Source organism: Staphylococcus sp. EG-SA-18, assembly GCF_017151825.1.
GTDB lineage: Bacteria > Bacillota > Bacilli > Staphylococcales > Staphylococcaceae > Staphylococcus > Staphylococcus aureus.
The window spans coordinates 1,946-59,616 of the sequence record NZ_JACYVY010000003.1 but is presented as its reverse complement, the minus strand read 5'-3'; the positions used below and the strand labels follow the sequence as shown (position 1 = coordinate 59,616).

The following is a 57,671-nucleotide window of genomic DNA, read 5'->3' as shown; positions in this document are numbered from 1 at the left end:
TGGATTTGGCCTGCCTTACCAATGCCAGCCGCTTTTGCAATAGCAGCAATTTTATGTCCTACAGATGCAGTAGCAGTATCTGCTATTACACGCGGAAAATTATTACCTAAAGGTTCTATGACGATTTTAGAAGGTGAATCTTTACTCAATGATGCAGCAGGTATCATTTCATTTAAAATTGCTGTTACTGCATTAGTAACTGGTACCTTTTCATTATTCCAAGCTGTTGAACAATTTATCATTTCAACAATACTAGGTGTACTTATTGGTGCAATTATTGGATTCGTTGTCGTTAGAATACGTATAGACTTAACCGCTAATAAAGGTTTAAAAGATAACAATACCTTAACTTTTATTCAATTATTAACTCCTTTTGTCGTATACTTTTTAGCAGAAGAAGTTCATGCTTCAGGTATCATTGCAGTTGTAATCGCAGGTCTAATCCATGGTTTAGAACGCGACCGTTTAATTAGAGCACAAACGGAACTACAAATGAATTACCATCAAATTTGGAACACATTTAGTTATGCCTTAAATGGTTTTGTATTTGTTGTATTAGGTTTTATGATTCCTACTGTAGTCATAGATATTTTCCAAACAGAGCCTGACAACTTTTCATTTTTAATAGTGATCACTATATTAATCGCTATTGCAATTTATGCATGTCGATTTGTTTGGGTTTATTTCTGGTACAAAGATTTTTATTTCCCGAAAAATATACAATCTTATCTAGACGAGGAACATGATTCACATGAAACACCACCTTCTCGTGTGCGTTACGCATTTATTATGACCATGTGTGGTATTCACGGTACAATTTCACTTTCAATGGCACTTACATTACCATTTATCATTACAAAAGGACAAGCATTCGAATACCGTAATGATTTATTGTTTATTGCATCTTTCATGGTATTAATTAGTTTAATCTTAGCGCAAATTGTTTTACCTTTAATTACACCATCTGCCGAAGATACTACTTTTAAAGGTATGACTTATCAATCTGCCAAAATTTTCATTGTTCAAAAAGTGATCCAGCATTTTAAAAACGAAAGTAAAAAAGACAAAAACGATACAAATTATCGCCCAGTATTAAACCAATACTATGGAGAATTGTTATTTTTATTAAATTCAGAACCTGATAATCAAAATACAAAAGAACTCAAACGTTTAGAAGATATTGCAAAAGTAATCGAAACATCTACACTTGAGCGTTTAATTGATAAAGGTAAGGCAACATATCAGGATATTAATAATTACCGCAATATTGTCGAATTAACAGAGACACACCGTACTGCATCATTTGTTGAAAAATTTGCAAACTTCTTCAAGATGTTATGGCTTAGACTTAAAGCGATGAAGCACTACAAAGCCTTAAATAAAGAATCTAAGAAGCAAGAATTTGAAAATTCATTCAAAGATGTTCAAAAAATTATGCGTATTGTGAATCACAATATTATTTTACGCTTAAAAGAAGAACAAAATAGTACAAATGTACTTGAGGTTAGCTTAGTCATTAATCATTACTATGATATGAGTCGCTCATTAAAGTGGCGTGCACAACGTCGAAAAGAACGTCAAGAAAACAGCAATCAAATCATACCGCAAGCTATGTTCCATAACCACAAATTGGAAGCATTGTACTTACAACGTCATCTTTTAGATGAATTAATTCGCAAAAATAAAATCAACAATATCGTTGCAGCTCAAATTCGAGAAAATATCAATTACAACGAAATTGTCTTGTCTTTACAGTCCAAACATTAAGCAAGACATAACAATACCCCCGTACATATGAGACAAAGTCATTATCATCTCATATGTACGGGGTTTTTATATTCAACATCAAAAAATCGGATTGATGAAAAGTAAATAACCTTTCATCAATCCGATTTGATTATAGAATCTATTTTTTAAGTTTAAATGGAATTGTACATACGTTAACATTCTTTTGATAAATTAAATACAATTTCATACGCAAACTAGTTTGATTGTGTAATAAATTATGCCAACGTTTCTTAGTAATAAATTCTGGTATCACTACTGTAATCATATAGTTTTGATCGTTTGCTTTACGATTAATCTTATCGATAAAACGTGAAATTGGTCGTATAATACTGCGATATTCCGAATGTAAAATAACTAATCTTACATCTGGGAAATGACGTTTCCATTTCTCTTGGAATGCTTTTTCATCTTCATCTCCAAATGATACATGTACTGCTATGACATCATTATTCGCAAGCATTTGTGCGTAATAAATAGACTTATCAACTGCTGTTGTAATACTTGTTATCGGCACAATTGCTAAATTACGATCTACCACGTCCACATTAAGAACATCAATGTCAGAACGTAATTGTTCTGCGATATCTCGATAATGTTTGTTAATTTTCAAGAAGAAAATCACCACGAACGGCAAGAAAATAAGTATCGGCCATACTTGGCTAAATTTAGTTATGAGTAAAATCATAAAAACAATAAATGTCACGATACCACCTAGTAAGTTCACAGACAACTTACTTAACCAATTCTTAGGACGTTCATGAATCCATTTAATAACCATACCGAATTGTGCTAGTGTAAATGGAATGAATACACCAACCGCATACAATGGAATTAAATCTTCAGTCATACCATCAAATACAATAATTAAAATAATGGCTAATACACCTAAAATAATAATCGAGTTAGAGTAGCCTAAGCGATCACCTCTAACAGTAAACATTCTAGGCATATATTTATCTTTAGACATTGAAGCCGCTAACATCGGAAAAGCTGTAAATCCAGTGTTGGCTGCTAATACCAAAATCATCACGGTCGTTGCCTGTACAAAATAGAAGGCAGCATTATCACCAAATATTTGCATAGCTAATTGTGATAAAACTGTCGTTTCCGTTTGTGGCATAATTCCATAAACATATGCTAAACCAACGATACCAACTAATAAAAACGCTAAAATTGAACCCATAGCAATTAACGTTTTTACAGCATTATTAGCACTTGGTTCTCTAAAATTGGTTACCGCATTTGAAATAGCTTCAACACCTGTTAATGATGAAGCCCCTGATGAAAATGCTTTTAATAGCAAGAATAATGTTACTCCAGGAACCGCAGTTCCTACTGATGCATGCATATGTGGTTGAATATCTCCTGTCGCCACACGGAAAGTACCTATAAATATTAATATCACTAACCCTATAATGAAAAGATATACTGGATAGGATAATACGGTGGCAGATTCAGTTAAACCACGTAAATTTAATATTAAAATAAAAAGTACAAGTAAACATGCAATCAGTACTTTATGCCCATATAAACTTGGGAATGCAGCAACAAATGCATCAGCACCAGATGATATACTAACAGCGACAGTCAGTATGTAATCGACTAATAATGAGCCTCCTGCAAGCAATCCCCATTTTTCTCCTAAATTGGTCTTGGACACCATATACGCGCCGCCACCTTTAGGATATGCATAAATAATTTGCCTATAAGACATAATTAAAGCAGCTAATAAGATCAGAACAGCACCTGCAATCGGTAAAGTATACCAAGTTGCAACTGCACCCACTACTGATAATGTAATCAGTATTTGTTCGGGACCGTAAGCCACTGAAGATAATGCATCCGACGAAAGAATCGCTAACCCTTTAAACTTCGATATCTTTTCGTCTTTTAGTTCTCTGTTTTTTTTAGGTTGCCCTATAATAAGTCTTTTAAATTGATTGAACATAATCTCCTATTCCTTTTTATAGTTTTTGATGGATATCACTATACGCCTATCTTTCCAAAAAGTATAGAGAGTTAATTAATATTTTTTATGTAATTATACACCTATTAACATATAAGGTGTCAAAAATAATGGTAAATATACCTCTTTAATTAATTTATTCAATAGAACTGGTATAATAAAATAAATCTCATTAGGCACTTAAGTAAATTTAACATATAAAAAGGAACGTTTATGACTACTAAAAAACTGTATTTTCTATCCATTTCTATTATCATTTTAGTCGCCATTTCAATTGCTATACATATAACATTAAATAGCAATACGAAGACACGGTTAACCAATGATTCGCAACAACAAATAGATACAATTATCGAGCATGATTTACAAAAGGGACACATTCCTGGAGCATCAATTTTAATAGTAAAAAATGGCAAAGTTTTTTTAAATAAAGGTTATGGTTATCAAGATGTTGATAAAAAAGTCAAAGCTTCTCCCACAACAAAGTATGAAATTGCTTCTAATACGAAAGCTTTCACAGGTCTTGCAATTTTAAAATTAGCTCAAGAAGGTCGATTAAACTTAAATGATGCCGTATCCAAACATGTGCCTCATTTTAAAATGAACTATAATGGTCAAAATGAAACTATTACGATTAAGCAACTTTTGGCTCAAACAAGTGGTATACCTAGTGATATTACAAGCGAAGACGCCGTAACAAATAAAAATAATCGTTTAAATGATGTAACCCGTGCAATTATGGGTGATGAATTACATCATAAGCCCGGAGAAGAATTTGAATACTCAAATATGAACTATGATTTATTAGGTTTAATTATCCAAAATGTCACAAAGCAATCATATACGCAATATATAACAGACCATTGGCTTAAACCACTTCAAATGAAACACACGACATTTAAACAAACAAATTACAAATCAAAACATGATGCTATTGGCTACGAATTACAAGGTTCGACACCTGTCGTCTCTAAACCTGAATTTAACCTTTGGGATACACCATCAGCATATATGATGACATCAACTGAAGATTTGGAACATTGGATAAAATTCCAACTTAATCCACCTGATAAATACAAATCATTAGTTCAACAATCACATAAAAATTTATCATCAACAATTGGTGAACCTAATGCCAATGCATATGCTTCGGGCTGGTTTACCAATAATGATGAACATTTAGTGTTTCATTCAGGAACGCTCGATAACTTTTCATCATTTATTTTACTAAATCCAAAACAAAATTATGGAATTGTTGTGCTTGCAAATCTAAATTCGGAATATGTACCCAAATTAGTTGAGCATCTTAATACACAAATTGTAAATCACAAGCGATATTCGACGGTTGCGTCTATACTCAATCAATATAAAGACCAATTTAATATTGTTACCGTTTTGATGACAACACTTATTTTATTAGCATTTATATTCTCAGCTTATCGTGCTTGGCAAATGCGCCATGGTCAAATTCTTTTGCGTAGATCAAAACGGATTGCTGTATTGAGTTGGCTAACTTTATGTTTATGTATCGCTATAGCGCTCATATTATATGCATTACCATATCTCATTCTCGGTAGCAATAATTGGTCTTTTGTACTGACTTGGCTACCAATAGAAATTAAATTAGCACTAATCACAACATTAATTGCATTATTCAGTACATTAATTGTAATTCTGTTATTCCTTCATACAAAGATAACGAAGACATAATAAAAAAGACTTGTTCGAGCCGTGCGTTTGATAATATATCATCCACGATTCGACCAAGTCTTTATTCTTTGTATATTAAACGGATAAATTATTATTTAATTGGATTCATGCCGTCTTTCCAAGTTTTATAAATCAGAGTACCACCTTGCGCTTTAAACTTCTCATTGCTTACGCCACGTTCAAATGGTTGCGCAGGTTGAATATCAATATTTGGTTCAACACCAAGTTGTTCTTTATACCATTCTGCAAATTCAGAACCTTTAACAGGTGCATCATCTGCTACATTATAGATACCATTTTCAAAATGAATAGCTTGAATAGATGTTTCAACTGCATCATCAAGATGCACAAATGATGTTACGCCATCTGAAAGTGTCACTTGACCATCCATAAATTGATTATAAATCATGCCATCTTTTCCGTACCAAGTACCTGGGCCATATAACCAACCAAAACGTAAAACAACGTATTCATCCATACGAGCCGTTTCTTCTTCTAGACCAACCACACCATCAACCGTTACTTTTCTATCACCAGTTGAGTTAAAATCAAGTGAAGTTTCCTCATTTGCTAATCCTTCGCCAGGTTCATACATAAAGGCAATACTTTGGGCAATTACTTTCTTAACGTCATGCTTTTTCGCCGCATCAATTAAGTTTTTAGAACCTTCAATACGTACTTTCGTATTTGCTGCCATATCAACATTTTTTAAATCCGTAATTTGGTTGATAATGATTTCTGGTTTAAAATCTGCTAACGCTTGATCAATAGTATCAGCTTTTAATATATCACCAATATATGCTTTTACATTAACAGCAGCTAGCTTTTGTTGACCATTCTCAGATGTAGTAAAACCAGCAACCTCATGCCCCTCTTCTTTTAGTCTTTGAACTAATTTAATGCCAATAAGGCCCGTTGCACCAGTTACAAAAATTTTACTCATTATAAACACCTTTTCTCTATTTGTCTTTTTAATATAATTACTTGCTTGATGAGTTTACAAAATTCACGTGAGACTTCCAAATGATTTGCCTCAAAATTTTTCAAAGTGTCGTCGTAAAAACTGTCTAGTAAATACTAATAGTATGTCGTAGACCTATGACAAATCTGAATTATGACGAAAATCAATCAAGAAAAACAGCACCAAGATCATTTCAATTTGAAAGTACCTTACTGCTGTTCTTTATTTATTACATTTCAATCTTAATAATGACCGTAATATCACGTGATTGTCATTTCCTTGTAATCATACCTAAAACACCAATTAATCCTGTGCGTGTCGCTGACTTTCTTTAGTATGAATTAAATCAGTAATAAAGCGATTGACTGGCGCTTCAATATGACGTTGTTTACCCAATGTTGCAACTGCGTCATTAATATAATCAATTTCAGTTTTTCTATTATTAACAATTAAATCTTGATACATGGATGGATAATGCGCACCAACTTTTTCATTTAAATCAACTAAATATTCAAATACTTCATCAACATTTAAATGAACATTATCAATCGTCGCTACATGCACTATTTCTTGCGTTAATTTATAAATCAAACACTTCGCATAACTACTTTCATTCAGCGATGCCATATTACACTCCAACACTGTGCTTAATGCATTTGCCGTACCATTAACACAAATCTTTTTCCAAATCGATTGGTATAAATCTTTACTAATGACACCATTCAATTCCGCTTCGTTAAGTAAATCAGCAACTTTTATAACATTTTCTTTACCTTCATCCACTAGTTCACCTATTTCAACTGGTCCACTACCAAGTAAATGACTGTGTCCAGGGCTTTCAAGACCTGCCGTCCAAGTCGTAACACCTCTGACAATTTGTGATTGAGCAACATACTGCGCAATGACTTCTTCATGCTTCAGACCATTCATCGTACATACGACGATCGTTTCATTATCAATATGTGGCTTCATATCTTCCATCACTTCTTTTAATTGCATAGACTTTGGAAATAGAAAGACAACATCGTAAATGCTTTCGTCCGGTTGATCATTAAAATGATACATCGGAATGTTTAACTCGAATGCCTCTCCATTAATCGTTATATTTAATCCATGTTGCTTAACCGCTTCAACATGAGATGTATATCCGTCAATAAGTGTGACATCATATCCTGCTTGAAATAGTTTGGCACCAAAGCCACTACCTAATGCACCCGATCCAGCAATTGCAATTTTCATCCTATAAACCCCTCTTCATCGTTGTTGTTCATTTTAAAAATACTACTTTCGCATATTAGCGTCAATTTGAAAATCATTCGCTTAATATGCACACAGCTTTTATCGTCTATAAAAGAACACACCTAACATTAAACGTCAATACGTAACATTAAGTGTGTATGATAAACTTACTTTCACAAAATTTCCTTTAAAATCCGTACATAATAACTTGCTTTCATTTCAGTTTTACAAATTCGTTTGATTTTTAGGAACTAATAGTAAAATGACTAAAAATGCAACAATTGCTAGCAAGGTATTAAACATCATACCTGTGAAACCACCTAAGTTCAAATTTAAATTAGCTGCTAACACAGTATAAACCGTACCAGATACTGCTACTCCAAATGCATTTCCTAATGATGACGCCATTTTATACACACCTGAAGCAACACCCGACTTATCATCTGGCGCACTAGCAACTGCTGTATCAGTTGATGGTGTAGCATATAATCCTAAACCAGTACCAAACAATAAATATCCAACTATACTAGATACGATATACCACATTTCTGGTAAAAATGTTAACGACAATAAGATTAACCCAATCACTGTAAAGCCACTTCCTAGTAATAGTGGGCGCTTCGGACCATGTTGAGATAAAATCTTTTCACCTACACGAATCATTGACAACACTGCTATTAAATACGTTAATGAAATATAACCCGTTTGCGAAGAATTAAATCCTAATTGTTGTTGATAATACGTGTTAATGACGATAAGTGCACCACCTGCTACACCATTTAATAAGAAGTTTGAAATAGTTGCACCACTGTATCCTCTATTTTTAAAAATTGAAAAATCAACAAGTGGATGCTTTATTTTATTTTCGTAATATACAAAACCAACTAATGAACAGATAAACACAACAATTAAACCTAGAATTAACGGTGAAACTAAACCAAAATGAGACGTCTGTGTGATGATTACATTTAAACTTAACATCGTCACTACTAAAATGACTAAACCAATAACGTCAAACTTTTTAGCTTCTGCTTTCATACCTTTGATTGGTTCTGCTTTAGTCTCAGGTGCATGTTTGATTAAGTACATTGCTAATAATGTTAATAGAATTGAAACAACAAATATTGAACGCCAACCTATATATGTAGCCATTAAGCCACCAAACAACGTACAAATACCACTACCACCCCAAGAACCAATAGACCAATAGCTTAAGGCACGTTGTCTTCTTGTACCAATATAATATTCGTTAATAATAGCAAGTGTTGATGGCATAATACATGCTGCAGACAAACCTTGAATTATTCTACCTATAATTAAAAATGCTGGCAAAGGTGTAATGATGATGAGTAATGAACCTACAACATTTAATATCAATCCTACATAAGTAATTTTGACGCGACCAAATTTATCAGCAACATCACCAGCACCTACGATAAACAAACCAGCAAATAAGGCAGATAAGCTAACAGCGATATTTATCGTTCCAACGTCACTACTATATGTTGATTGTAATGGGACAACAAGATTAACAAGTGACTGCGCGAATAGCCAAAAGGTAATAACCCCTAAAACGATACCCAAAAGCAATCGGTTGTCACCTCTAAATTGTTTTGATGTGTCCATGAATTAGATAAGCCTCCTATGTTTAAGAAAAACAAATTTTTAATATGATATATTAAGAAACAATATCATAAATTTGCAGAAAATTATAAATAAAACATCTCATTTTTTAGCATTTTTACAATAATTAACGCTTTTTATCCAAAAACTTTCATGATAATAATTGCTATTTTAGTGTAAACGCATACAAACACAACCTATAAAAAGGCTACTCAAAGATTATTTGAGCTCCTTGAGTAGCCTCATTTTTTATAAATCATGAAACGAAATCGCTAAATTATAAACATCTTCTACTATTACATATTAATACTTTGCGGCCGATGATTAGATTGATTTTTACGATGTCGTGTTGTTGGGTCTAATCGTTTTTCTAAAAATCTTAATAGTACATCAATGACGATTGCAATGATAGCAATCGGAATCGCACCTGCTAAAATAAACGTTGTGCCATCCGTCGCATTTGTACCACGAATCACAATGTCACCAAGCGTAGGTGCTCCTATAAATGATCCAACGGCAACAACACCTATCGCAACAACCAAGGCAATACGAATGCCACCGATAATAACCGAAACAGATAACGGTAATTCAATCATTCGTAGCACTTGATTGCGTGTCATTCCCATACCTTTGCCAGCATCCTTAATATTCGCATCAACACTAGCTATACCAGTATAAGTGTTTTTTATAATTGGAAGTAACGCATATAAAAACACTGTTAAAACTACTGTTTCTGAACCTAAGCCCATGACTAACATTAAAATAGCTAACATTGCAATGACTGGAACTGTTTGAATTATATTTGCAATTGTAATTACAAATCCAGAAAGTTTTGTGTATCTTGCAAGCAAGATTCCCAATGGAATACCAATTAAAGCTGCAAACAGCACACCATAGACAGACATTAATAAGTGTTTGAAAAATAAATCCCATAGATAGCCAAAGTTCGTAACATAATAATTGAATAATTGCTGTAATAAATTACCTTCCATTACTTATGACCACCTTTCTGTTTATCAAAATAGTGGTGTTTTTTCAAAAATTCTTCTGCGACGACAGCAGGTTCTTTACCTTTACCATCCGCTTCATAATTCAAGCGCTGCATCTCTGAAGTTGAAATCTTTCCTGTCAACTTATTAATCGTCGTTTTAAGTTCTGGGTGTTGGCGTAATAATTCATTTGTTGCAACAGCACTCGCAGCATAAGGTGGGAAAAATTGTTTATCATCTTTAAGTACTTTCAAATCATACGCGGCAATTCGACCATCTGTAGAATAACCTAATGCAACGTCTAACTTCTCTGAGTTTAATGCGTCGTAGACTAGACCTATTTGCATTGGTCTCACTGTACCAAAGTCGAAACCATACTCTTTTTTAAATCCTTCATAGCCATCGCCTTTACGATTCATCCATGAACTATCCATACCTAAACGTAAATCTTTACTATGCTTTGCTAAATCTGAAACTGTCTCTAAATGATATTTTTTAGCAGTTTCCTTCGTTACCATGAATGCATACGTATTCGCAAAACCATACGAATCAAAAAACGTTTGATCAAATTTCTTTTTAAATCCTTGTTGTGTGGCTATCATTGCTTTCTTAGGATCTTTAATTGGTGCTTCCTTCAAAGCTCCCGTTAAATCTGTGCCATTATATCTAACACCTGATATATTAGCATCCCCATTAATTAAGGCATTATGTTGAATCGTACTTGACCCTAAATTATTTACTAATGTTGGCTTTATCTTACCATGTGTATCATGCTCTATTAACAACCGTAACATATGTGAAATAATTTGCGATTCGCTTGTTGATAATGCTGTAATTTTGACATCATTTTTCGTGCTCTTACTACTTAGTCCGGGCAAACTACATCCAGATAATACGGTAAGCGATAAGACAAACACGACAAGTATATATTTAATTTTCTTCATTATCTTAGCCTCCTAATTATCCAGATACTTTTAAGCCTTTGGGAACTACCCATTTTTCAACTAAAGCTAATAAGGCATCAACACCTAATGCTAGTGCAGTAACGAGTACCGTTGCAGTTACAATCATCAGTGGATCATATAAATTTAAACCATTGAAAATGAAATCACCTAATCCACCCGCACCTACATAACTTGCAAGTGTAGCCCAACTAATTACATACACAGACGACAAACGAATGCCACCAATGATAAGCGGTAATGCTAACGGCAATTCAACATCCTTCATCAATTGAAATTGTGTCATTCCCATACTTTTTCCAGCTTCTTTAATGTTGCTATCAATATTTTGAACACCGAGTACCGTGTTATTTAAAATAGGTAATAATACATAAATAAATAGCGCTACAATTGCAGGCGTTTTACCAACACCAAAAATCGGTATCATAATAGCAAGTACAGCTAGTGTTGGAATAGTTTGTAAGACACCTGCCACAGTTAATATAATATTGGCAGTTCGCTTTGTTTTTGATAATAAAATGCCTATAGGTACTGCAACAATGATGGCAAGTAATAATGCCACTATAGAAATATAAAAATGTTCCAGTGTTTTCGACATCAACTGTCCACCATGTTCATGTAGGAACTCAATCATGATTTATCATCTCCTATGTCACGTACTTTGACATTAGTAGTGTGTTGCTCATGCACTTTTGAGGACGCAGTGTCTTCCCCCACATGTTCTGCTTGCACTGTATCCTCACTATCGCCCCAAATCGTGTCATATACAATATCAACAACATTGGCACGCGTAATCAGTCCTACTAAACGCTGTTGATCATCTACAACAGGAACATTTCTGATATTTCTTTTTAAAATCGTGCGTACAGAATCTTGCAATTTCGAATCAATTTGAACGGTATAAATATGTTGTTGCATCATATCACGCAAAGTTTTGTGTCCTCGTATACCTTGATTAATATCCTCAATGTCTAAGAATCCAAGTAAATGGTTGTCACTATCAACGACAAAAATAGTATCAACACGTTTTTGTCTCATAATATGAACGGCGTCATTCAGTGTTGCTTCTGCCTGTATCGTGATTGGTTTAATCATTACACCTTCTACAGTCTTGTCATTGGGACGGTCTTGAATCAGTCTATTTTGTCCTATAAAATCACGTACAAAATCATTTGCGGGATGTCTTAAAATATTGTCTGGTGTATCAAATTGCACCACCTTACCTTCTGACATAATACAAATTTTGTCTGCTAATTTAATCGCTTCATCCATATCATGTGTTACAAAGATAAACGTCTTGCCTAATTTTCGTTGTAACGTTTTAACTAAATCTTGTAACGTATCTCTCGTAATAGGATCCAATGCACCAAAAGGTTCATCCATTAAAATAATATCTTGTTCGGCCGCAAGTGCTCTTACGACACCGATACGTTGTTGTTGCCCACCTGATAGTTCTGCTGGATAACGCTCTAAAAATGACTCCGGTAAATCCACAAGTTTAATTAATTCCTTTGCACGTTTATCCTTTTCTTCTTTAGTCCATTTCAACAATTTGGGTACCAATACAATATTCTCTTTAATCGTCATATGAGGCATTAACCCAATTTGTTGAATAACATAACCAATGCTTCGACGCAATTCGACAGGATTCATACTCCGAACATCTTTACCATCAATTTCAATTTGTCCTTCTGTCGCTTCAATCATACGGTTTATCATTCTTAAAGCAGTCGTTTTACCACTTCCACTGGTTCCAATAAATGCGATAAATTCCCCAGATTGAATATCTAAAGAGATGTCATCTACTGCCTTTTTATTACCAGAATAAATTTTCGTTAAATGCTTAATACTTAACATAATCATTTCTCCTTCCTCATAAAAAATATGACGAATGATACGCATAAAATAAAAAGACCATCATCGCAATTGTTAAACAAATAGAGTCATAAGTTAAACAAGTACACATCATGGTCTTGATTATGTAGAATTTTATATTTTTCATCTGTAATGTGAATACTTAACAGTAAACGGCGCTATGTATGTTGAATTTCTACCGATTACTTTGTTTGCACATTCGTATATTCGACATTTAAAACTAACATACTCTATATGATGTTATTAAACATTATTATTTTATCTTTGGCAACTAAATAGATAACTCATATTTTTTAAAAGCGAATTTATTATCGCTCAAATGGTTGTTTTATAGCAAAAAAGTGTCGGAAATGTGAAATATTATTGCAAAACTCGAATTTTTGTAATAATGCACACGCATCCATTGTTACAGGCGGACAAACGTCCATCAGCCACTCACAAAGTCATCCTTATATTTTAATATTTTCATCATTCATTGTAGACACCCTTGCCTTTTGCTAACATTTCCTACTCCCAAGCTTGTAACGGAATTCCAACGTCAAAGTGTTGCCCATGACAGGCACACCTAAAAAAACAACCAACAGCATGAGCCATTGGTTGTTTCGTGTCATCTTGTATGTTGTTGTATAACCGGTATGCTTTACTCATTAATTACTTATCATGCATCCCTTTACCTTCTAGTATTTGGTTAATATACTTTTCAACACGCTTTTGTCTTGTTTCACTGCGTTTAGCTTGTCCAATATGATATATATATTGATGTTGTCTGCCTGGCGTTAATTTATAAAATGAAGACTCTAACTGTGGCATTTCTTCGAACTTAGCTTCTAACTCTTTAGGAATAACATATTCCTCTGTTTTCTTCATTTCAACTTTTTTACCAGCTTTTTCAGCTTTAATTGCTTCAGCTAGATAATATTTAATTTCTTCGCTACGTGCTTGAATCTCTGTTAAATTTTCAAATCGTAACTGACGAGCTGCTTGCACCTTTTCAGTCTGTTGAATGAGTGTATGATATTTATCCTCCAAAATGGCACCTTTATGAAATAATAGTGCAACATAATTTTTGAAGCCATGGATAAGTACTACATTTTTATTATTCAACGTGTAACAAGGATGCATCCATTTATACGCTTCCTCTAATTCTGTTTCATTAAAGATTAACGCTCTCAAATATTTATATTCTTCTTGCCATTGACTCTCTTTATTTAAAAATGCTTCAACTTGTTCATTTGATTGTTTCTCACTCATAGTCATCACTTCCATTTTGTTTTTCAATACACATTGTATTATATATCCTAATTTTATAAAAAACTAATTTTACAAATGCTTTTGCGTTCTTACAAAAAATGCATTTGACTATTATTATAATAAGCGTATAATTGTCGCATATTATTTTTTGTATTTTTGGCAATAACGAAGGAGTATTTATGAATAAAGACAAGCAATTGCACAACGACAAAATCAATCTATCCCAATTAGTCTTATTAGGGTTAGGCTCTTTAATAGGATCTGGTTGGCTATTTGGTGCGTGGGAAGCATCATCAATAGCTGGACCAGCAGCAATCATATCATGGGTTCTTGGATTCCTAGTCATTGGAACCATTGCCTATAACTACATTGAAATCGGCACAATGTTTCCTCAATCAGGTGGCATGAGTAACTATGCCCAGTATACACATGGCTCATTATTAGGCTTTATTGCTGCTTGGGCGAATTGGGTGTCTTTGGTGACAATAATACCTATCGAAGCTGTGTCAGCTGTTCAATATATGAGTTCTTGGCCGTGGCATTGGGCGAAACCAATGAGATATTTAATGGAAAATGGCTCTATTAGCACATACGGATTGCTAGCTGTATATCTCATCATTGTTATTTTTTCATTATTAAACTATTGGTCCGTAAAACTTTTAACATCATTTACGAGTTTAATTTCTGTATTTAAATTAGGCGTACCCATGTTAACCATCATCATGTTGATGCTATCAGGATTCGACACTTCAAATTACGGCCATTCGGCAAGCACATTTATGCCTTACGGAAGTGCACCGATTTTTGCTGCAACAACAGCATCAGGGATTATTTTTTCATTCAATTCATTCCAGACAATTATTAATATGGGTTCAGAAATTAAAAATCCTGAAAAAAATATCGCAAGAGGCATCGCTATCTCACTGTCAATCAGTGCAGTGTTGTACATCATTTTACAAAGTACGTTTATCACTTCTATGCCTCAATCAATGTTACAACATAGTGGATGGAATGGCATCAACTTCAATTCACCATTTGCTGATTTAGCTATCTTATTAGGAATTAATTGGCTCGCAATTTTACTATATATTGAAGCTTTTGTATCACCATTCGGTACTGGCGTGTCATTTGTCGCCGTTACAGGTCGAGTTTTACGAGCAATGGAGAAAAATGGACATATCCCTAAATTTCTTGGGAAGATGAATGAAAAATATCATATCCCACGTGTAGCAATCATCTTTAATGCCATCATTAGTATGATTATGGTTACATTATTTAGAGATTGGGGTACGCTAGCAGCAGTTATTTCTACTGCAACTTTAGTAGCCTATTTAACTGGCCCAACGACAGTGATTGCATTAAGAAAAATGGGACCAACAATGACTCGTCCATTTAGAGCAAAAATTTTAAAAGTAATGGCACCATTATCATTTGTATTAGCTTCATTAGCTATATATTGGGCAATGTGGCCAACAACGGCTGAAGTTATTTTAATCATTATACTTGGATTACCAATCTACTTCTTCTATGAATACCGTATGAATTGGCGTAATACAAAGAAACAAATTGGTGGTAGCTTATGGATTATTGTATATTTAATCGTGCTATCAATACTGTCATTTATAGGAAGCAAAGAATTTAAAGGCTTAAATATGATTCACTATCCATTTGACTTTATCGTTATTATTGTTGTGGCGCTTATATTCTATTACATCGGTACAACGAGTTCATTTGAAAGCGTCTATTTCCGTCGCGCAACACGAATCAATACGAAGATGCGTGAGTCACTAAATAATGAATCAAAGTCATCTCATTAAATATTTTAAAATACAGTGCCATATATGATTTCAACACACACATTAACCAACCATTGATTTCAACATCTTGGTTGGTTTTTTATTTTGAAAATCGGTTATAAATAACTAACATAACAAGATGGCGAGAGTGATATTGTAATGAAATGTCACTGTAGAAGAACATCATATAATGCTGAAAATGGTTTGAGTTAAAACAGATATCAAACTCGTCTGATTCAGTCACAAAATTGTCTTGTTATACTTGTCACCTATCATCTATAGACCGTGGTATGATTAAATTGGGGATGATAAAGGAGGTTAATAAATATGAAGATTAATACTACAGGTGGTCAAATTCATGGTATTACACAAGATGGTTTAGATATCTTCTTAGGCATTCCTTATGCAGAACCACCAGTTCATGACAATCGCTTTAAACATTCTACGTTAAAAACACAATGGTCAGAGCCAATTGATGCAACTGAAATACAACCCATCCCACCGCAACCAGACAACAAATTAGAAGATTTTTTCTCCTCACAATCTACAACTTTTACTGAACATGAAGACTGTTTATATCTAAATATTTGGAAACAACATAATGATCAGACGAAGAAACCTGTCATCATTTATTTTTATGGTGGTAGTTTTGAAAATGGTCATGGTACAGCCGAACTCTATCAACCGGCACATTTAGTACAAAATAACGACATTATCGTTATTACATGCAATTATCGTTTAGGCGCATTAGGATATTTAGACTGGTCATATTTTAATAAAGGTTTTCATTCCAATAATGGCCTTTCAGATCAAATCAATGTCATAAAATGGGTGCATCAATTTATTGAATCCTTCGGTGGCGACGCTAATAACATTACTTTAATGGGTCAGTCTGCAGGCAGTATGAGCATTTTGACTTTACTTAAAATACCTGACATTGAGCCATACTTCCATAAAGTCGTTCTACTAAGTGGCGCACTACGATTAGACACCCTTAAGAGTGCACGCAATAAAGCACAATATTTCCAAAAATTGATGCTCGATTATTTAGATACAGATGATGTTACATCATTATCGACAGATGATATTCTTATGCTGATGGCGAAGCTAAAACAATCTCGAGGACCTTCTAAAGGGCTTGATTTAATATATGCGCCTATTAAAACAGATTATATACAAAATAATTATCCAACAACGAAACCAATTTTTGCATGTTATACAAAAGATGAAGGCGATATTTATATTACTAGTGAACAGAAAAAATTATCGCCGCAACGCTTTATCGACATTATGGAATTAAATGATATTCCTTTAAAATACGAAGATGTTCAGACGGCGAAGCAACAATCTTTAGCGATTACACATTGTTATTTCAAACAGCCGATGAAGCAATTTTTACAACAACTCAATATACAAGATTCAAACGCACAACTATGGCTTGCTGAATTTGCATGGCATGATACTTCTAGCGCACACTATCGCAGTGCTTACCATATTCTAGATATGGTGTTTTGGTTCGGAAACTTACAAATATTAGCAGCACATCAATATCCAACAACTGCTCACCTTAAATTTTTAAGTCGACAAATGCAAAATGATTTAGCTAATTTTGCTAAAAGCGGTAAAATGCCTTGGCCGATGTATCATAATGAACGTCGCTATTATCGCACATATCAATAACGTTATCGCATCTAAAAAAGCACACCTGAATTTGATAGCAGGCGTGCTTTTCATATGAGAATTATGATGATTTAAATGTTTTAGCATAATGATTATTTTTCAATGTGAAAACAACGATTAATCCTAATGCGCCAATGATGGCACTCGTATACGTGATAGCTTGAACAGAAACATGTGTCATGACCAAGCCTCCAATAATGCCGCCAACACCAATACCAGCGTTTAAACTAGACATGTTCCAACTCATTACTTGGCTTGTGTCGCCTTCAACATGTTGAATCACACCGCTTTGCACTGCTGGATTAGTACTCCATTGCATGATATTCCAAATAAATAGTCCTGCTAACAATAGACCTGAACCAGGTAAGATTAAATTCATAAGTAACATCATAACGATAAAAATAGAAACAGAAATCATTAACCAACGCTTACTTGTAATTTTATCGGAGAATATACCACCCAATGATGTTCCAATAACGCCAGCGATTCCATTTACTAGAAGTGCTAATGAAACGAATGACATATCATGACCATTAGATAAAATAAGTGGATTTATAAAGACGAATGTCACTGAGTTTGCAATCAATACTAAAAACGTAATAATTAAATATTTTGCTACTTCAGCAGGTCTTAATATTTTCGAAGTAACATGATTTTCATGAGATGGTGTCTCATGATTCACAGGGCCTCGTTGTATTTCCTGATCCTTCGGTAAATAGATCATCATCAAGAAGCCAACAATAATACTCACAATAATTAAGAATAGAAATGTATAGCGCCAACCTACTAAATCGCCGATAACCGTTCCAATTGGTACACCAAAAACATTGGCCCCACTAAACCCTGTATAGACAAGTCCAATCATTTTACCACGATTTTTAGGTGCTGATAACATCGCTGTAATAGCTAATACTTTTACGATAATTAGTGCTGCTGCTGCAGATGAGATAATTCTACCAACTACTAATATTGAAAAATTTGGCGCTACAGCAATAATGCCATTACCAATGATAAATATAAGTAATGTCCATAATAATACAGGCCTTGATGAAAAACGGTTCGTTAATTTAACCAGAATAGGTCCACATATCGCAAATGTTAAAGCGTACATTGTCACTAATTGACCAACGACAGCTTCTGATACATGTAAGTCCTGACTCATCAAGTTCATAATTCCTGCAACCATCATTTCAACCATTCCTACGATAAAAATACTTAAAATGAATGTAAATAGTCGCATGATTGACATTTTAAAACTCCTTTCAAACAAAATTTCCGATATTCATTTCCCTTAGAATAACGATTTATTAAAAAATGTGTGCAACACAATTTTATATATAACCGTTCTATTATATAATATTTTGCTTTAATTTTCTGTGCTTAATTGGAAAATTATTGAAATTGTTTTTCAGTATTTGAAAAATTAACACAAGTATGTCATTTAATAATTATGTATAATTACTTCAGTTTCAACAATGACTCCCAAAAAGCACGCACGCTTTATATGTCAGAACAGATAACTGACTACAAAGTATGCGTGCCTTTATGAATATTTTCGCTGTGTTAATGAATAGCGATACTATATGTGCGCGTCACTTCATTTCCAATTAAAACTAATACCTAAATCTGATGCAGTAAAATCTATCATGATTCACTCTTAACATCAGTATTTCGTGCTACTAATTGATGTCTTGCATTGAAAAATTGACCATAGCTTAAATATGTCGCAATCAAAGCAGACATAATGGTCGCAGTTGTATGAATAAACACGACTAACAATTGAAATTTAATCGCTTGTAAAGGTGGTACGCCACCAATAATTAAGCCTGTCATCATACCAGGAATCGACACAAGCCCATATGTTTTAACCGAATCAATTGTTGGCACTATAGCTAAACGAATACTTTCACGTATTGCACCTTTAGAAGCCAATTTAGGTGTAGCTGCAAGTGATAATTTAGATTCAATATTAGTACCATCTTGTACGAATGCACGATCTAAATTCTGGTAAGCTAAATTAATTGCAATCAAGCCATTATTAGCAAGCATGCCGCCAATAGGTATAACTTCATTGGCTGTAAATTGAATGGCCCCTGTCGCAATAGTACCTGCAAGCGGTAATGCCGTTCCAATGAAGATAGCTAGAAATGATATCCAAAACACATGATGCATCACTGGTGATGCTCGACTAATTGTATTCCATGATGCATTAATAATAATGACCAATACACATAAAATAAGCAGCCATTTATCGTTTATTTTAAAAATATAATGCAGCAAAAATCCCAAAATGATTAATTGCACAATTGCGCGTAGTGTCGCAACAATTAAATCTTTAATAATATGTAAACCTTCTTTATATGAAATGATAATCGGAATGACTAAAAGCAATGCCGTCAATCCAAGTGCCGTATTACTCATGTTGATTCAACTCCTCAACCTTAGAAATTTTGCCATCAACAATCGTTATGCGCTTTTGAAAATGTCTCATACTTTGATCATCACTATGGGTAATCCACATGATAGCAACATCCTGTTCCACTAACTTAAAAATGATATTTTCTATCTTTTCTTTATTATGAACGTCTAATGCACTGGTCGATTCATCTAATAAAAGAATATCCGGTGTATACATCAGTTGGCGCGCTATAGCAATTCTTTGCCGCTCACCACCCGACATATTTTCCACTTCCGAACTTAATTGATAATGTCCCAAACCGACATCTTTAATTAATTGCTTTGCACGTTTTCTATCAAATTTATCATTACGTGCAAGTGATGGGAATATCATGTTATCTTCAATCGTTTCACCAAACAAGTCACTTTGCTGCATCAAATAACTGATTCGTTGACGCAATTCTTCCGGGTCATAATCATTATAGGGTTTACCTTTAAAATAAAGTTCTCCACTAGTTGGACTAATCAAATTACATATTTGCTTTTGAAATGTACTTTTACCACTACCTGATGGACCTATAATGGCAATACTCTCGCCTTTATCTACTTTTAGACTGATATGATCTAGTATGATTCTATCGCTCGCTTTATACACTAAATCTTTAATTTCTAACAACATTTGCACCGCTCCTCATGTAATATATCAGGTATATTATTCCCGTTTTTTTGGTTTTTAGTGCAATTATATTTAAGAAAAAATCATTTTCTTGTAATATCAAAATTTAGGCATAATTGATTTTCAGCATTTAAATTAAAAACAAAAAATCCTATTAACATGGATACTGTCTAATGACTAAGAATTAAAATTAGACAATTGTTTAACAACCTACCATATTAAAAGGATTCTTTATTATTTGTGGATTGGGTTACCACATGATATTTTTATAACTTTCATCATTTAATGAACGGACAATTTCAGTAACAAGACGGATAGAATTTTCATAATCATCTACATTGAGCACTGAAACATTAGAATGCATGTATCGCAGCGTAACACCGATTGTCATCGTGGGAATACCTTCATTTGCGACATGAATACTTCCCGCATCTGTACCTCCACCTGGTGTCGTATCCCATTGTACTTCGATGTTATGTTCCTTAGCTACATCTTTAATATGCTTACGCAAACCTTGGTGAGCAATACTTGTAGCATCCATCATAATGACAACTGGACCACCGCCTAGTTTACTATCGCTCGTTTGACCTGACATACCTGGGGTATCATAAGCAATACCTACATCGACAGCTATCGCCAAGTCTGGTTTAATCGTATTCGCTGCCACTTTCGCACCACGCAAACCAACTTCTTCTTGCACTGTGGCACCACTGTATAAGTTAATGCCAATATTTTCATCTTTTAAACGTTTTAATACCTCAATAGCTAATGCACAGCCATAGCGATTATCAAATGCTTTCGCAGTTAAATATTTATCATTTGCAAGCACTTCAAATTCACTATATGGCGTAACCATATTGCCTACTTCAACGCCAGCTTCTTCAGCTTCTTCCTTGCTACTAACACCAATATCTATAAACATATTTTTGATTTCCATTGGCTTTTTACGTTCTTCAGGCGTTAAGACATGTGGCGGTTTAGAACCGATGATACCTCTAATTTCTTTGCCCGAATCTGTTGTAATCGTTACTTTTTGAGATAGCATGACTTGATTCCACCATCCACCAACTGGCGTAAATGAAATAAAACCATGTTTATCAATCTTTGTTACCATAAAACCAACTTCATCCATATGACCAGAAATCATAATTGAGTATTGACCATTCTCAGCATTTTTCTTTCCAAAAATGCCACCCAAGTTATCTTCAATAATTTGATCACTGACAGGCTCTATATAGTTACGCATTGCTTCTTTAACTTGCATTTCATAACCAGCAATGCCGTTTACATCTGTTAAATGTTTAAGTAATTTGACTGACTGATTCATGTTATTCATCCTCCTGTATTTCAACTTTAAACTATTGTATCACTAACTTTCAGAAAAACGTTCCCTACCGCTTTATCATTTTCAGGCTTAAATATTTTTAAAATTTTGTGAGGAATCCGCTTAAAAAAACTCATATTTCTAAAATTTAATATTCCGAAAAAGTCACAATTTAAAATCCCTTATTATAATACGTTATTCTTTTATTGTTACTAATTTCAATCTGTTTAGTCTTGCGCTATTATAAAATTAAAAAGTGTAGAGATAACAACGCATTAACGTCGCTATTTTCCCTACACTTAAATACTAGTTTCTTTAATTAACTTATCATTAAAGTTATTCAGATATTGAATATTCATTAATCATAATGTGACCATGCCGATAGTATTAATACTTCTTTATTTCGATCATCTACGGTATAGACGACCCTGTGCTGATGGTTAATTCTTCTTGAATATCGCTCTAAATATTTAGGCTCTAATTTTTCAAAAGATTGTGTTATTTTATACGGATCATTTTTTAAAGTCTCAACAATTTCTAAAAATGACTTCTTTAAATAAGAATGTTTTATTTTCTTTAAATCTGATTTCGCTGAATTTTTAATCTTAACCGTGTAATTGCTCATTAAAGATTATCCCAATCAATATCATCTATATTTGTTGTACCACTATTATCTTTTTCTCTTTCTCTTACTTTGTCCATTGTACCAGTAGATTCAAGATATATTGTCTCTTGTATACTTTTCCAATCTTCTAAACCTATAATCACAGCATTATTTTCGGCATTATTGCCACTAATATAAATTGGTTCGTGATTATTATTAACATTTTTTAGTAATTGATAAAAATCTTTTCTCGCTTCTGTAGGGCTAGTGATAATCATATAAACCCTCCTTTGTTTTCTGTTACGCTAATTATAGCGTACGCACTTGAGTACGTCAATATTACCAACGAGTTCATCGTATTCTTAATACCTATATGCTATCGTACACAAGCTTTTGTTCTTTTCTTCCAACATACCGTCTATAATGCTCAAAAAGAAATCAGCAGTGGAACACACTACGTTCCCTACCGCTTTATCATTTTCAGGCTTAAATATTTTTAAAATTTTGTGAGGAATCCGCTTAAAAAAACTCATATCTTCAAAAAAAGTGACAAAATTTAAATTTTTGAATAACATCATTTTTTAGTAAATGTTATAATTTCTTTATAATACAAATATCGAAAGAAGGCGACTGACTTTGAAAAAATTATGTTCATTAATTGTAGTAGCATTAGTTTGTATCATTGCATTATCAGCTTGTGGTAAAGAACAAACCAAAACATATGAAGGTGATGTTAGTGGTAAACATGTACTAACTTCTATCACATATAAAGATGATAAAGTTTTAAAACAGTCTACAATCAACACAATTAAATATGACGATCTAGGTATGGATAAAGACGAAGCCAAAAAGTTATTCGCCAAATCTGAAAGTATTTTCAAAGACCTTAAAGGCGTAAAATACAAAGTAGACTATAAAGATAAAAAAGCAATTGAACACTTAGACATAGATTACACAGAAGTTGACATGAAAAAATTAAATAAACGTCTTGGTGTTTCAACTAAAGAAAATAAAGATATTAGTTTTGAAAAACTTGAAAAGCAATTAAAGCACAGAGGCTTAAAAGAAAAAGATAAAATGGACGACAAATAGTTTATAACATAAAAATGCCCTCAGATAAGACTAAGGTTACAAACCTTAACTCATATTCTGAGGGCTTTAATATTTGAAATTCTTGTGTGACCAGCATCCACTACTAATATAAAATTATTTGCAGTAACACTAAAATCCGCTGCTTTCATTTTCTCGAAATAGATAAATCAACTAATCAATTTTAATTTATAATCATGTATCGTTTGTAACTCACCATCGACTTTTCGATATACAATATGATCAGCAGTAATTTCTGTAGGACTGGATACGCCAACAGCTGCTGCAATATTGAATAAGCCTTCATGCAAACTTGTTACATAGTTTGTGACACGATATTGCTTTTCTCCAACAATCAATGCTTTTTCTTTTTTAGCATCTGTTGTTGCAACACCAACTGGACACGTATTCATGTGACATTGTTGACTCATTATACAACCGACACTAATCATCATCCCACGTGCGATATTTACAAAATCTGCACCTAAACCTAGTGCAATCGCAATTTTATCTGGTGTCACTAACTTACCAGATGCCGCCAATTTCACTTTATCTCGAATACCATATTTTTCTAACATGCCAGACACAATAGGTAGAGCTGTAAATAGCGGTAAGCCAACACCATCTTGTAATTCTTGGAATGTTGCACCAGTACCACCTTCACCACCATCAATCGTAATAAAGCTTGGATACTTATCTAGTTCCACCATCGTACGTACAAGTGTTTCAATTTCTGAAACTTTGCTTACTACAATTTTGAATCCTACTGGTTTTTGACCTAATTGCTGCAACTGATCGACGAAACGAATCAAATCTTCAGCATTATGAATAAATTCGTAACGGTTAGGTGAATTGATTGTTTTATAAGGTTCAACATTTCGGATTTTAGCAATTTCTTCGTTTACCTTTTCAGCTTCCATATGACCACCACGAGTCTTAGCACCTTGTGCCAACTTCAGCTCAAATGCGCGTACGTTAGATAACTGTGCAACCTCTTTAAATAAACCTTCACTAAAATTACCTTCTTTATCACGAACACCAAATAAACCGGGACCAATTTGGAAAATGATATCCCCATTACCTTTTAAATGATATTCTGATAAGCCACCTTCACCTGTATTCATCCAAGTGCCCGCTTTAGCTAGACCTTTAGATAAAGCTGTAATAGCATTTTTTCCTAAAGCGCCATAACTCATACCAGATTGTCCTACGATACGTTTTAAAATAAATGGATGTTTTAAACGTTCACCTAATTTTATTGCATGGTCATCACTTAAGTAATACGGATCAATCTTTGTCGGTACACGATATTCTTCACGACTAAATAAACGCTCATTCGCGATTTTATAAATGAATGTTGATAACAATGTTGTATTATCTACTGAAATCTCATTACGTTGCATCGGAAACATTGTGTTCTGTATGTAAAAGCCGTCTTGATAATCTTTAGTAGTACCGAAGCTGGTCATACGAGAGTTATATTTTCCAGCCAAAACGATATTTTTATAGTCATTACGTGAAAAAGGTTTCCCTTCATTATCCCCAGAAAATAAATACTGACGTAATTCCGGTCCCATTTTTTCTGAAATATATCTAATACGTGCTAGTAAAGGATAATTCCTTAATACACTATGTTGTGATTGTCTTTTATCTTTAATTAACCAAATAAGCCCGATAACAATAACCGTAAGCAGGAAGCCTACAACGATAATGTTAACTATAAATTGCATGACTGTAAGAAACGTCATTACAATCCCTTCCCCCAAAAAATTTCAATTCAATATTTATGATACACCTTACAAAATAAAACACAATGGAAGCGTTTCATTTTATAAAACAATTTTATGATATGTTTTTCATTTTAAATTTTAATGTATAAAACATACAATACAAAGTAATATGTGCTAAAGTATCTATATAATACAACTATTTAAGAGGTATACTATGTCAAATACAAATAAACATTACATAGAAGAAGAATACGCTACTGAACAATCTCGTTTTTTCAAACGTGATATTGGATTTATTTTCCTTTATATATTTTTGGTTAACATCTTGCCAATCATTATCGTCTTTTTAACTTTTGGGTTAGTAGCTGTATTCACTCAACAAGCCCCATGGGGTTTCTCTTTTCCTATTTCAATGAACATTAGCTATTTACTCGCAGTTATTATTTCACTAGCTATTTTTCGTCGGATGCATGAAGATGCGTTTATTCCAATGATACGTTCGCAAATCGTTGCTAGTGCTAAATATAAATGGCATATTCTTATATCATTTACACTAAGTGTCGTACTCTTTTTACTTTTAAATCATTTCAATATTTTCGCACTAAATGTAGATGCCTTTACTGTCTTTGACATTTACCCGCTCATTAAAGGGTATGGTTCCATCAGTTTAATAGCTATATTTTCGTTAACCATTATATTAAATACTTTGATTTGTCAACTTATTTTCCGTCATATTTTAATTCAAGAATTAAGCAGATTAATCCCTTTAAAGATTACAATAGTATTATCCGTTATTCTTGAAACACTGTACTATTATCCATACATTAATACATGGTGGGAATTCATTCCAGCATTGATACTAGCAAGTAGTGCGACTTACTTATATTTAAAATCATACCGTAATTTTATGGTGAGCTATTTTTATCAATTAGCAGTTATACTCGTTTTGCATATTTTCATGTAAAATATTTCAGAGTATTATCCATTATCCATACACATCAAAAAGCACACTTAAAAGTCAGTATCGCAACTCACTTCTAAGCGTGCTTTATTTAGATATACTGTCGTTCTAAAAACGAGCCATATAGAGAGCCTGAGACATAAATCAATGTTCAATGCTCTACAAAGTTATATTGGCAGTAGTTGACTGAACGAAAATGCGCTTGTAACAAGCTTTTTTCAATTCTAGTCAACCTTGCCGGGGTGGGACGACGAAATAAATTTTGCGAAAATATCATTTCTGTCCCACTCCCATGAATCGCCATGCTCAATATACCTTTTAAAATTTAAATATTCATTAACTTAATATGCTTTAAACTTTTTCATTAAAGACTACTCGCTGGGCGTGGTGTTGGTTTTTTCAATAAACTCATAATCATTATTACAATGACTAACATACCACAAATTAGATACATCCATTTAAATCCTACTAAATCGGAAATAGGTCCCATCAATGCGCCACCTAACGATATACCTAAGTCTGCACAGGCAATAAATAAACCTAACAACATATTACGACCTACTTTTGGTAAGACGAAGCTTAAGTATGATGTTAATGTTGGGTACACCATTGCTTGTGTCATTCCTATTAATATTGCACTACCATAGAAAATAATTGCACCTACTTGCGGACCAAATGCCACTACAAATGACGCGATCACTAATAATGATAGTACAGATACCATATATTTAGGATGCCACATACCATCTGACGGAATGTATTTCCTTAAGTAAAATCTTGCCACAACAACTGCGATGGCCTGTATTGTCAAAAAGATTCCCGCATTCGCGAATCCTAAACTCACTGTGTATAACGGTACAAATGTACTAACTGCACCAAATACAATCGATGCAACAATCATGATAATACCACTGTTCAACAACTCTTTATTTTTGAAAAATTGCGCAAAAACAGTTACAGCGTTAAACGGCATTTTTTCAATCTTATCTGACGTATCGGGTTCCTGTTCAGCAAAGGTCACGCGATAGCCAAAGAATGTTGTTGTTAATGCGATAAAGATAATGACAATTGCAAATAGTGAAATATTATTTGCATTCCAAATACCTACGGCAACTAATGGTCCAATTAAGTTTGGAATCGTTGAAAATAGCGAGTACAATGATACACCTTCAGAACGATGTTCCTCTGGTAATGCATCAATAATACCTAACTGTAAAGACATAGAAAAGAATGCCGTACACACACCTTGCATAACACGTGCTACGAAATAACCTTCTAATCCAGTAAAACCATAAATAATTAAAGCTATGGCATTGATGATCAAAATAATTCTTAATACTTTAATGGGACCGACACGAGCAATAATTTGTCCTGCCCATGGTCGAAACACCATTGCTGTTAACATGTATGCCCCCATAACGATACCGATAACCGTATTCGTTGCGCCTAAATCATGCCCTCGTAACGGTATAAATACGTTTAAGATTGCATTGGCACTAAAGAACATCAATGTTAATATATATAATCTCAAAAAGGGCCAAGCCATTGCACCTTTCATTATCTCACTCCTTAGAATGATAGTTGTTTTTCTATTAATTCTCTTGTATAAGCATTGTCACTTTTATGCAATGCGCTTGTCGGAATTTGTTCTTCTATTTTTCCGTTTTTAAAAATAATTAATTGATCACATAAATACGTGGCAGCTTGAATATCATGTGTGATAAAAATATAACTCAACTGACGCGTTTCACGTAAATGAATCAATAAATCTAATATTTGTGTTTGAATTGACATGTCGAGTGAACTAATGGCTTCATCAAACAAAATATATTTAGGGTTAATACATATTGCACGCGCAATCGCAACACGTTGCGCCTCTCCACCTGATAACATATTAGGATATTTATCCATGTATGCCTTAGATAGACCGACTTCTTCCAACAATGTAATTGCTTGAACTTCCATAACATCTTTAGGTTGTCCATCACATTGACACATCACTTCAAATAAGATTTCTCTAACAGTCTGAAATGGATGTAATGATGACGTATAATCTTGAAATACAGCACCAATTTGATGACGTCTCACTTTCTTCTTATGCATCGGTTGATCATTTAAGGTTACACAACCTTTATCCGGTTTCTCAATACCTAATATCATACGACTCAATGTCGATTTACCGCTACCACTTTCTCCGATAATCGCAATCGTCGCACCGATTGGACACTCAAATGACACACCTTTCACGATAGGTGTTCGACGACGCTTAAAAACATGTGCGCTTTGATATGACTTTTCAACATCTTTAATTTTAATCATGTACATCACCCCTCATCACATGTTTAAAATGATCATTAATCTTCTTCTTCGTTGATAATAAATACTTCGTATAAACATGTTCTGGATGATGCAAGACTGATTCACGTGTCCCTTGTTCAATAAGCTGACCATTTTTCATCACAACAACACGGTCTGCAATCTTGTTAATAACCGTTAAATCATGTGAAATGAAAATCATCGCACAGTCAAAGTGTTTTTTAATATCTATAAATGCTTCCAGTACATCATATTGTGTAATTGTATCTAAAGCCGTTGTCGGCTCATCAGCAATGATTAACTTTGGTTTCAAAGCTAACGCTAAAGCAATCATCAATCGCTGTAACATTCCTCCTGATAACATGTAAGGGTATGATTTTAATATACGTTTAGAATCTTTCAAACTTAAATAATCCATATATTCAATCAATGTCTTTTCAATTTCTTGTGTAGACATTGACGTATGTACTTTCATAGTCTCAAACATTTGTTTACCGACAGTAGTTGATGGGTCAAAGGCACGACTACCTTGTTGCATGACCATCGCAATGTCTTTACCACGGTACTTTTTCAATTGCGATTCAGATAATGACAACATTGATGTACCATCAAAGATAATTTCACCTGTCACCCCGAGTCGTTCGAGATTCAAACCAATAATCGATTTACAAGTGATTGATTTACCGCTACCACTTTCTCCAATAACGCCTAAAGTTTCACCCTTAGTTAATGTAAAATTCACATCACTCACGAGTGGTTGATCTGTCCAGGTATCTGTAATCGTCAAATGTTTAACTGTTAACAATGTCATGATTGCACCACTCCTTTTTTCACAGAACGAAGTTTATCTTTAGAAGAGATGCGGGGATCAATAGCAATTTGTAAAGCATCGGATAAGAAGTTAAATGCCATCACTATAATCACTATGGCAATACCTGGCGCAAACATCATTTCAGGATGTGTAAACATCACTTTTCTAGCTTCGTTAAGCATCATGCCCCACTCTGCAGTAGGCGCTTTGACACCTAATCCTAAAAATGAAAAGCCAGATATTTGCAAGATCATTGAACACATCGAACTACTAGAGATGATAGCAATATCTGCTAATGTTAACGGCATAATATGTTTGTGAATAATTTTCATATCATTCATACCGATTGTTTTAGCAAATCTTACATGGTCAGAAGCAGTGTACTGCATAACACTTGTACGTATAACACGACAGAACCATGCCCAACGCGTCAAAATAAATGCCATGATAATATTTTCGGCACCCATACCAAACAATGCAATTAATGCTAACGTTACAACATAACTTGGGAATGCCAACATAACATCACACGCACGCATGATTAAGGCGTCAACAAACCCTTGGAAATATCCTGATAAGAATCCTAAAATAGATCCAATAAGTACAGAAACAAATAGCGCAACAAAGACATATAACAAACTTGGTCTAATCGCATAAATTAACCTAGTTAAAATATCTCTACCTAAATGGTCAGTACCTAGTAGATGTTGAAAACTCATGCCAGCAAATTTGTTTGCTGTATCGATATGGTTAGGATCATAAAATGTCACAAGTGGTGCTGCTAATCCTAAAAAGACATATAATACAATAATGCCTAAAGCAATTACTGCACCTTTATCTTGTAATAATCGTTTTAAAATTATCATCGTGCGCCCTCCCTTAATCTTGGATTTAATAGCGCATTAATGATATCTGCTAATGTATTAAATACAATAAATAATACCGCTACAATTAATACATATGCTTGAATAACTGGAAAATCGTGTTCAAGTATTGCTTTTAAACTTAATTGACCTAGTCCAGGCCATGCAAAGATATACTCGATAACAACTAGTCCACCCATTATCATTGGTATAGACATACAAAAGATTGATACCGCAACTTGTAAAGCATTACGCAACACATGCAACATTAATGTGATAGATTTCACACCGCTTGCTCTTAAATAAAGTACATAATCTTCATTTAATTGTTCCACCATCGAGCGTCTAACATTTCTAAAGTAAATAGCAGCATAGGCAATCGTAATAACGATCACTGGCAATATGTAACTTTCTGGACCTGTTAATCCAGAAGTCGGCAATATGTTTAACTTCACTGAAACGTAAATAATAAGTATTGAAGCTATCCAATATGATGGTAATGCAGTTAGAAAGAAAGCCACTGAACGTATCGCACGATCAGTGAACTTTCCTCTTTTTAATGCACTAACTACACCTAAAATAATTGATGTAATCATCACCATAACACTTGAAATTATTGTTAATTTCAATGTATTCATAAATGCTGGACCAATGCGTTCAGCAACAGGATCACCTGTAATGTAGCTTGTACCAAAATTAAATTGCATCGCTTCAAGTAACCAATTTTTATATTGAATTAATAATGGATCATTGAAACCGTACTTCTCATTCGTTTCTGCAATCAACTCTGGTGTTACATTTGGCGTCCCTTGTGCATGTAAAATTGTCACAGCTGGATTTTCATTTGTAATATACGTCAATAGAAATGTCATAAAACTTACTACAATCACTAATGGAAACATGAGCGCAATACGTTTTAAGATAAATTTGAACATCTAATTGCTCCTTTATTTATACTGCATTTCATTGAATGGTAATTCATACTGTGATTGTGTGAATGATACTTTTTCTAAATCTTTCGGCGCAACAACTGTCATACTACCGTGTGAAATAGGGATAAAGATACCTTCATCATCAATTTGTTTCAAAATGTTTTTATAAGCGCCTGAACGCTCTTTACCGTTTTGGATTTTAAATGCGTCATCAATGCTGTTGTATATTTTATCTTTGTTCTCAATGCCTGATGTTGCACTTTCATAACCATTTTTCGCTTTAAATGCTGCAATAGTACTTTGTGGATCGTACAATAATCCCCAAGTTTGGTTGAACATTAAGTCATAATCACCAGAAGTACGACGTTCAGCAATTTTATCTGATGTTTCGCCATTGATGTTTAACTTAATACCCATTTTCTTAAATTCTGCTTGTAAGTATTCTGCTTGTTCTTTTTGACTTGAAGAACCTTTGTCATAGTACATTGCCATTTCAAGGTTTTTACCATCTTTTTGACGAACATCGCTGTCTTTACCTTTCTTCCAACCAGCTTCATCTAATAATGATTCTGCTTTTTTAAGGTCATACTTACGTGTTGGCATATCGAAATTAATATCTGTTACATTTTTCGCAAATAATTGAGTTGCTGGTTTTTCTTGACCATCTAAAATTTCTTTGGCAATTTTATCTCTGTTTACCATATGACCAATCGCTTGTCTGACTGTTTTGTCACTCACAGCGTTATCTTTTTTACCAGAATTGACAACTAACATTTTCGTATTCATAGGTTGACTACGCTTAACTTGATAGTCACCTGTATCTTTCAATTGTTTTAAAGAGTCTTTGTCTAAGCTATCCGTACCTCTATCATCTGTGAAGGCAAAGTTCGTTTCACCTTTTTTCATTGATAGGAATGCTGTTTCACCAGCAGGCATTACTTTTGCTTGTACTTTGTTAAGTTTAGACTTTTCGCCCCAGTATTGATCATTTTTGTTAAAGTCTGCAGACTCATCTTTTTTATGTTCACCTAATTTAAATGGACCAGTACCATCGAACTTTTTAACGCCATCTTTTGTTGTACCGTTTTTAAAGTCTTTTGGAGACACAAATACATATGGACGAGGCATCGCTAATTCAGCCAATGCAGGTTGATATGCTTCTTTCAAATTCAATTCAACCGTGTACTTATCTTTAACTTTAACATTGTCAATTAATGTTGAAATCTTTAACCAAGAATGCAATTTTTTATTTTGTTGAACCGCATCAATATTTTTCTTAACTGCGTCAGCATCAAATGGTGTACCATCATGGAATTTAACGTCATCTCTCAAATGGAATGTATATGTCTTCCCATCTTCAGACACATCCCATTTTTTAGCTAGTAAAGGCTTAATTCCATCTTTCGTGTTACGTACAAGCGGCTCGTATATCATACTTTCAGCAGACATCGATCCACCGTAAACATGCGGATTCATATCACCGATATCTTTAACCGTCGTATACGTTAATTGCTTGTTTTCTTTTTCCTCCTCTAAACCTTTATTACCGCCACAACCAGTTAAAATTAGCCCTGATGCAAGTAACATTGCACTCATTTTAGTTAGTTTTCTCATTTGCTTTTCCTCTTTCTAAATTGATAAGTTGCATTACTTAATCAAATCGTAATGATTATTTTTCTCAATTATTTGCTTATTTTTATGTAAATGTCAAACATAATTCAATAATTTTTTTCTATTATAAAACTTCAAACCCTTATTGTGAAAGCGTTCTATTGATTTCCAAAAATTTTGTGACGAGTGCTTTATCTCCTTCAAATAGATTTGTATTAAATTGAGAAGATAAGTGTTGATCTTGATGCATATCCTTGTACGCCTGGCAACTTGCTTCATAGCGAGTTAGGAACTGATCAATCATTGGCGTTTTGATACCTAGCATTTTCCCAATATGCTGAATCATCGCCGTTCTGTAATAATCTTCACTTGGCATTCTTGGAATTTGAACAACATCCTGTTCATTTTTATAGACTTGCTTAAATGGTACAGCTGAAAAATCAAAGTAATGTCCGTTTTCGTCTGGCTGTGAAAATGGATCAATGAGGATTGCGGTATATCTTACATAAAGCAGATATTCTTGTAAGATATCTGGCAAGATTTCGAAATGCTCAATATCACCTTCATCCAAAGTTTCAGGACGTACTGGATAATTTTCCTTCACCATAAATTGAAGCAGGTTGACTGACGGCACTCTAAATGCTTGTAAAATAGCCATCATTTCCTTCCACATTAAACGCATTTCACGGATTAGTGTCATCGTTATCGGTCCTTCAGGAAATAACTTATACACATAAACCGGTACATCCGTCCCTTCGAAAATGGCTTTCAATGAAAAGTCATTCATAAATAGTGGTGGGTGCACATAAAGCGAACTGTTTCGCGTTTCAGCGTGCAGTGGCGATTCAACGACTTCTAATTGAATTTTCAATTGCTCAGCTAAAGCAGAGATTCGTTGACACATTGTTGAGTTTGAATGTGTCGATCCCATGTACAATTTCTTTTTTACACCTGTTGTCAACACATGATTAGGCGCTTCTTTATCAACAATACGTGTATCGCCAAGATAAGTTGAGAATGAAATCACTTCGATATCTTTATTAAATTTAGACATAAATTGTTCGACAATCATTTGCGAACCAAATGTCGGTGATATTAAAATGACATGTTTGACACTTTGCAAAGTTTCTAACGACAATTGCTGTAGTGTGTCATAATAAGCATCTGCTGTGCATGCCATGACAACCGTTTCGTATTCACCATTAACGTTTTTAACGTCTTTATACAAACGATTAATTTCAAACTTACCTTCCAGATGTTGATGCGCCTCGTTTTGTATTTTGACTTCAAATTGTTTCTCTTTTTTATACGCTTGATATAAGCGTTTTGATTTTTCTGATGTTGAGGCACGTCCAACCATATCAATCTCATAATCTGATTTTAAATAGCAAATATTCGCTAATTGGATTGCGACCGGACCAGTGCCTATCATTAATAATTTAGACATCCGTAATACCTACCTTTATAGCTGCTTTTTTATAAAGTGCTATATCAAAAATTTGCTGTGGTCTCATATGTTTATTCACACATTGCCACTTATCTTCCGCTGTTTCTTGTGACGGATAATTAAATATTGCTTTGATGCCATCACCAAAGCGCATTGCAACTACGACATTTTCATTTGTTAAATCATATAATTCTTCTAAAATGCTGTACTTTAAAGGAATTGTCGAGCTGAATATGATATGCGTCACATCTTTGATATCTTTAAGTTCAGATACCTTTTGATCCGTAATTGTTATATCTTCATTTGGTGCTAAGACGTTAACGATTCTGCGCCCTAGGTCAACGGCTTGTGGATCAATATCAATACCGATAACTGAAGCACCTGTTTCTTTTGCTACTTGAATTAACGTCATTGGATATGCACCTGAACCAACTAACAATAATTTGTCATTGCTAGCTATACTACATTGTCCAAACTCTTCATCAATACAATGTTCTATATTGTCAAAGTAACCTGTGGTAGACGCCTGTCCGTCTAATAGACGTCTCGCTCTAATGACTTCCACTTGTTTAACACACTGCGCTGTAATATATTGCAGTGATTTTATTAATTGTGCTTTTTCTTCAACGTCACGCCAAGCATTAAATTGTTGTTCATAAATAGGATTTAAAATAAATTCACTATAGTCATCCATCAATGTTTCTAATGCTTCGATATATTGATCGTCTTGTAATACACGCTCGTAATGCGCTTCAAACTTTTCTAAATATTGTTGTAATATCAATTTGATTTCATTATTAAAGTTATTCATTGTAGGCTCCTTATTCTATATATGCTTTTCCTGTAGCTACAGTTGTAACCTGTCCTTTAATTGAAGTTTGATATCCCAATTGATGACATCGCTTTGATGTCACTAAAATACTGCCCCCTGGCTGATGTACTGTAAAATCTTTGCATGCGTCATTACGTTGATAATTATTAAAAACCCCAATTGATGCTGTACCAGAACCACAGCTATTTTCCCAAATTAAACTTTGAATTTCTGGTATATAGATTAATGGCTGTAAAAATTGACGTTGTTCATCAAAAAGCATCATACCTACTGTTTTATATTTGTGACTCCATTGTTGCTCACGCACAAACGCTTCAACCAAATGTTGAATTTCTGTTGTTACTTGTTTAACTGGAATCACATAATGTACATATGTTTCATAAATAATTTCTATTGCTTTCCATGAATGATTACCCATATTAATTGTTGTTGGCACAACACGATGGGCTTGTGGCATTTGAACTTCATAGTATTGGCAATCATGAATTGCGCATTGCACTAAATCCGAACAGCCAGACACCTTCACCTTAAACTGTTGGTCTTTAAGCAAATGACTTTCTTGCAAATGATGTATATATGACATCGTCGCATTACCGCAAAATTCATTACCGCTCATAACTAAGTGAAAATCATTGCCATCATCATTTTGTGTTGATTCTATAAAGCCTACCTGTTCACAACATACATGTGTTGCGGCCATCAACTGATTGGCGATAGATGCATATTCACTAGCATCATGTTTTGAATGAACAAGTATCGTCATATTCCCCGAAGGATTATACTTAGAAAATTCTATAACCTGCCGATTCATACGACACTCCTTTAGATGTATTTTTAGAGCCTCTGTAATTTTAATTACTAGAGGCTCTTATGCAGTTGTTGCGAAGCAAACAACTGTATTCCTCTAAACCTGTAATTTTTTAGAAGATGAACCTAATAGCTCTATCTAGTAGGTAAGTCATGCTAATTCGCAAAAGCGAAAACCATGGCTCTTATGCAGTTGTTGCGAAGCAAGCAACTGTATTCCTCTAAACCTGTAATTTTTAATAGAAGATGAACCTAATAGTTTCCCATCTATTAGGTAAGTCATGCTAACCCGCAAAGTGGAAAGCATGACTTAGTAATCGGTTGTTGTATCAACATGCAACCGTAAACCTTATTTAAAGTTGCTTCTTGTGGCTCTACAAGCGAATGCAGTTGTCCGTTAACTACATTCACTTAGATGCTTTTACTGTTTTCACCTCAACTAAAACTTCAAAAAAGTTGCAGAAAACAAATCGTAACTATTACGATTTGATTATATACTATATTAGTTGAGAATCATTGTCAATAAAGGTTGTAAATGAATGCACATTTATATTTTGATAATCCTTCCATAAACATCGTATTCTCAGCACATTCAAGTCTTTTTGAAAATTTTTATCAATAATTGAATAGAAGTTCCGTTCTCGTCAGTTCAAAATTTTACGTAAGTTGTCTCTGCGTATTGCTTTAGTGAGAATAACCCACACTTGTGGAAACGTCCTTTTGTTAATCTACAATGGATCCCCTTGTCTTTCGCTAACATTTCCTATCACCAATCCTGTAACGAATTTTCATCGTCAAGTTGTTGCCCATGCAATGCGCACCAAAAAAAGCTTTGTACAATTTCGTACAAAGCTTTAAAAATTCAAATAAAAATATCATTATTTTAATGAACTAGCCATATCAGATTTTATTTCGTTTGCTAATACTTGTAATTCAGGGAAATAATTATTAGCAAAGCCAATTATTATTTTATTTTTTACAAACGTGTTAATATCTCGATCTTCTGGAATCGTATTTTCTATTAAATTCAAAAGCTCACTATGACTTATGTTCTCTATACTTACTGTATTTAAATATTTTAAAATCGCAAGATACAATTCATCAAATACTTCATGTTCAAAATCAAAGTCCAATAATAATAAACTAACGGAATTAGTTTCTAACTGATTATCTCCAATTTTATCTGCAATCTCTCTTATAGCTTGATATAGCAATCTAAAACTTTCTTTTTCTTTTAACATAAAATTCTCCTTAATTTATTAGAATAGACAAAATACAGCTTATTTTAAAGATACTCCAAAAGTTTGAACTCGAGATTCTGATAAATTAGATGCACGACCTACAATACGTTAAAACAAGCTTTAAGCAATACACTTCAAATGAACAATATGTGATTTTCAAAGATTAATTAATCTCGGCTTTAAATGTCTTTCATTGCGACAATATGCATACATTGCCTACTTCATGCCAAATTCTTTTCCACTGGATATCGATTTTAAATAATTATTCCAATGTCCGCTTCCACGAATCATCACTCAACATCTCGCCAGGCCATGTGTAAGCCATAACACCACCGTCAATACGAATTGTTTCACCTGTAATAAATGAACTCTCATCAGATGCTAAAAAGACAACGAGCTTGCCTACTTCTTCTGGTTTACCTAAACGTCCCAGCGGTGTCATCCATTTCTGATTTTCTCTGAATGCTTTGCCTTCCTTATCTTCACTCGTACCTGTCAGTTTATCTACTAACGGGGTTTCAATCGTACCTGGTGCAATCGCATTAGCTCGAATGCCATCTCTACCATATTCGATTGCAATGGATTTCGTAAAATTAATCACTGCCCCTTTCGCAGCATTATATCCTGAGCGATACAAATCTGCTGCCTGTCCTGAAAATGAAGATGTGTTAACAATAGAGCCACCTTTAGTCATCATTAAAGGTAACATCATTTTCGTCATCAAAAATGTTCCACGCATATCTACATTCATAATCTTGTCATATACATCTGTTGGATACTCATGAATTCTACCAGCCGCATTATCCACACCGGCATTATTAAATAACACATCAACATGCCCAATCTGTTCTCTAATTTCTGATGCAAAATTGTCAATTTGTTGTTCGCTTGCTATATCCACAATATAAGCCTTTGCTTTGTCACCATTACTTTTAATTTTATCGACAGTCTCCGATACCGCTTCAGCTATGTCTACCGCCAATACATACGCACCTTCTTGAGCTAAAGCGATTGCAGAAGCTTGTCCGATACCTGTACTTGCTCCTGTTACGACTGCAACTTTATTTTCCAAACGTTTCATTCAGTCACTCCTATACAACATATCTTAAACTTACAGTCCTTATTTTCCACTGTTCAATGCTTCATAAACCTAATAGATAAGTCTCCAGGCAGTCTTATCTACTCTCTGCTATACAATTTCTATTGAATAACTCAAAATATTTAACAATATTAGATTTTTCATTTTCTGAAAATTGTTACTTTTGAGAGTATTTTTTGTTACACTTTAAATATTTAACAAAGGGGGGAATCATTGATGACATCAAAACATCAACAAAAGGGGTCTATCGTCAATCGTTTCTTGAATAGTGTTGAAAAAATTGGAAATAAATTGCCAGATCCTAGCGTTTTATTCTTTTTAATGTGTGTGGGCTTAGCCATTATGACGTGGTTTATCTCATTATTTAATGTATCTGTTAAGCATCCAGGTACGCATCAAACCATTTATACTAAAAATATAATTAGCCATGATGGATTTACGATGATAATGAATGATACGATTAAAAATTTCTCAGAGTTCCCAGCATTAGGCTTAGTACTAGCAGTGATGATTGGTATTGGTGTTGCAGAGAAAACAGGATACTTCGACAAGTTAATGATTTCTGTTGTGAATCGCGCACCACGTTTCTTAATTTTACCGACTATTATATTAATTGGTATTTTAGGTAGTACAGCCGGCGATGCTGCGACAATTATCTTGCCGCCGCTCGCAGCGATGCTTTTTATTAAAATTGGCTATCATCCTATCGCTGGACTAACGATGGCATATGCTTCCGCTGTAGGTGGCTTTGCCGCAAATATAGTTGTTGGTATGCAAGATGCTTTGGTCTATTCATTTACAGAACCAGCAACACGTATCGTTTCAGATTCTATTAAAACAAACGTTGCTATGAACTGGTACTTTATCGCAGCGAGTGTCGTTGTATTACTTCCTACGATATTGCTAGTTACAACTAAACTGATTATTCCTAGGTTAGGTCAATATGATGATCGTTTAATGCATGATGATCATGAAGAAACGTCTTCACATATTACTGACAAAGAAGCTCATGCTTTAAAATGGGCAAATATCAGTTTCATAGTCACAATTATTTTATTAATTATTACAGCCATTCCTGAACATAGCTTTTTAAGAAATGCTAAAACAGGCAGCTTACTAGACGATGCGCCATTAATTAACGGTGTCGGATTAATTATTCTTGTTGTATTTTTAGTACCTGGATTAGTTTATGGGATTTTAAGCAAAGAAATTAAAAATACAAAAGACTTAGGTAAAATGTTCGGCGATGCTGTAGGATCAATGGGAACATTTATCGTTATTGTGTTTTTTGCAGCACAGCTACTTGCGTATTTAAAGTGGAGTAATTTAGGAATTATCGCTGCTGTTAAAGGTGCCAAATTATTAGAACATCAAAACGGCATTGTATTGATACTAGGTATTATTGTACTGAGTGCAATGGTCAACATGTTAATCGGAAGCGCATCGGCTAAATGGGGTATTTTAGGACCGATATTCGTACCAATGTTAATCCTTATCGGCTTTCATCCCGCATTCACACAAGTCATTTACCGTGTAGGAGATTCAATTACCAATCCAATTACACCGATGATGCCGTACTTACCTTTATTATTAACTTATGCACAAAAATACGATAAACGCATGAAACTCGGAGCCTTACTTTCTAGTTTAATGCCGTATTCAATCGCGCTAAGTATTGTGTGGACAGTATTTGTCATTATTTGGTTCCTATTAGGTATCCCTGTTGGACCAGGTGGACCGATATTCGTTAAATAACAGTATTCAAAGGGATAAATTAAAATGCCACTATACAAGATTTGACCTGTATAGTGGCATGATTTGTTATGATATAGCGTTCGAGATGAAACTCTGTATTTATATGAAGAATTATAGTTTATCACTAATAATATTTAGCCTGTTCCAACCGTTAATTTGGTTTACAACAAAGACAAGATCAATAATTTGTTCTTCATCATAAAATGATTTTAGCCGGTCAATAATTTCAAACTTCTTAAAGTCTTTGATTGAATTTAACATTTCTGCAAATTCAAGCGTCACTTTTTCTTGATCAGTAAATAAATCTAAATGTCTAAAACTCAAGACTTCATCAATTTTCATTTGTGTTACACCCAATTCCTTTAATTCTTTTTTATGGATATCAACACAATAATGACAACCGTTAATTTTTGAAATTAATAACTTAATCAATGCACTAAGTTCATCATTAACGGGTGATTGATGAATAAACTTTTCACCTTGGCTCATTACAGACATTAACTCTCCATTTTGTTTCTTGTAATTATACGGCATTTGCAATCTCTCCTTTACATTGTTTAATACCAATCCAGTGATACTACACTTCGAACAATATTGGATAGAATTTGAAATTCTGTATAACATCTTGTCAATCTATGTTTTAGTTAAAACATTTAGCGCTTATATTTAAAAAATATATAAAATATGAAAACAGATTGAAAGGATATTATACCTTGCTCTACCCTTTTTTATAAAAAATCACACACATTTGAGAAAATTTGATAATGTCAATAAACCACGTCATCGACATTGTTATTCGATATATATTGTTCTTATAATGGCCAAACTATTATTCCATTTAAATTAACGTGGTTCGTTTGTGTTAATGTACTGTACAAAACTGGGGAAGTATTGGTGATGATGAAGTGATTGATATTAATTGCGAAACACCTTCGATAGCAATGACATAGATTATTGGAAGATTAAATCAAAAATAAAGAAGACCCTAGTGGCCTTCTTTTTTGTCTAATTCTTCTTTAATTTTTTCAGGAGATTTTAATTGATTTGCTGGTTTTAGTAACTCACTTAATCTTTCACTTTCTATCATAGTACCACCAAACTGATAATTATGTTCTGGAGACCCATATGCAACAAAATCAGCTTTTTTGTTTTCATTGATGTAACCTTCAATTACGGCATCGCCCATAGGTCCTCTTTTTAAACTTGTGAAATGCACAGATTTAATCGTGTTTGGTTCTTTGGTATTATGCTTGAGATAGAGTGTAATACGCTCCTGTTGTTCTTTGTAGTAAAGTGCTTTTTGTTTTTCTTTTTCGTCATATTTCATTTTTAAATAAATGACGGATGCAACTATACATATACATAAAATGACACCAATAATTATAAAACCATGTTTTTTGGACATTAAAGCAACTCCTAACTTTAGTGACTCTTCTTTTTATTTAGTTCTTTTTTTATATCATCTGGTGATTTTAATTGATGCGCTGGTTTTAGTAACTCACTTAATCTTTCACTTTCTATCATAGCACCACCAAACTGATAATTATGTTCAGGTGTAGCATAAGCAGTAAAATTATCTTTTTTGTTTTCATTGATGTAGCCTTCAATCACAGCACTTCCCATAGGACTTGTTTCAAAGTTAGTGAAATGTACAGTTTTGATTGTGTTTGGCTCCTTGGTATTATGCTTGAGATAAAGTGTAATGCGCTCTTGTTGTTCTTTATAGTATATTGCTTTTTGTTTTTCTTTTTCATCATATTTAATTTTAAAATGTATGGCCGTAACAACTATACATATACATAAAATGACACCAATAATTACAAAAACATGTTTTTTGTTCATTAAAGTAACTCCTAACTTTAGTGACTCTACTTTTTATTTAGTTCTTTTTTTATATCATCTGGTGATTTTAATTGATTTGCTGGTTTTAGTAACTCACTTAATCTTTCACTTTTAATTAAATCACCTACAAATTGAAAGTTATTTTCAGGTGATGCATAGGCAACAAAATCATCTTTTTTGTTTTCATTTATGTAACCTTCAATCACAGCACTTCCCATAGGACTTGTTTCCAATTTTGTGAAATGCACAGATTTAATCGTGTTCGGTTCTTTAGTGTTATGCTTGAGATAAAGTGTAATGCGCGCTTGTTGTTCTTTATAATAAATTGCTTTTTGTTTTTCTTTTTCGTCATATTTCATTTTAAAATAGATACTTGCAACACTAATTAATATGATTAACATAATACTAGTTAATATTAAAATTTTCTTTTTCGACATCTATCACCAGCTCCTAAAATGTGGTGGGATTTTATACAGTTTACATATTTATGATACTACAAAACACACTCTTACAAAGAAAATCTATAATTTTAATCTAGGTCAAGGAAAAGCAGCCAAAAGTGTTTATATAAGATCAACGAAATATTGCGGGTATAAAGTGGTTAACAGATAAATACAGTGGAATGTTGTACTAAAAATTCAAGTTTTTATTTTTTTGTGTAAGTGTGATTAGCTTGAAAACAAAATTAAAACGACCGCATAGTTTTAGCGGTCGTTCTTTTTAGAATCTAGTTCTTTTTTTATATCATCAGGCGTTTTGGTTTGATGTGCTGGTTTTAATAACGTGCTTAAATTTTTACTTTTGATTAAACTTCCACCAAATTGATAATTATGTTCTGGAGACCCATATGCAACAAAATCAGCTTTTTTGTTTTCATTGATGTAACCTTCAATTACGGCATCGCCCATAGGTCCTCTTTTTAAACTTGTGAAATGCACAGATTTAATCGTGTTTGGTTCTTTAGTATTATGCTTGAGATAAAGTGTAATACGCTCCTGTTGTTCTTTATAGTAAATTGCTTTTTGTTTTTCTTTTTCGTCATATTTCACTTTTAAATAAATGACTGTAGCAACTATACATATACATAATATGACACCAATAATTACAAAAACATGTTTTTTGTTCATTAAAGTAACTCCTAAAATGTGGTGGAAAATGAAAAATTTTTTGTAATCTATAATTATGAACATTACAGATTATAAACCATAACACTAACATCGCCCCATTCATTAACTCGATTGTTAAAATCACCAGTTAGTGAAAATTGTGCAAGGAATAATTGCCTATCATGCTTTTATATCATTATTGCCTTACTAATATTAACAAAACCGATAGCTATTACATTAAATGTCTATCTCCCACACCTCAAACACATTTTTATACAGGACGCACTGTAATTTCATTCACGTTAACGTGACTCGGTTGTGTTAATGCATACAATACCGCTTCTGCAATATCTTGTGGATCAAGCTTTTTACGATCACTTGGATTATATGCGGCAGTTATTGCTGTATCTACCATTCCTGGTGAAATGCTTGTTACTTTAACACCTGTCTTTGCCAACTCTTTTTCTAATCCTTGAGTAATAGTGTGAACTGCTGCTTTCGTCGCACTATAAATCGTACTACTTTTCGTTACTTCAAAGCCAGAAATAGATGCAATGTTAATAAGATGGCCACTTGATTGTTCTAACATAGTTGGTAATGCAGCCTGTACCGTATATAAAGTGCCTTTGATATTCACATCAATCATACTATCCCACTCATCTACTTGATAATCAGTAATCTTAGACGACAACATTTGCCCCGCACTATTGATAACAATATCCAAACCACCGAATGTTTGTTGTGCAATTTTTATCAATTCATCGACTTCTTCTTTATTCGTTACATCTGTTGGCACTACCTTCACACTATCTTGTGACAATTGATTCGCTACGTTTTGTAATTTTTCTTTATTTCTACCTGCTAAGACAACTTTCGCCCCTTCTTCATGTAGTAATGTTGCAATTGCTTCTCCAATACCACTACCTGCACCTGTAACTACTGCTATTTTATCTGTTAATACTGTCATAATGATCGACTCCTTTGATTCTTTTTATTTTTTCAGGGTAAATCATAAATACATATTACTTTTAAAAAGCGTATCACAATTCATATAACGGTCATAATAACTCGCTTCATTTTCGTGAATAAAGTATATTCCAAGCCATTCGAAATATACAATTAATCGTTGCTTATATTTTTTATTTTTAAAAATGTTGAAAAATCGTCACTTCTTTATTGTAAAAACATTATATTAGTACTAAAGTTAATACTGTGATTTATCATTCGATTGAATGATTAGAGGGAGGAATAAAACATGACATATCATGAGCGTGTTTTAGCATTAAGAGCTGAAAGTAAAAGAACCGCATTTGATTTTCGATTCGAAGATTTATTTAGCAAAGAAGAATGGCTAAGTATGTCGCTTGCAGAAAGACAAAAAGCTGAAAAAGCATTTCGACACGAAGTTAAAAATATGGACGATGTAAGAATGCCCTTCTCAAGTGTCCATGACGCCCAAGTAAAATTATATAATGTTGTATATTCTTATAACGGCATTAAACGTAATTTTAAACAAGTTGAAAATGAAGGATTCTAATATCATTTCGTTTATATATAGCAGACATGATAGAATTTTATATGTAAATCTTGTAGGTAATCGTTTTAAAAATAATATAAGCATGACTAAAGCCACATCCAATATAGGACGTGGCTTTTAGTATCGTTCCAGATTTGTGGGGAGTTAGGGTTTACTTAATTAAAGGGGTCTGCCCTCAATTGCTCACCAACGAGGGCAAGTTACATCAATCACACTTCAATTGCCGCAGACTAGGGGTAGTAATCATTGGCAATAAGAACTAGTTAGTGACTAACGATTTACGTTCCATAGCAAAGTGATACAAACGCTCAGCATCAATGTAAGGCATAGAATCAATAGTTAGGTAACCATCTTTGATGTCACCAATTAATCCTTGATTTACACCAGTGTTCACGTAAATATCATAGCTACTTACGTCTGAGAAAATAAGCGCTTCAATCTCTTTTCTCATAATCATCACTCCAATGTTTATATATTATTTATATAAACTCTCTCGTCTCTCTCTATTTATTAACTTCTTACAAGACTAATATTACATGAATTTCCAAATAAATAAAGGGTTTTGTGATGTATTTCACAAATTTATCACTATTTTGGAAAATTAAGAAATATTTAATTATATAAAAGTTTAATAAGTAAGAAAATATGATAAAATGTAGATGTTCTTTAGACATTAAAAGCTTCTAACATGATATGGAATCCGAGGTTCCGATATCACATTAGAAGCTTTTTTGTTGCGGTGCTTATATTAATAATGGCATGAATGAACGCATGCTGTCTTAGTTTCAGGAATCGGCTAGAATATTAAACTTCCGTTCTTTGAATATTTTTTAATTTCTTACTAATATCATCCAGTTCATTCTTCGCCTTTTTACCCCAATCTCCTTGAGCTACATTATCAAATTCACCTTTAAATTTTTTGAAATGGCTACCTATATTTCACAGCTCACTTTAGATATCGAACTTGTTTCTTCAGAGTTACTTGTTATATTACCAGGATTTATTTGATATTCCGTTTGACTCATAACTTGTATCCTCACTTGGAGTATATTGTACAGAATCTGTAAAATAAATGTTTTCTTCTTTATTTTCTACAAAGGTAAATTCTAGATTTTTTGACCCTACAGATGAGCCTTTTAAATCACCATCACCTTTCAATAATAGTTTCGGAGCTTTGTTGGTTGGAATATTATATCTTTTTCGAAGTTGCTTCACATTATAGTCATCATTACTTAATTGATACTTTGCTGAATAACTTGGCACATTCGGATTATATGAAATGTCACCATCTTTATAATCATTAATATCTTTAAAGTCACCGTATTGTACAAAGAATTTAAAGTTTTCGATTTCTTTTCTTAATTTATCATCAGCTATCGGTTTGGTTGGAATGATTCTATTATGTTCCATTTTCACTGGATATTTTGTATCTTTACTATGTGAATACCCTTTACTATCCTCGGTTATTTCTCTAACAACAAAATTACCTTTCGTTGTTCTAGTATTACGATTTATATAGAGCACCATTCCTCTAGATTCCATATTGCTATTATTTGTCTCAATAATCATTTTAGAGTGAATTATCCAAGTGCCTTTGTCACCTTTTTCAAACTCTTCGTCACGAAAGCCTTCCTTATCATAGAAGTCTTCAAGATTTTTGGTTGGATATAAACTCAATGTTTTGTTGAAATTTTCTTTAATTTGTTTATCTTTACTACTTTCTTCTTTTTTCATTCCGCAAGCGCCTATAAAAACAGATAGTATTATCAGGCATAGACACAATTTTAACCTTTTTGAATGAATCATCATTTCTCCACCTTATATTTTTAATACTGACTCAATCTTTAATTTATACATTTAAAGCGAAAAATTTTTTAACACTTTATGAAATTTTCATTCCAAACTTCTATTAACCCTATTTAGTTTGACTCATAACTTGTATCCTCGCTTGGAGTAAATTCAACCGAATCTGTAAAATAGATATTCTCTCTTTTATTTTGTACAAAGGTAAATTCTAAGTCTTTAGAGCCTATGGATGAACCTTTTAAATCGCCATCACCTTTCAACAATAGTTCTGGTGCTTTTTTAGTCGGTATATCATATCTTTTTCTTAATTGTTGGATATTATAATCATCATTACTTAATTGATATTTTGCCGAATAACTTGGTACGTTTGGATTGTATGAAATATCCCCATTTTTATAATCTTTAAAATCTTTAAAGTTGCCATATTGTACAAAAAACTTGAAGTTTTCAATTTCTTTTTTTAACTTCTCGTCTTTTATAGGTTTTGTTGGTATGATTTTATTATGTTCCATCTTGACAGGGTATTTTTTATCTTTATCATGTGTATATCCTTTTTTATCTTTAGTTATCTCACCTACTATAAAATATCCTTTCGTTGTTCTAGTGTTACGATTGATGTAAAGTACCATCTCTCTGGATTTTAAGGCTCCTCCTTTTAATTGGATGTTCATTCCAGAATTAACTATCCAAGTACCTTTATCACCCTTTTTAAATTCTTGATCTCGAAAGCCTTCTTTATCGTAAAAATCATCGAGATTTTTGGTTGGATATAATTTTAATGTTTGATTAAATGTGTCTTTAATTTGGGCGTTTTGACCATTTGCTTTTGTCATAATGACATAACCTACAATCAATATAATGAGTAATACCAAGCATATACCGAGCGTTAATTTCTTTGAATGCATCATCATTTCTCCACCTTATATTTTTAATACTGACTCAATCTTTAATTTACACAACTAAAACGAAAAATCATTTTGAACACTTTATGAAATTTTCATTCCAAACTTCTATTAACCCTATTTAGTAGGTTTGAAATTAATACTATCCGTAAAATAGATGTTTTCTTCTTTATTTTCTACAAAGGTAAACTCTAAATTTTTGTGTCCTATAGATGATCCTTTTAAATCACCATCGCCTTTTATTAATAATTTAGGTGCTTTCTTAGTTGGTATATCATACCTCTTTCTAAGTTGCTTCACATTGTAGTCATTGTTACTCAATTGATATTCCGCCGAATAACTAGGTACATTGGGATTATATGATATGTCACCATCTTTATAATCATTAATATCTTTAAAGTCACCGTATTGTACAAAAAACTTAAAGTTTTCGATTTCTTTTCTTAATTTATCATCAGCTATCGGTTTGGTTGGGATAATTCGATTATGTTCCATTTTCACTGGATATTTTGTATCTTTACTTTGTGCATACCCTTTACTATCTTCCCACAATTCTCTAACAATAAAATTACCTTTCGTTGTTCTAGTATTACGATTTATATAGAGCACCATACTTCTAGATTCCATTTTTTTATCCTTCAGCTCAACTACCATCTCAGAATCAACAATCCAAGTCCCTTTATCTCCTTTTTCAAACTCTTGATCTCGAAATCCTTCTTTATCATAAAAATCATCGAGATTCTTGGTTGGATATAAACTCAATGTTTTGTTGAAATTTTCTTTAATTTGTTTATCTTCTTTCATACCACACGCGCTAATAAAAACAGCTAATAATACTAAATACAGCCAGAGCCTCAACCTTTTTGAATGAATCATCATTTCACACCCCCATTTTTATTTTTGATGCAAAGTTAAGTTCAAATTCCAATATTAATAATACTAGAGGGAATTTTATGATTAAATCCTCTTGGCTTTTAATTGTTAGTTGTATTTTTCACATATCAACATCACAAATTATTTAAAAAGCGCAAATATCTTTATAATTTTTATTGGCCTAACCAACTAATTAATTAAGATAAATTGCGCTTATATTTAAAATAATAACACTGAAACTCAATGTCTTTACTTATTAAAATTGATGTTTAAATACATCTTTACTAACATTCATTTTTCGGTTTACATTAATTTGTTATATAGCGATATATATCATCTCTTACAGCTTTATCGAGTGCTAAATCCATCGTTACTACGTTTGAACCATTCGGCATTTTATCTTGCTTCTCTGAACCTTCTATATATCCAGCAGTTCCTAAATAATAAAAATATATACCATCATCATCTTTTTTCTGTACAAAAATATACATTTTAATTCCTTTTGCTCTATGGGACAAAATTTTCTGAACTTCTTTTGATTTTAGCGTTCTATTAGATTTAGTAAACCATTTTAATTCATCTTGACTTAAAAATTCATCTTCATATTTTGTGCTATCACTTATATCCTCATGCTTATCATAAGTGATAAATATTGGCATTTCTTGGCTTCTTATCATGTATCCCATGATTACAGACGAACCATTTTTATTCCAATTAAATATTTTGCTAAAATCTTCTCTTGAATATTTATTATATAAAATCAGTCCATTTTTACCTTTTTGGTATTTTTCATTGTTATACTTTGATAATTCAATAAGATCTTCTAAAAATATTTTAAATGTTTGATTACTTAGAGCATTAGTAAATGCATCGCTTAGTCTTATCATTCTTTCATTACATTCTATAATGGGACTTCCATAGATTTTTTCAATTCCTGCGTTGTAAAATGAAAAATCTAAAATTCTTAATGAAGTATCTATATCATCTTCTGTTATATCCTTAACTTCGTTCAACATTTTATTTTTTAATTCATCATATGTTAATTCATTTTTTAAAAGTTCTTCTAAAACTAAACTATCGATTCTTTTCAATCCAGGTGCTATTTGTCTTGAAAAGAAAACCAGATTTTTAGATTCATTTTCCGTCAATAATGTATCTATTTTGTTATATCTCACTAAGAACTCGTAATAATTACTAAATTTAGAAAATATAACGCTTGGATCTATAGAATGTTGTTGTATGAAATCCATTAGTAACGGCATGTGTCCCAATCTATTTTCAACTTCTTCATAAGCTTTTAATATTAATTTATTTTGATTTAATGATACTGCATCCAATGAATTGTAAATCTGTTTTTTAGCAACTTCTTCAAAATTAATTGTAGATACTCCATTAATCGAATCGTTATTCGTTAAAAACTTCTTATAATTATCTTTATTTTGCGATTGATCCCCAGAAAGCGCAATCGGAATTAAATAATTTGTCTTATAATTACCAATAAAATCAATTACTGTAACATACTCTTTATTTGAACTTTTTCTTAATCCTCTACCAAGTTGCTGAATGAATATAATACTAGACTCTGTTGGTCTCAACATTACAACTTGATTGACTTCTGGAATATCAATACCTTCGTTAAAAAGATCTACAGTTATAATATAGTTAATCTTACCTTCTTTTAATTTTTCTATTACAATTTGGCGATAATTAACACTATCATCTCCTGTTAAAGCAACACTTTTAATCCCTTTTGAACTTAGTTTATCCGCTAAATCATAAGCTTCTTTTTTGCTACTTACAAAAATTAATCCTTGTAAAATTTCACCTGAATATCCATAGTAATCTGTCTTTTGAATAATATAATTAACTCTTTCATCAGAAGTTAAATATCTCAGTTTAGTTACATCATCTTCTTTAATACCTTGATGTACATAATCAGTCACACCAAAATAATGAAATGGACATAAAATATCACTTTCTAATGCTGCTTGTAACCTTATTTCATACGCAATATTATAATCAAACAGTTCAAATATACTTAATTCATCTGATCTTTCTGGTGTTGCAGTCATTCCCAGCATGAACTTAGGTTTGAAGTAGTTAAATACTCGTTGATAAGTAGATGCAGCAGAACGATGTGCTTCATCAAAAACAATATAATCAAATTCATTTTCATCAAATTGCTTAAAATTATCATCTCTAGATAATGTTTGAATGGTTGCAAATAAATATTTGGCATCGACATCTCTATGTTTTCCTGTCAACAATCCAAAATCACTATCATTTTTTATAGGTAATACTTTTTTAAATTCTTCCTTAGCTCTATTTAAAATCCCCTCATTATGAACAATAAATAAAAATTTATTAGGGTTTACTTCTCTAACATCTAATGCACATAAAATCGTTTTACCTGTACCAGTTGCAGATATTATTAACGCCTTATCTTTGGCTTTATCCCTAATAGCTTTTAATGACCTTAATGCTTCTGCTTGCATTAAATTGGGTACAATTTCCACTGATTTTTTCACCTTATCAGCTAGCAGCATTTGAGTTTGTTCAACCTCCGCTAATTTTTCTAAGGAGCGGTACTCAAATGATTCTTTATATGATTTAATCCATTGCTGAGTCAGTGGGGTACTCTTTTGCCATAACAATTCAAATTCATTTTTTACACTATCAACTAAATCGCCATTTTTCATAGTAGACAGTAAAACATTATGCTCATAATTAACCTTTAACGCATTAGATGTTAAATTAGAGCTTCCTATTACCATAGAACTATAATCCTTATGTTCAAAAATATATCCTTTGGCATGGAATCCAGCAATATCAGTTAATCTTACCTCTACATTTTTTAATTTAAGTAATTCTCCATACATTTTAGGACTATTAAATCCTAAGTAATTAGATGTTAATATTTTCCCTTTAACACCCTTATTGCTTAAATCTAATAGTTGAGCCTTTAAGCTGGCTAATCCGCTTTCTGTTATAAAAGCTACAGAAAAATAGAACGTTTCACATTTTTGAAGTTCATCTATAATTGTTGAAAGGACTTTTTCATTTTTATTATTTACTAAAAGCTTCGGTGTATAATTCCCTTTATGAGAAATATCTTTGTCTATAAAACCTTTTTTTAAAGATTGATTGAAATCATTTAGTAATCTACTCATATTATCCCTCAGTCATAATTTTATTAACGGCTGGTATATCCGCTGGGGCCCAATTTAATTTATCAAGTTCGTTTATTGACAACCATTCAATACTCTTATGTTCAGTTAAAGTTGGTAACTCTTTGTTTAAAGTACATTTGTATGTTGTTAACTTAACAATGCCAAAATCATATTCATGTTCTGTAGTTATGACTTTGTCTCCAACAATTAGATCACATTTCATTTCTTCTCTAATTTCTCTGATCAAAGCTTCTTTTTCAGTTTCATTCTTTTCAATCTTACCGCCAGGAAATTCCCACATTAAAGGTAGACTCATTTCTTCACTTCTCTGTGCACAAAGAATTTTGTTATCAGAAAAAATAATAGCTCCTACTACATTGATTACTTTTTTCATAAGACTCACCCTTCAATTTAAAATCATCTTAATTGTTATTCTATCAAAAATTACAAAACTATATATAAATCAATATTAAAAATTAATATTTTACAATTTCCTGCATGATATATCACTCTTACATCTACTCCATGCATTTTCATACACATCTATTATATAATACTTGTGAAAAGTATTGTCTTGGGGCTGTGTTTTTTTACTTTTGGGGCGTATTTCTTTATAATTCATTACATAAATGTAAGGGCTTTAGTTTTCATGTTTTATTAAGTCTAACTGAGATTTTGAAAGGATGTTTAGCAACAATGGATAAAGAATTATGGATAGAACGAGCTAATGATAGTTTAGTTAAACATTTTTATGAGCAGCAATCTGACATTGAACAGCGAGAAGGTTTTGAAAGTAAATTAACATTTGGTACTGCGGGTATACGCGGAAAATTCGGTCTTGGTGAAGGTCGACTTAATAAGTTTACTATTGAAAAATTGGCATTAGGTTTAGCGCGTTATTTAAATGCCCAAACAAACAGTCCAACAATAGTCATTCATTATGATATTAGACATCTTTCAACTGAATTCGCCCAAATAATTGCTAATGTATTAGCAAACCATCAAATAACAGTTTATTTACCTGATACATATAAAACGACACCGGAATTATCGTTCGCGGTGCGCAATCTTAATACTACTGCTGGCATTATGATTACAGCAAGTCATAATCCGAAAGACTATAACGGCATCAAAGTATATGGTTCTGATGGTGCGCAATTATCGACTGATGCATCTGAGCTTGCAAGTCGTTATATCGAAGAAGTTGGCGATCCATTACAGATTGATATACCTATTTCTAAACAAAATACATCTTATATCAAGCCTTTTCCGAAATCTGTAACTGATGACTATATGAAACACATTCAAAATATGATTGGCTATATTCCTAAATCTGATTTACAAGTTGTGTTCACTAGTTTACATGGTACAAGTGTTCCGATTGTACCTGAGTTATTACAATCTTTGAATTTCAATCAATTTAATCTTGTAGAAGCACAATGTAAACCTGATCCGAATTTCAGCTCAGTTCAAAGTGCTAATCCTGAAGATCATCGCGCTTTTGATCAAGCAGTCGAACTTGCAAATAAAAGTCATGCAGACTTATTAATATCAACTGACCCTGATGCGGATCGTCTTGGCATTGCTGAACGTGATGCACATGGTCATATCACATATTTTAATGGCAACCAAATTGGTGCGTTGTTACTTAATTATCGTATTCAACAAACGTCTCAATTACGTCATCGCTTAATGATTCAATCTATTGTAAGTAGTGAGTTAACAAAGTCATTAGCACGCTATAATAATGTTGAATACAAAGAGGTGCTTACGGGCTTTAAATTTATTGCTCAGGAAATAAGACAACTGGACGATCATCAAAATATGATTTTCGCCTTTGAAGAGAGTTACGGTTTTCTATCAGAGCCTTTTGTACGTGATAAAGATGCCGTACAAATTGTGCCACTCATTATAAAATACGCTTCTGAGTTAAAATTATATGGCAAAACATTGAAAGATGAATTAGAACAGATTTATCAAACTGTTGGTAGACATGAGGATACATTATTCTCGCATACGCTAGATGGATTAGAAGGTAAGAAAAAAATTGAATCAATTATGACACATTTCCGTTCAAATCCACCGCAAGAGATTCAAGGACTGAAAGTGAAAGCAATTGAAGATTATTTAACTAGCGAGGTTTATCATTTGGATAAAGATACAACGTCACAGATTAATTCTCCTAAATCAAATGTTATTCGTGTCTTATTTGACGAAGGATTTATCGCTTTACGTCCTTCTGGTACTGAACCTAAAATTAAATTATATGTGTCGTTAAAATGTCGGAATTTTGATGATGTAGCTCAAAAAATTAATGCGATGATTTTTAGCTAATTAAAAATTTTATACATCGAAATATTACATTTCATTTTATACTTATCAGCCCTTTTGAAACTAGAATCCTTATGTTTTCGCGTTTTGAAGGGGCTAATTTGTAATAATTTTTCAAAAGTATATTAGAAAATTAATTTTCATGTATTTTTCATATTAAGCGGTAATAATATAATAATTAATACCGCGACCTATTTAATTGTTTTCGCGATGAAAAAGGTTTAGAATTACAAAAATAACTATTTTAAATTTAGTTACAAATATATTTTAGAAAGGATGTGAAATAATGAAAGGCTCTAAACAAATACTTTTGATTATGGGCATTATATCTCTTATTGTTTTATTTATTTTTACACTATTCATCATGGCGCAATATGCAAAACATTATGAACAAAAATCCGACAGTTCCAACGCACATACTTTAAATTCATCATCAGCCATAATTGAGCAACATACTATGTCGAATTTAGCGTCTCTAGATTTATACGCTCCTGTTCGTAACATTACTTCTAGTCGTGATATTCATCCCATTTATTTCATGACAAAAGATTAAAACTTCCTTTTTCATAACCCCATTCATTCAACTAATAAATTAAAAATTGATAAAAACGTACTGTTTTTTAGAAACATACATATATAAGAAACGCATCCATTACTAAAAGACAGTACATTATATTCTATCGGGAAGGTGCAACAATGACCGTCAACATCGTGTTTTCTATCGTGTTCTGTATCAGTATGGTTATATTAGGCATTTATGTCGCAATAACTAAAGATTTCACACTAATCTCTTTTATAAATCAAACGACCATTGCAGATAAACACAAGAACCAAATTGCATATATATTTACGCTATGTATCAGTTTGAGTGCAGTATTTTTGATGTCTTCAATTCTAAGCTTTGAATATGATTTTATTGCATTAGCATTCTTATTTTTAACGATAGCATTATTACTTATCGCATTATTCTACGTTTGCTTTTATAAAATTACAAAATACCCGTAAATGTTTGTGATAGTGTGTTGGTTAGATTTATTGATGCGCTGTCAGTAAGTAATTGTTTGCGAAAAAAATACAACCTTGTACGAATACAAAGTTGCATTAATATAGAATCATTTATGCTTTTTAATATCACAAAATAAATTGATTAAACTAGCTAAAATAGTCAAAATTGGAATCAAGATTACATAAATATCATAACCTCTAGATATTAGTATACATAATATAATTAGCGACCCTATTATAATTGCTAAATTATAAGCCAAACTAATTTTATATTTCATTTCAATTCCCACCTTAATAGCATTGATTAAAATTCTATTATGTTTACATAGACTTCTTAACAAACCTTAACCCAGCTAAGCTAAGCATTGAAATAATTGCACCTCCTGATATAAATATATTACTTAAGCTTAGTAAAGGTATAATTAAACTTATAAGTCCTAAAGACAATGTATCCGCTGCGTAATTCGATGTAGATGAGATACTAAATACTTTCCCCATCAAATGATTTGGCGTCTTTATTTGAATGGCAACTGATCTTGTTAGTCCCTCTATAGATTGCCCAAGTCCCACTAAAGTTGCACCTATATATAGTATCGCCACACTTGGAAACACATTAATTATCGATAAGCCAATCCCCCAAACTAAAACACCAATACTAAATTTAAAGATTAATCGTTTTTCTGACAGTAAACCCATAATCAATGACATTAATAAAGACGCTATACCTAAACATGATGTAGCTAGTCCATATACACCAACGCCCTCTTTTAATATATTGGAAATAAACAATGGTAATGCAACACGCCAAAGACCAGTATTAATCAATATGCAAGCAAATTGGATGATGATGATAAATGGAATTTCTTTAGATTTTTTCAAGAATTCCCAAGTTTCAGAAAAATCTTCTTTTGAGTGTCTATCAATCATGCTGATATTTGTATATTTTAAAAGTGCATTAAAAATAAATCCTAAAAATAGCAATATACTGCAAATAAAAAAGACGCCAACATTACCAACTAGTATTACAATGACACCAATTAAAGCAGGTAAAATAATATTTGAGCCTCTTTGCAAACTATCGATTAACGCATTACTTGTTGCTAAATGCTCCTCATCAATAATTTCAGGAAGAATTGCCCTAAACGCAGGATCCGTATAGCAGTTAATAATGGTGATAGCTGTAGATATGGTTAGAAGCGTCAGATAATTTAAATTTGATGTTATTGCAAGTAAAGGAATAATTATTATAATCAAACTTAGTATAAGATCAGATAGATAAAGTATTTTCTTTTTATTATGTTTATCAGAATATGCGCCACCGAAAATACCAAATATAATAAATGGTAGTGTTTGACTCATAACCATCATTGATAATTTTAAAGATGATTGGTTTGTCAATTCAACAGTAAACCAAATTATTTGTAACGAAAACAGCACAAAGCAACTCCGACGTAAGAAATTACCAATCAATAAATATGTAAAGTTTCTATTTTTCAAAACTTCTAAGTACAACATATTTATCACCTCTCATAAAAATAATTGAATGCATCCACCAGCTTTTTTAGACCTTCTTCTAAACTCTCTTTATCCAAAGCGCAATTAATTCTAATATAATTTAGTCAGTTAAATATCAATTATTTCGAAATTTACATACTACTTGAAACACCATACATAACCCCCAAAATGACTACTCAGAGGTTATATTCTACTAATTATGATTATATTAAATATGAAAATATTATCAAAAAATCAAATTTATAACAAAAATACACCCCTTAAAGTTAGGTCTTTCAATCCAACTTTTGGGGTGTATATCATTTTCACCATATTCTAGGTTGTTTTTAACAAACTAAATATAGTGAATGCAAATCAAGTATTATTTAAATAATGAATTATTTTAATTTTTTCTTCTACGTGCCAATAACATTAATCCAGCAATTCCAATTATACTACTAAAGATCAATCCTTTTTGTGTGCTTTCTGCACCTGTTTTTGGTAATTCTGCTCGTTTTTTCTCTTGATTAGCTACTGATTTTTTAGCAATTTTAGATTTTTTAACTTTATCATTTTTATCCATTGAATGAACTGGTTCATTTGGTTTTGCTCTGTCTTTCGATAATCCTGGATTGTCAGGATTTACTGGGCCACTTGGATGAGTTGGTCTGCTCGGCTTCTCTGGGTTTTCAGGTCCTTTTGGATCTTTTGGTTTCTCGCCACCGAACTCTACAATCTTATCTACTGGTTGTTTTGTGATCTCTTCTGTTGGTTGACCCTCGCCAACTTTTTCACCCGTTAATGGGTTCACTGTGATTGGTGTTGTGATTGTCTTACTTCCTGGTTGTCCTTCTTGTTTCACTCGCTCTTCACCAGGTTGTAACTTCGGATTAAATTCACGTTTTGTTTCAAACGGTATCTCTACTGTTTTTGTTTCTGGTGTACCCGTTTTTGGTCCGTGTTTAATCACATCATCCACTGGCTCTTCGATCACTTTTCCTGTGTCTGGATTCTTGATTCCTGGTTTACCTGGTACTTTTTCCGTTTGATCTGTTGGTAAGTTTGGATCAAAGATATCTTTATGACCTTGCGGTATTTTCTCGCCACCGAATTCTACAATCTTATCTACTGGTTGTTTTGTGATCTCTTCTGTTGGTTGACCTTCGCCAACTTTTTCACCCGTTAATGGGTTCACTGTGATTGGTGTTGTGATTGTCTTACTTCCTGGTTGTCCTTCTTGTTTCACTCGCTCTTCACCAGGTTGTAACTT

Annotated in this window: 55 protein-coding genes and 1 pseudogene (2 of these 56 running past the window's edge); 12 read left to right on the top strand and 44 right to left on the bottom strand. The window is 32.9% G+C overall.

What is annotated here, in order from left to right:
* Nucleotides 1-1,767, top strand: partial view of a cation:proton antiporter gene (locus IDG66_RS01125; RefSeq protein ID WP_001185692.1) — the 3' portion only. It extends 312 nt beyond the left edge of the window; the window shows 1,767 of its 2,079 coding nt (coding positions 313-2,079); the start codon falls outside the window, past its left edge; its stop codon occupies nucleotides 1,765-1,767.
* Between the two features lie 139 nt (nucleotides 1,768-1,906).
* Here IDG66_RS01125 and IDG66_RS01120 read toward each other — a convergent pair whose 3' ends face one another.
* Entirely contained in the window at nucleotides 1,907-3,736 is a 1,830-nt protein-coding gene (locus IDG66_RS01120; protein ID WP_000483052.1) for an APC family permease, read from the bottom strand.
* A 231-nt stretch (nucleotides 3,737-3,967) separates the two neighbouring features.
* Between IDG66_RS01120 and IDG66_RS01115 the strand changes: the two genes are divergently transcribed.
* Complete coding sequence (locus IDG66_RS01115; protein WP_000208556.1) at nucleotides 3,968-5,464, top strand: serine hydrolase domain-containing protein; 1,497 nt, start codon at nucleotides 3,968-3,970, stop codon at nucleotides 5,462-5,464.
* A gap of 91 nt (nucleotides 5,465-5,555) precedes the next feature.
* Here IDG66_RS01115 and IDG66_RS01110 read toward each other — a convergent pair whose 3' ends face one another.
* The 10 genes from IDG66_RS01110 to IDG66_RS01065 all read right to left on the bottom strand — a co-directional run bounded on the left by IDG66_RS01110 (nucleotide 5,556) and on the right by IDG66_RS01065 (nucleotide 14,364).
* Nucleotides 5,556-6,407, bottom strand: a complete 852-nt coding sequence (locus IDG66_RS01110; protein ID WP_000034506.1) for an NAD-dependent epimerase/dehydratase family protein — start codon at nucleotides 6,405-6,407, stop codon at nucleotides 5,556-5,558.
* Between the two features lie 321 nt (nucleotides 6,408-6,728).
* Nucleotides 6,729-7,664 (bottom strand): 2-dehydropantoate 2-reductase, encoded by a 936-nt coding sequence (locus tag IDG66_RS01105; protein ID WP_000684055.1) that lies wholly within the window; start codon nucleotides 7,662-7,664, stop codon nucleotides 6,729-6,731.
* A 225-nt stretch (nucleotides 7,665-7,889) separates the two neighbouring features.
* Entirely contained in the window at nucleotides 7,890-9,290 is a 1,401-nt protein-coding gene (locus IDG66_RS01100) for an MFS transporter (protein WP_000381268.1), read from the bottom strand.
* Nucleotides 9,291-9,583: 293 nt separating this feature from the next.
* Entirely contained in the window at nucleotides 9,584-10,279 is a 696-nt protein-coding gene (locus tag IDG66_RS01095; protein ID WP_000398941.1) for an ABC transporter permease, read from the bottom strand.
* A complete protein-coding gene (locus IDG66_RS01090; protein WP_103143703.1) occupies nucleotides 10,279-11,220 on the bottom strand; it encodes an osmoprotectant ABC transporter substrate-binding protein in 942 nt (313 codons plus the stop codon). The genes IDG66_RS01095 and IDG66_RS01090 overlap by 1 nt, the downstream gene beginning before the upstream one ends.
* A gap of 16 nt (nucleotides 11,221-11,236) precedes the next feature.
* Nucleotides 11,237-11,872, bottom strand: coding sequence for an ABC transporter permease (locus tag IDG66_RS01085; protein WP_000569113.1), 636 nt, complete (start codon nucleotides 11,870-11,872; stop codon nucleotides 11,237-11,239).
* The gene (locus IDG66_RS01080) at nucleotides 11,869-13,095 is read right to left on the bottom strand and encodes a betaine/proline/choline family ABC transporter ATP-binding protein (RefSeq protein ID WP_000948991.1); all 1,227 of its coding nucleotides are present in this window, start codon (nucleotides 13,093-13,095) and stop codon (nucleotides 11,869-11,871) included. Before IDG66_RS01080 ends, IDG66_RS01085 begins: the two co-directional genes overlap by 4 nt.
* A gap of 326 nt (nucleotides 13,096-13,421) precedes the next feature.
* On the bottom strand, nucleotides 13,422-13,541 hold the full coding sequence (locus IDG66_RS01075; RefSeq protein ID WP_031893170.1) for a hypothetical protein: 120 nt from the start codon (nucleotides 13,539-13,541) through the stop codon (nucleotides 13,422-13,424).
* A 79-nt stretch (nucleotides 13,542-13,620) separates the two neighbouring features.
* Nucleotides 13,621-13,761, bottom strand: a complete 141-nt coding sequence (locus IDG66_RS01070; protein WP_001793329.1) for a hypothetical protein — start codon at nucleotides 13,759-13,761, stop codon at nucleotides 13,621-13,623.
* Between the two features lie 3 nt (nucleotides 13,762-13,764).
* A complete protein-coding gene (locus tag IDG66_RS01065; protein WP_001291515.1) occupies nucleotides 13,765-14,364 on the bottom strand; it encodes a YdeI/OmpD-associated family protein in 600 nt (199 codons plus the stop codon).
* A gap of 179 nt (nucleotides 14,365-14,543) precedes the next feature.
* On the opposite strand from IDG66_RS01065, the gene IDG66_RS01060 reads away from it, so the two are divergent.
* On the top strand, nucleotides 14,544-16,181 hold the full coding sequence (locus IDG66_RS01060; protein ID WP_001030712.1) for an APC family permease: 1,638 nt from the start codon (nucleotides 14,544-14,546) through the stop codon (nucleotides 16,179-16,181).
* Nucleotides 16,182-16,487: 306 nt separating this feature from the next.
* Entirely contained in the window at nucleotides 16,488-17,840 is a 1,353-nt protein-coding gene (locus IDG66_RS01055; protein ID WP_000700927.1) for a carboxylesterase family protein, read from the top strand.
* A 61-nt stretch (nucleotides 17,841-17,901) separates the two neighbouring features.
* On the opposite strand, the gene IDG66_RS01050 is transcribed toward IDG66_RS01055, so the two are convergent.
* From IDG66_RS01050 to IDG66_RS01025, 6 genes are all read right to left on the bottom strand, one after another.
* Nucleotides 17,902-19,089, bottom strand: a complete 1,188-nt coding sequence (locus IDG66_RS01050; RefSeq protein ID WP_000026194.1) for an MFS transporter — start codon at nucleotides 19,087-19,089, stop codon at nucleotides 17,902-17,904.
* A gap of 395 nt (nucleotides 19,090-19,484) precedes the next feature.
* Nucleotides 19,485-20,261, bottom strand: a complete 777-nt coding sequence (locus tag IDG66_RS01045) for an ABC transporter permease (protein WP_000072145.1) — start codon at nucleotides 20,259-20,261, stop codon at nucleotides 19,485-19,487.
* On the bottom strand, nucleotides 20,254-20,916 hold the full coding sequence (locus IDG66_RS01040) for an ABC transporter ATP-binding protein (protein ID WP_000923523.1): 663 nt from the start codon (nucleotides 20,914-20,916) through the stop codon (nucleotides 20,254-20,256). The genes IDG66_RS01045 and IDG66_RS01040 overlap by 8 nt, the downstream gene beginning before the upstream one ends.
* 247 nt (nucleotides 20,917-21,163) lie before the next feature.
* The gene (locus IDG66_RS01035; protein WP_001076671.1) at nucleotides 21,164-22,240 is read right to left on the bottom strand and encodes a M42 family metallopeptidase; all 1,077 of its coding nucleotides are present in this window, start codon (nucleotides 22,238-22,240) and stop codon (nucleotides 21,164-21,166) included.
* A 355-nt stretch (nucleotides 22,241-22,595) separates the two neighbouring features.
* On the bottom strand, nucleotides 22,596-22,862 hold the full coding sequence (locus IDG66_RS01030) for a Txe/YoeB family addiction module toxin (RefSeq protein ID WP_000074048.1): 267 nt from the start codon (nucleotides 22,860-22,862) through the stop codon (nucleotides 22,596-22,598).
* Nucleotides 22,862-23,119 (bottom strand): type II toxin-antitoxin system Phd/YefM family antitoxin, encoded by a 258-nt coding sequence (locus IDG66_RS01025; RefSeq protein ID WP_000587616.1) that lies wholly within the window; start codon nucleotides 23,117-23,119, stop codon nucleotides 22,862-22,864. The genes IDG66_RS01030 and IDG66_RS01025 overlap by 1 nt, the downstream gene beginning before the upstream one ends.
* Before the next feature lie 358 nt (nucleotides 23,120-23,477).
* Between IDG66_RS01025 and IDG66_RS01020 the strand changes: the two genes are divergently transcribed.
* Nucleotides 23,478-23,933: a YehR family lipoprotein gene (locus IDG66_RS01020; protein WP_000732082.1), complete on the top strand. Its 456-nt coding sequence runs from the start codon at nucleotides 23,478-23,480 to the stop codon at nucleotides 23,931-23,933.
* Between the two features lie 167 nt (nucleotides 23,934-24,100).
* Here IDG66_RS01020 and IDG66_RS01015 read toward each other — a convergent pair whose 3' ends face one another.
* The gene (locus IDG66_RS01015) at nucleotides 24,101-25,678 is read right to left on the bottom strand and encodes an FMN-binding glutamate synthase family protein (RefSeq protein WP_000143496.1); all 1,578 of its coding nucleotides are present in this window, start codon (nucleotides 25,676-25,678) and stop codon (nucleotides 24,101-24,103) included.
* Between the two features lie 196 nt (nucleotides 25,679-25,874).
* Between IDG66_RS01015 and lnsB the strand changes: the two genes are divergently transcribed.
* Nucleotides 25,875-26,624: a CPBP family lipoprotein N-acylation protein LnsB gene (lnsB, locus tag IDG66_RS01010; protein ID WP_000072445.1), complete on the top strand. Its 750-nt coding sequence runs from the start codon at nucleotides 25,875-25,877 to the stop codon at nucleotides 26,622-26,624.
* Nucleotides 26,625-26,985: 361 nt separating this feature from the next.
* Here the strand turns inward: lnsB and cntE are convergent, their stop codons facing one another.
* The 11 genes from cntE to IDG66_RS00955 form a co-directional block, all read right to left on the bottom strand.
* Entirely contained in the window at nucleotides 26,986-28,179 is a 1,194-nt protein-coding gene (gene cntE, locus IDG66_RS01005) for a staphylopine family metallophore export MFS transporter CntE (RefSeq protein WP_000675408.1), read from the bottom strand.
* A gap of 11 nt (nucleotides 28,180-28,190) precedes the next feature.
* Nucleotides 28,191-28,940: an ABC transporter ATP-binding protein gene (locus IDG66_RS01000; protein WP_000590515.1), complete on the bottom strand. Its 750-nt coding sequence runs from the start codon at nucleotides 28,938-28,940 to the stop codon at nucleotides 28,191-28,193.
* Complete coding sequence (gene cntD / locus IDG66_RS00995; RefSeq protein ID WP_000173862.1) at nucleotides 28,933-29,748, bottom strand: staphylopine uptake ABC transporter ATP-binding protein CntD; 816 nt, start codon at nucleotides 29,746-29,748, stop codon at nucleotides 28,933-28,935. The genes IDG66_RS01000 and cntD overlap by 8 nt, the downstream gene beginning before the upstream one ends.
* On the bottom strand, nucleotides 29,745-30,614 hold the full coding sequence (gene cntC / locus IDG66_RS00990; protein ID WP_000584765.1) for a staphylopine uptake ABC transporter permease subunit CntC: 870 nt from the start codon (nucleotides 30,612-30,614) through the stop codon (nucleotides 29,745-29,747). Before cntC ends, cntD begins: the two co-directional genes overlap by 4 nt.
* Nucleotides 30,611-31,546 (bottom strand): nickel/cobalt ABC transporter permease, encoded by a 936-nt coding sequence (gene opp1B / locus IDG66_RS00985; RefSeq protein ID WP_000472242.1) that lies wholly within the window; start codon nucleotides 31,544-31,546, stop codon nucleotides 30,611-30,613. The genes cntC and opp1B overlap by 4 nt, the downstream gene beginning before the upstream one ends.
* A 12-nt stretch (nucleotides 31,547-31,558) precedes the next feature.
* Nucleotides 31,559-33,157: a staphylopine-dependent metal ABC transporter substrate-binding lipoprotein CntA gene (gene cntA / locus IDG66_RS00980; protein WP_103143702.1), complete on the bottom strand. Its 1,599-nt coding sequence runs from the start codon at nucleotides 33,155-33,157 to the stop codon at nucleotides 31,559-31,561.
* Between the two features lie 139 nt (nucleotides 33,158-33,296).
* A complete protein-coding gene (cntM, locus tag IDG66_RS00975; RefSeq protein WP_000040600.1) occupies nucleotides 33,297-34,601 on the bottom strand; it encodes a staphylopine dehydrogenase CntM in 1,305 nt (434 codons plus the stop codon).
* Complete coding sequence (cntL, locus tag IDG66_RS00970; protein ID WP_001058843.1) at nucleotides 34,594-35,412, bottom strand: D-histidine (S)-2-aminobutanoyltransferase CntL; 819 nt, start codon at nucleotides 35,410-35,412, stop codon at nucleotides 34,594-34,596. Before cntL ends, cntM begins: the two co-directional genes overlap by 8 nt.
* Nucleotides 35,413-35,422: 10 nt before the next feature.
* On the bottom strand, nucleotides 35,423-36,244 hold the full coding sequence (cntK, locus tag IDG66_RS00965; protein WP_001081682.1) for a histidine racemase CntK: 822 nt from the start codon (nucleotides 36,242-36,244) through the stop codon (nucleotides 35,423-35,425).
* A gap of 874 nt (nucleotides 36,245-37,118) precedes the next feature.
* Complete coding sequence (locus IDG66_RS00960; protein ID WP_000910576.1) at nucleotides 37,119-37,481, bottom strand: hypothetical protein; 363 nt, start codon at nucleotides 37,479-37,481, stop codon at nucleotides 37,119-37,121.
* A gap of 262 nt (nucleotides 37,482-37,743) precedes the next feature.
* Complete coding sequence (locus tag IDG66_RS00955) at nucleotides 37,744-38,562, bottom strand: SDR family oxidoreductase (RefSeq protein ID WP_000824929.1); 819 nt, start codon at nucleotides 38,560-38,562, stop codon at nucleotides 37,744-37,746.
* A gap of 234 nt (nucleotides 38,563-38,796) precedes the next feature.
* On the opposite strand from IDG66_RS00955, the gene IDG66_RS00950 reads away from it, so the two are divergent.
* Entirely contained in the window at nucleotides 38,797-40,335 is a 1,539-nt protein-coding gene (locus IDG66_RS00950; RefSeq protein ID WP_032099419.1) for an AbgT family transporter, read from the top strand.
* Nucleotides 40,336-40,446: 111 nt separating this feature from the next.
* Here IDG66_RS00950 and IDG66_RS00945 read toward each other — a convergent pair whose 3' ends face one another.
* The 6 genes from IDG66_RS00945 to IDG66_RS00920 all read right to left on the bottom strand — a co-directional run bounded on the left by IDG66_RS00945 (nucleotide 40,447) and on the right by IDG66_RS00920 (nucleotide 44,250).
* Nucleotides 40,447-40,869, bottom strand: a complete 423-nt coding sequence (locus tag IDG66_RS00945) for a carboxymuconolactone decarboxylase family protein (protein WP_001146762.1) — start codon at nucleotides 40,867-40,869, stop codon at nucleotides 40,447-40,449.
* A gap of 451 nt (nucleotides 40,870-41,320) precedes the next feature.
* Entirely contained in the window at nucleotides 41,321-41,740 is a 420-nt protein-coding gene (locus IDG66_RS00940) for a DUF1433 domain-containing protein (protein ID WP_000037433.1), read from the bottom strand.
* A 17-nt stretch (nucleotides 41,741-41,757) separates the two neighbouring features.
* A complete protein-coding gene (locus IDG66_RS00935) occupies nucleotides 41,758-42,177 on the bottom strand; it encodes a DUF1433 domain-containing protein (RefSeq protein ID WP_001034774.1) in 420 nt (139 codons plus the stop codon).
* Between the two features lie 26 nt (nucleotides 42,178-42,203).
* Nucleotides 42,204-42,614 carry a DUF1433 domain-containing protein gene (locus IDG66_RS00930; protein WP_000038237.1) on the bottom strand — a complete coding sequence of 137 codons (411 nt, stop codon included), beginning with the start codon at nucleotides 42,612-42,614 and terminating at the stop codon, nucleotides 42,204-42,206.
* Between the two features lie 267 nt (nucleotides 42,615-42,881).
* Nucleotides 42,882-43,304, bottom strand: a complete 423-nt coding sequence (locus IDG66_RS00925) for a DUF1433 domain-containing protein (RefSeq protein ID WP_001034772.1) — start codon at nucleotides 43,302-43,304, stop codon at nucleotides 42,882-42,884.
* 250 nt (nucleotides 43,305-43,554) lie between these two features.
* Nucleotides 43,555-44,250, bottom strand: a complete 696-nt coding sequence (locus tag IDG66_RS00920) for an SDR family oxidoreductase (RefSeq protein WP_000217458.1) — start codon at nucleotides 44,248-44,250, stop codon at nucleotides 43,555-43,557.
* Between the two features lie 288 nt (nucleotides 44,251-44,538).
* Between IDG66_RS00920 and IDG66_RS00915 the strand changes: the two genes are divergently transcribed.
* The gene (locus IDG66_RS00915; protein ID WP_000220938.1) at nucleotides 44,539-44,820 is read left to right on the top strand and encodes a single-stranded DNA-binding protein; all 282 of its coding nucleotides are present in this window, start codon (nucleotides 44,539-44,541) and stop codon (nucleotides 44,818-44,820) included.
* Nucleotides 44,756-44,941, top strand: a complete 186-nt coding sequence (locus tag IDG66_RS00910; protein ID WP_001791851.1) for a hypothetical protein — start codon at nucleotides 44,756-44,758, stop codon at nucleotides 44,939-44,941. The genes IDG66_RS00915 and IDG66_RS00910 overlap by 65 nt, the downstream gene beginning before the upstream one ends.
* A 138-nt stretch (nucleotides 44,942-45,079) precedes the next feature.
* Here IDG66_RS00910 and IDG66_RS00905 read toward each other — a convergent pair whose 3' ends face one another.
* The 6 genes from IDG66_RS00905 to IDG66_RS00875 form a co-directional block, all read right to left on the bottom strand.
* Nucleotides 45,080-45,271, bottom strand: a complete 192-nt coding sequence (locus IDG66_RS00905; RefSeq protein WP_001224379.1) for a hypothetical protein — start codon at nucleotides 45,269-45,271, stop codon at nucleotides 45,080-45,082.
* A 539-nt stretch (nucleotides 45,272-45,810) separates the two neighbouring features.
* Entirely contained in the window at nucleotides 45,811-46,626 is an 816-nt protein-coding gene (locus IDG66_RS00895) for a tandem-type lipoprotein (RefSeq protein WP_206172173.1), read from the bottom strand.
* Nucleotides 46,627-46,739: 113 nt separating this feature from the next.
* On the bottom strand, nucleotides 46,740-47,534 hold the full coding sequence (locus tag IDG66_RS00890) for a tandem-type lipoprotein (protein ID WP_000972286.1): 795 nt from the start codon (nucleotides 47,532-47,534) through the stop codon (nucleotides 46,740-46,742).
* A 111-nt stretch (nucleotides 47,535-47,645) separates the two neighbouring features.
* The gene (locus IDG66_RS00885) at nucleotides 47,646-48,404 is read right to left on the bottom strand and encodes a tandem-type lipoprotein (RefSeq protein ID WP_000581910.1); all 759 of its coding nucleotides are present in this window, start codon (nucleotides 48,402-48,404) and stop codon (nucleotides 47,646-47,648) included.
* A gap of 305 nt (nucleotides 48,405-48,709) precedes the next feature.
* A complete protein-coding gene (locus IDG66_RS00880; RefSeq protein WP_000088737.1) occupies nucleotides 48,710-51,571 on the bottom strand; it encodes a DEAD/DEAH box helicase in 2,862 nt (953 codons plus the stop codon).
* A gap of 1 nt (nucleotide 51,572) precedes the next feature.
* Entirely contained in the window at nucleotides 51,573-51,965 is a 393-nt protein-coding gene (locus tag IDG66_RS00875) for a (deoxy)nucleoside triphosphate pyrophosphohydrolase (protein ID WP_000755946.1), read from the bottom strand.
* A 131-nt stretch (nucleotides 51,966-52,096) separates the two neighbouring features.
* On the opposite strand from IDG66_RS00875, the gene IDG66_RS00870 reads away from it, so the two are divergent.
* From IDG66_RS00870 to IDG66_RS00860, 3 genes are all read left to right on the top strand, one after another.
* Nucleotides 52,097-53,905: a phospho-sugar mutase gene (locus tag IDG66_RS00870; protein WP_001793319.1), complete on the top strand. Its 1,809-nt coding sequence runs from the start codon at nucleotides 52,097-52,099 to the stop codon at nucleotides 53,903-53,905.
* A gap of 283 nt (nucleotides 53,906-54,188) precedes the next feature.
* Complete coding sequence (scrA, locus tag IDG66_RS00865; RefSeq protein ID WP_000678764.1) at nucleotides 54,189-54,455, top strand: SaeRS system activator ScrA; 267 nt, start codon at nucleotides 54,189-54,191, stop codon at nucleotides 54,453-54,455.
* A 143-nt stretch (nucleotides 54,456-54,598) separates the two neighbouring features.
* Nucleotides 54,599-54,907: a hypothetical protein gene (locus IDG66_RS00860; RefSeq protein ID WP_000217712.1), complete on the top strand. Its 309-nt coding sequence runs from the start codon at nucleotides 54,599-54,601 to the stop codon at nucleotides 54,905-54,907.
* A 107-nt stretch (nucleotides 54,908-55,014) separates the two neighbouring features.
* Here IDG66_RS00860 and IDG66_RS00855 read toward each other — a convergent pair whose 3' ends face one another.
* From IDG66_RS00855 to IDG66_RS00845, 3 genes and pseudogenes are all read right to left on the bottom strand, one after another.
* Nucleotides 55,015-55,248 carry a hypothetical protein gene (locus IDG66_RS00855; protein ID WP_010956661.1) on the bottom strand — a complete coding sequence of 78 codons (234 nt, stop codon included), beginning with the start codon at nucleotides 55,246-55,248 and terminating at the stop codon, nucleotides 55,015-55,017.
* A complete protein-coding gene (locus tag IDG66_RS00850) occupies nucleotides 55,229-56,422 on the bottom strand; it encodes an MFS transporter (RefSeq protein WP_000966092.1) in 1,194 nt (397 codons plus the stop codon). Before IDG66_RS00850 ends, IDG66_RS00855 begins: the two co-directional genes overlap by 20 nt.
* A gap of 382 nt (nucleotides 56,423-56,804) precedes the next feature.
* Nucleotides 56,805-57,671, bottom strand: a pseudogene (locus tag IDG66_RS00845) (G5 domain-containing protein); it runs 1,466 nt beyond the window's last position.

Excerpts from the sequence above, each read along its gene's own strand:
- cntE (WP_000675408.1), bottom strand. The coding sequence starts at position 28,179 with ATGAAAGGTGCAATGGCTTGGCCCTTTTTGAGATTATATATATTAACA.
- IDG66_RS00910 (WP_001791851.1), top strand. The coding sequence starts at position 44,756 with ATGTTGTATATTCTTATAACGGCATTAAACGTAATTTTAAACAAGTTG.
- IDG66_RS01055 (WP_000700927.1), top strand. The coding sequence starts at position 16,488 with ATGAAGATTAATACTACAGGTGGTCAAATTCATGGTATTACACAAGAT.
- cntL (WP_001058843.1), bottom strand. The coding sequence starts at position 35,412 with ATGAATAACTTTAATAATGAAATCAAATTGATATTACAACAATATTTA.
- IDG66_RS01065 (WP_001291515.1), bottom strand. The coding sequence starts at position 14,364 with ATGAGTGAGAAACAATCAAATGAACAAGTTGAAGCATTTTTAAATAAA.
- IDG66_RS00870 (WP_001793319.1), top strand. The coding sequence starts at position 52,097 with ATGCATTTTCATACACATCTATTATATAATACTTGTGAAAAGTATTGT.
- IDG66_RS01105 (WP_000684055.1), bottom strand. The coding sequence starts at position 7,664 with ATGAAAATTGCAATTGCTGGATCGGGTGCATTAGGTAGTGGCTTTGGT.
- IDG66_RS01085 (WP_000569113.1), bottom strand. The coding sequence starts at position 11,872 with ATGATTGAGTTCCTACATGAACATGGTGGACAGTTGATGTCGAAAACA.
- IDG66_RS00955 (WP_000824929.1), bottom strand. The coding sequence starts at position 38,562 with ATGAAACGTTTGGAAAATAAAGTTGCAGTCGTAACAGGAGCAAGTACA.
- cntC (WP_000584765.1), bottom strand. The coding sequence starts at position 30,614 with ATGATAATTTTAAAACGATTATTACAAGATAAAGGTGCAGTAATTGCT.
- IDG66_RS01045 (WP_000072145.1), bottom strand. The coding sequence starts at position 20,261 with ATGAGTAATACGGCACTTGGATTGACGGCATTGCTTTTAGTCATTCCG.
- IDG66_RS01070 (WP_001793329.1), bottom strand. The coding sequence starts at position 13,761 with ATGAGTAAAGCATACCGGTTATACAACAACATACAAGATGACACGAAA.
- IDG66_RS00960 (WP_000910576.1), bottom strand. The coding sequence starts at position 37,481 with ATGTTAAAAGAAAAAGAAAGTTTTAGATTGCTATATCAAGCTATAAGA.
- opp1B (WP_000472242.1), bottom strand. The coding sequence starts at position 31,546 with ATGTTCAAATTTATCTTAAAACGTATTGCGCTCATGTTTCCATTAGTG.
- IDG66_RS01110 (WP_000034506.1), bottom strand. The coding sequence starts at position 6,407 with ATGAGTAAAATTTTTGTAACTGGTGCAACGGGCCTTATTGGCATTAAA.
- IDG66_RS01100 (WP_000381268.1), bottom strand. The coding sequence starts at position 9,290 with ATGGACACATCAAAACAATTTAGAGGTGACAACCGATTGCTTTTGGGT.
- IDG66_RS00935 (WP_001034774.1), bottom strand. The coding sequence starts at position 42,177 with ATGAACAAAAAACATGTTTTTGTAATTATTGGTGTCATTTTATGTATA.
- IDG66_RS00895 (WP_206172173.1), bottom strand. The coding sequence starts at position 46,626 with ATGATTCATTCAAAAAGGTTAAAATTGTGTCTATGCCTGATAATACTA.
- IDG66_RS00880 (WP_000088737.1), bottom strand. The coding sequence starts at position 51,571 with ATGAGTAGATTACTAAATGATTTCAATCAATCTTTAAAAAAAGGTTTT.
- IDG66_RS01080 (WP_000948991.1), bottom strand. The coding sequence starts at position 13,095 with ATGTTAAGTATTAAGCATTTAACGAAAATTTATTCTGGTAATAAAAAG.
- IDG66_RS00940 (WP_000037433.1), bottom strand. The coding sequence starts at position 41,740 with ATGTCCAAAAAACATGGTTTTATAATTATTGGTGTCATTTTATGTATA.
- IDG66_RS01000 (WP_000590515.1), bottom strand. The coding sequence starts at position 28,940 with ATGATTAAAATTAAAGATGTTGAAAAGTCATATCAAAGCGCACATGTT.
- IDG66_RS01095 (WP_000398941.1), bottom strand. The coding sequence starts at position 10,279 with ATGGAAGGTAATTTATTACAGCAATTATTCAATTATTATGTTACGAAC.
- cntM (WP_000040600.1), bottom strand. The coding sequence starts at position 34,601 with ATGTCTAAATTATTAATGATAGGCACTGGTCCGGTCGCAATCCAATTA.
- IDG66_RS00860 (WP_000217712.1), top strand. The coding sequence starts at position 54,599 with ATGACCGTCAACATCGTGTTTTCTATCGTGTTCTGTATCAGTATGGTT.
- scrA (WP_000678764.1), top strand. The coding sequence starts at position 54,189 with ATGAAAGGCTCTAAACAAATACTTTTGATTATGGGCATTATATCTCTT.
- IDG66_RS00920 (WP_000217458.1), bottom strand. The coding sequence starts at position 44,250 with ATGACAGTATTAACAGATAAAATAGCAGTAGTTACAGGTGCAGGTAGT.
- IDG66_RS01120 (WP_000483052.1), bottom strand. The coding sequence starts at position 3,736 with ATGTTCAATCAATTTAAAAGACTTATTATAGGGCAACCTAAAAAAAAC.
- IDG66_RS00885 (WP_000581910.1), bottom strand. The coding sequence starts at position 48,404 with ATGATTCATTCAAAAAGGTTGAGGCTCTGGCTGTATTTAGTATTATTA.
- IDG66_RS01015 (WP_000143496.1), bottom strand. The coding sequence starts at position 25,678 with ATGACGTTTCTTACAGTCATGCAATTTATAGTTAACATTATCGTTGTA.
- IDG66_RS00875 (WP_000755946.1), bottom strand. The coding sequence starts at position 51,965 with ATGAAAAAAGTAATCAATGTAGTAGGAGCTATTATTTTTTCTGATAAC.
- IDG66_RS01090 (WP_103143703.1), bottom strand. The coding sequence starts at position 11,220 with ATGAAGAAAATTAAATATATACTTGTCGTGTTTGTCTTATCGCTTACC.
- IDG66_RS00930 (WP_000038237.1), bottom strand. The coding sequence starts at position 42,614 with ATGTCGAAAAAGAAAATTTTAATATTAACTAGTATTATGTTAATCATA.
- IDG66_RS01030 (WP_000074048.1), bottom strand. The coding sequence starts at position 22,862 with ATGAGCAATTACACGGTTAAGATTAAAAATTCAGCGAAATCAGATTTA.
- IDG66_RS00905 (WP_001224379.1), bottom strand. The coding sequence starts at position 45,271 with ATGAGAAAAGAGATTGAAGCGCTTATTTTCTCAGACGTAAGTAGCTAT.
- IDG66_RS00850 (WP_000966092.1), bottom strand. The coding sequence starts at position 56,422 with ATGTTGTACTTAGAAGTTTTGAAAAATAGAAACTTTACATATTTATTG.
- cntK (WP_001081682.1), bottom strand. The coding sequence starts at position 36,244 with ATGAATCGGCAGGTTATAGAATTTTCTAAGTATAATCCTTCGGGGAAT.
- IDG66_RS01025 (WP_000587616.1), bottom strand. The coding sequence starts at position 23,119 with ATGATTATCACTAGCCCTACAGAAGCGAGAAAAGATTTTTATCAATTA.
- IDG66_RS00915 (WP_000220938.1), top strand. The coding sequence starts at position 44,539 with ATGACATATCATGAGCGTGTTTTAGCATTAAGAGCTGAAAGTAAAAGA.
- lnsB (WP_000072445.1), top strand. The coding sequence starts at position 25,875 with ATGTCAAATACAAATAAACATTACATAGAAGAAGAATACGCTACTGAA.
- IDG66_RS01040 (WP_000923523.1), bottom strand. The coding sequence starts at position 20,916 with ATGTTGTTAGAAATTAAAGATTTAGTGTATAAAGCGAGCGATAGAATC.
- cntD (WP_000173862.1), bottom strand. The coding sequence starts at position 29,748 with ATGACATTGTTAACAGTTAAACATTTGACGATTACAGATACCTGGACA.
- IDG66_RS01035 (WP_001076671.1), bottom strand. The coding sequence starts at position 22,240 with ATGAATCAGTCAGTCAAATTACTTAAACATTTAACAGATGTAAACGGC.
- IDG66_RS00890 (WP_000972286.1), bottom strand. The coding sequence starts at position 47,534 with ATGATGCATTCAAAGAAATTAACGCTCGGTATATGCTTGGTATTACTC.
- IDG66_RS00950 (WP_032099419.1), top strand. The coding sequence starts at position 38,797 with ATGACATCAAAACATCAACAAAAGGGGTCTATCGTCAATCGTTTCTTG.
- cntA (WP_103143702.1), bottom strand. The coding sequence starts at position 33,157 with ATGAGAAAACTAACTAAAATGAGTGCAATGTTACTTGCATCAGGGCTA.
- IDG66_RS01115 (WP_000208556.1), top strand. The coding sequence starts at position 3,968 with ATGACTACTAAAAAACTGTATTTTCTATCCATTTCTATTATCATTTTA.
- IDG66_RS01050 (WP_000026194.1), bottom strand. The coding sequence starts at position 19,089 with ATGTCAATCATGCGACTATTTACATTCATTTTAAGTATTTTTATCGTA.
- IDG66_RS00925 (WP_001034772.1), bottom strand. The coding sequence starts at position 43,304 with ATGAACAAAAAACATGTTTTTGTAATTATTGGTGTCATATTATGTATA.
- IDG66_RS00945 (WP_001146762.1), bottom strand. The coding sequence starts at position 40,869 with ATGCCGTATAATTACAAGAAACAAAATGGAGAGTTAATGTCTGTAATG.
- IDG66_RS01060 (WP_001030712.1), top strand. The coding sequence starts at position 14,544 with ATGAATAAAGACAAGCAATTGCACAACGACAAAATCAATCTATCCCAA.
- IDG66_RS01075 (WP_031893170.1), bottom strand. The coding sequence starts at position 13,541 with ATGGACGTTTGTCCGCCTGTAACAATGGATGCGTGTGCATTATTACAA.